We start from the raw sequence: 56,951 nt of genomic DNA, 5'->3' as shown, positions 1-56,951 counted from the left end.
CCCATGGACGATTTGTGAGCCGACGGCGAGGAGTGGTTGAACGGCAGGCGGATGAAAGTAGCGATCGCAACCGCTTGTTGATGGCGCAATCTGGAACACTACGACCGGCCTCTGGCTCGATTAAAATTCCAGTCCTATTACGATCCCTAGTTCAGGGGGCTCAACGCCTTTCTAGCAATCCTCCCGTAAATTCAGTTACCCCAGAACTAAATTCACGGGAGTTAATCAAGCAACGGCGACTAGTTCGCTTAAGGGATCGCCGGATAGGCGAGAGGTTTGCTGCGTTTGGTGGGTATCTCGAATCGGCAGCTACCAAAGTTAGAAATCTTGGGGTAACTAAAGCGGGGGCTCTGTTTGGTAGAGCTGGTGCACCAAAAGTTGAGACAACGTTTGTACGGAAAGCCAGGCGCTATGACCCTGCTACCTATGAAGCCAGTTTGCAACGACGCCCACCAGCTGAAGGCAAACTTTTAGATACCTCAACCAATTTGGAAACAGGTCGAACTTATGAGCGGATGCTGACATTCTCATTTGGTCAGCAAATCTATCGCAGTTTGGCAAAAGCAACGCGCTCCACAACCGAGCGAATGGCTAACTACTTTGTGGCGGCGGCCCAAAGAAGTCGCACCGCCTGGCAGGAATCTGGTCAGCAAATTGCAGGACGTACTTGGTTGAACCTAGCTCAGCGGGCCTTGATCACAGGCTTAAAGATCACAGGCTTCTTATCTGAACGATCGCCGGGTCCTTCCTACCAAGTTCGGCAAAACTGGGCGCATACTGCTGACTCTGTAGAGCAGAACATGTACGAGATGGCGGCAACGGCTCAGGTGGCGGGGCATCAAATAGAAAACTCGGTTGGCAAGCCTGGTTTCTTCCGGCGTGTCATTGGTTCATTTGGCAAAATCGGTCAAGCTGGAATGGCCGTTGGTGGTGCGATCGGCACTGCGGGTATGGCAGCTCAAACTATCACCTTCTCTCTCGGTAACCTAGGAATCATTTCAGAGAAGAATGCGGCTCAGCTCAACAAGTTATTTGAAGTCTTCACTGTGCTGGGAACGGTGGGTGGTTTAGTCTCCCCCATCCTGGGTGCCGTTTTCAGTGTGTTGGGTGCAGGAGCTTCAATCATCAGTACGGTGATTAGTGGAGCGATCGCCCTTGTCCCAGCAATCATAGGAGTTGGCGGAGCTGTCTTTACTTTTCTAATATCACCCATCGGTTTGGCCGTAGCAGCAGTTTTGGGTGGGTTAGCCCTGATCCATTTAGGGTTGAAGCAGTTCTTTAGTATTGATCTTCTCGCACCTGTTGTAAGTTGGTTTGCTCAGCTCAGTCGAGCTGTGACAAGTCACGTAGAGCAGACTTTCCAAAGTGCGATCGCTCGCATTGAGCAAGCATGGCAAGGAATGGTGGCACGATTCTGGCCCCTGTTACAACCCATTGTTCAGCCTGCGATTGACATCGCCCAACAACTCGTTCGTACTTTAAATTGCAGTCCGACGGAGACAATTCCCCTTGCCTGGGAAGGAGCTGTAGCCAGGATTAAGGATGCCTTGCTTAATCTCCCGATTGTCGGTGATTTAGTGAGTGGCAAACTAACCCAAATCTTTGCACCAGAAGGAATCTTGGGAGGAATTTCTAAAGCCCTGAAAACGGTAATGCCAGCGACATCAGCAACTCAACCTGTTTCTAAAGCAGTTAAGGCGATGCCACTGGCAACGAGTAAGGCGGCAGGATGGTGGGGGCACGTATCGGGTATGTTCAAACCGAAGCCACTAACTTCCGCAGCTACAGTAGAACAATCGCTAGAGCCAGTGCTATTGGATATGACTCAAGCGTTGCAGCGGGCCTATGACCAAGCTCAGGCAGCCGGAGCTTCTCCAGAAACACTGAAAGCAATCCGCGCAATTCAGCAAAGCAGTTTTTCAGGACCCACAGGACAAAACCTGCTGGCAGCAGAACAACTCGCCGCTCTAGAGTCCGGCAAATCGGGGGCAGAGGCGGCAAAGTATGTGCAAGCAGGCCTGACAACTCAAAATCTCATGAGCCATGCTGCTGGAGTTGGAGAAGGATTACCAATCGCTGCTCAAGTCCAAACTCAACTGCAAGCCGCTCAACAGCAAATGGGCATTGCAATGACTAATCTGGGCGATGAATGGGGCGATCGTTGGAGTTTGTTAGAGCGAACCGGGGGAATGGAGGTTGGCGCTCTCTTCGCTCCAGGGATGGATCAAGTTCAGAGTCAGTTACACGTTCTAGGCGGTGACTTCATTGACTTTGGCAAACGGGCAGGAACCGCACTGCTGCACCTGGATTTCAATGCTTTAGGTGAGGCGACCAAAGACTTCGGTGGCAACTTCCTCTATGCCAGCAAACAGATTCTAGACGGGTTTGGCAGCATGAGCCTGAGTGCGATTGCCTTTGGGGTGTGGTCACTCACCTCGCTCAGTCCTGTGGTTTTGGTTCTGGGAGGAATCGCATTAGCAACGGTTGGGATTGCCACCAACTTCTTAGGACTGCGAAATATTCTGTTTGGTGGCTTAAAACTCATCGTTGGATTACTGCAAGCGGTTACATCTCTGATTCGTGGCATGGTTCAGATTCTCAGTGGACTCAGCACGATGGTGAGTGGACTGTTTGCCGCCCTGCGCGGAGACTTCTCCCAGCTCTATGAGGGGGCCAGATTAGTTCTGACAGGCATTCAAACGATCGCCAATGGGGTCTCTCAGGGATTGAGAACCGCCCTCGGAGGTGCTCTACAAATGTTGAAGGGCTTATTTCAGGGGTTGGGTCAGATTGCCAAATTTATCCTCAACGCGATCGGCTTTAGTGCTGCCTCGGTGCGATCGCAGTTCCAGCGAATTAACAACGGGGTAAGGATTCTCGGCAATGCCCTAATTATGGCGATCGCCAAACCTCAGCAAGCTTGGCAAGGATTCTTGAATTTACTCGAGCAAATCAGAGCCAAGGTGCAAGGGGTTACGAATGCGGTTAGTGGTTCTGCTGCGGGTCGCATGGTGCAAGCGGTCAAATTGAGGGCCACGGGCAAGGCAAGCTCAATGAATGCCGCTCGCGAAATGGTGGATTTTGACCAGCGGTTGAAGGGCAATGAACCGGGCTTATCCGTCGGTGACCATGCAGTTCTCGCTCAGCAAAAGGTAGGTGGATTCTTCGGTCGGCTCTTTAACCGCACTGCTGCACCTGCAACGCCTGTATCTGATGTGGCGCGACAACCTGTACAGACCTCAACCCAAAATGGAATACGGCCCTTTTTACGGCCCCAAACCAAACCTACGGGAGCCAATGTCAGGGAGACTATCAGCAGCACAAGTGACGTGCTCTTTACCTTGAGCGGGGCACTGTCGGTATTTGCCCCGACGATCGCAGCACCTCTTTTAGCAGTCTCCTCCTTGGTTGATGGGTTGATGGGTTTGGGTGAGGTTAGCAAGGCCCTGCCAGGTTTACTTCAAACGCTGAAGCCTATCTTTATTGGTATGTGGGCATCAATTCAATCGATGCTGGCTGGATTAATGACTGCTTTAGCACCGGTGCTACCTTTTATTCTGGCGGTCGCCGCTGCCGCCGCACTGCTCTACTTTGCCTTCAAGACCAACTTTTTGGGCATCAACAATTTGGTGCAAGGAATAACAGATAGCTTCAAGTTGCTCTGGAACCTGCTAGTTGAGGGAGTTGGTCAAAGTATCAGCGGTGTGTTCACTGCCTTGCACGTAGAGCTAAGTAGTTTATGGGGTCAGCTAAAACAATTGGGGGCAATTTTTCTGCAACCATTCTTGCCGCTGCTCCAATTGTTTGGTGGTGGAAGTGGTTCTCTGGCTGGAGCTATTCGGCTCTCAGTTAATATCATGCTCCTACCTTTGCGGTTGCTAGCTCAAACCCTAGTCAGTTCCATCAAACTGATTAGCTTCATCGCCCAAGGCATCATTAAGATTGCCCAGATCGCAGCGACCGTGATGCTGGCACCATTCCGACTACAGCAAGCCATCCTTCAAGGAATTCAATTCGTGTTGGGCAATATTTGGCAAGGAATCGTCGCGATCGCCCAAACTGCGGTGAATATTTTGCTCTCTCCCTTTCAATTGATTGGCAGTCTGGTACAGGGGTTGGGTAGTTTGGTCACGAGTGCAGTGCAAACCCTCTGGAACTTAATCCCTGCTCCGATACGCTGGTTGGCAGAGCAGGCGATCGCTGGTGCAGGAATGATGCTCAACGCTGGCAGTAATCAACCACCAACCCCAGTGCAACGGTTTGCCAGCGGTGGTTTAGTGCAAGGGCCAGGGACGAGTACGGGCGATCGCGTTCCGGCACTGATGAGTCCTGGTGAGTATGTGATTAATGCTCAAGCTACTCGACAAAACTATGGCTTTTTAGATGCCATCAACAGTGGATTGGATGTCGAAAGCGCACTCCAACTCATGCCAATCGCGCCACCACCACTGGTCACCGCCGTAACTCCACCTGTTGTAACTTCTTCTGGCCCAGAACTACCCCCAATTCAAATCAACCTCAGCTTTGGTGACATCGTGCTGGGTAAAGCTACCGGAGCTGAGGCTGCAAATGAGTTCTTAGACGCGATCGAACCACAGTTGCAGCGCCGGGTGAGAGAACTATTGCGTGACCTGATTGAGAAGTCTCGCTGACACATTTATTTGATGACGATATTATTAAAGTGTGATTGCTCGAAAATAATTAAGGTTGGGGCTCGGAGTATCCGAGATAAAACATCCGAAACGTGAGTAACAGGAGCCTATGGGCTACGACTGCGATCACAGTAGGAAATAAGGAGCAGTGAATCTTCACCCCGCATGTCTTGCTGATTGACCTAGCAGAGCTGCAAAAGTTGGTCTGAGAGCGATCGCGCCTACTCACCCAAAACAAAAATTAAGCCATGCAAATAGTTGATGGGATGCCGCGCCGCAGTCGAGTTGATCTGCTTGCTCCTGCTGAACTTGCAATCCATGAAGCAATGATTGCCGTAGAGAACGCTGGTGCTCATCCATTGTTAACAGAAGCGGTTTTGCTGCTAGGTCAAGCAAAGAACAAGGTTGCTGATCATATTGAACTTGAGCAAAAAGTAGATAGCTCAGATTCGCTCCTGAAATCGCATTGGTCGGGAGATTCTAGAGTATTTGTCAACAAAGCTGACTAAGTCACTCAATTTTATGAATTTGTACGAATTAAACTCAGAAGGGTTAAATGTCTTAGTTACAAAAATCCGCCAAGGTTATTATGGTTTTTCACTAGCATCTATACACCGCAATTTGAAGGCATCTAACATCCCTCACGATTTAGCGAGAGCGGCGATCGCTCAATCGGGCATATTCAGCTTCATGCTGCACCAGTTGCAAAAATAACTGAGCAGCTCCCTGAAAAGGTTTAACTTGCGATCGCTCCTTTAATCAGAAACCCAATGAGCAAGCGCATTAGAGTTACCGATCCTGAGAACCCTACTCTCTACATGGATCTTTCTGTGCAGAGGGAGTTAACGTCTGAAGAGACCGCAGCGTTCGTTGCTCTCATGCGAGCAGCTTCTGAGAAATTTGGCGATCAGCAACCAGTCTCAAGTTCAATTATCAAGTCTATTCGAGAGCGAGTGAGGCAACAAAATGGCAGCCAGGAAAGAGCCGCAAACCCCGACTAAAATCACGGCTGGTGAAGTCAAACAAGGCGATCGCGTGAAGGCTGAAGGAGATGAGCAATGGATGCAGGTAGTTTCTGAGCCCACTAGCCAAGGAGAAAGCAGCTCATGGCAGTTTATGTACGGTGAGTCAGGCCCCCATATTTGGAGCGGACTAAAGAGTGCGGAGCTGCTTAAACAGTAAATCAAGATATTACTACTACAAGGCGATCGCTCAGAAGAATAGCTTTAAAGATTATGGGGCCACACACAAAGAGCCATCAGCCTGCATTTCAAAGGAATAAACGTTTTTCAAGTGCTCTGCTCGCTTTGGGTTCCACTGAATAGACCAAGTCTCTTCTTCATTTTGTGCATAGCCTGTTGATAAACACTGTTTATAGGCAAGTATTTTTTCTGTATCTTCAATTTCTATCAGTTCAAGACATTGTTCAAGGGTGTTGACTGCTATGTACTCATTGCCAAAATCACAAACCCAATTCTTGGAGTAAGCGTCGAAAGGCGCTTGCATCTGTGCTTCAGCAACTGCTTCGATCACCATTTTTTGCTCAAGTACTTTCATTCGTCTAGCAACATTTTTCTCCTGATATTGTTGTTGCTTTCCAAAACCACGAGCCGGAGCTAATTTTCTCCCTTGTTTTGCCTTTCCCATATATTTTCCCTACAACTCCTGATCGCTAGTGTAAACGAAGGTTTTGTAAGTATTAATCCTTGGTTTAGCAGCGATCGCCCGAAATATGAACAGTTTGCTGCCATTGGGGAAAGCTAATCTAGAACCTTTTTGAAGCACGTCTAGATATGGCAACCTTAATCCCGTCCCTCAATAGCTGCCTACCTCGCATGACCAATGGTGAGAAGCGGTTGGCTGAGAGATTGGAGCGGAAACTGGAGGAAGACTACATACTCTGGTACGACGTGGCGGTGGGCATAAAGCAACTGCACCCAGATTTTATTGTGCTACACCCCAACCGAGGGTTGTTCATCTTAGAAGTCAAGGATTGGAAGCTCGAAAATATTCAACGGGTCACTCAAACCACAGTTAAGCTAGTCACCCCTAATGGTATTAAGGAAGTTAAGAATCCCCTCGCACAGGCTAGAGACTATGCGTTAGCCATCAACGAGACCTTGGAGCGCGATCGCCTCCTAGTACAGCCTGAAGGCCGCTATCAAGGCAAGTCGGCATTGCCATATGGGTACGGCGTTGTCTTCACTGAGATCACGCGTAAAGCTTTTGAGCAAACTGACTTAAGAGAGGTTTTTGAGCCACATCTGGTCATTTGCAGAGATGAAATGACGGAAAAGGTTGATCCAGAGGAATTTCAAAAGCGGCTCTGGGATTTATGCCCTTATCAGTTTGGTAAAACCCTCACTGCAGAGCAAATCGATCGAGTTCGCTGGCATCTTTTCCCAGACCTACGAATCTCGGCCAAGCAATTGTCGCTTTTTGAAGATGAGGTTGCAGGAGATGAACCGCAGCATCAAGAGTTGATCCCAGACTTGATCAAAATTATGGACTTGCAACAGGAGCAACTTGCTCGCAGCTTAGGAGAGGGACACCGAGTGATTCATGGTGTTGCTGGTTCTGGTAAAACCTTAATTTTGGCCTATCGCTGTCAGCATTTAGCCCAACACACAACCAAACCAATCCTTGTGCTCTGCTTCAACGTGTCCTTAGCCGCTCGCCTGCGGCAGATGATTCAGGAGAAGGGACTAAGCGATCGCGTTAAGGTGCGACATTTCCACGGTTGGTGTGTGGATCAACTTAAAAACCATCAATTACCCCTACCCAATTGGCGAGAATCTCAAGGAGATGCTTATGTTGAGCAGCTCGTGCAACGAGTCATTCAAGGCGTAGATCAGGGTAACATTCCAGCGGGGCACTATGGCGCTGTAATGATTGACGAGGGGCACGATTTCAAGCCCGAGTGGCTCAAGCTAGTCGTGCAAATGGTTGATCCAGAAACCAACTCACTCCTGTTACTCTACGATGATGCTCAAAACCTCTACGGGGAAGACAAACAACAGAAGTTTAGTTTCAAGAGTGTAGGCATTCAGGCCCAGGGGCGCACTACGATTCTCAAACTTAACTATCGCAATACAGCAGAAGTGCTAACCCTGGCGTATGAGTTTGCAAAGGAGGTCATGTCTCCCACCGACGATCAAGAAGATGCGCCAGTTCTAGTTTCACCGCAAAGCGTGGGTCGTCACGGACCTGTACCGGAGTTGATTCGATTACCTAATTTCAAACATGAAGCTGATTACTTAGTGGAGCGAGTGCAGCAGTTTTATGAACGAGGCACTGCTTGGAATGAAATGGCGATCGTTTATCGCTCCAAATTCATGGGTGAGTGCATTTACCAGCAGTTACAACAGGCCCAAGTGCCAATAGAGTGGGTCAACGCAACAAATGAAAGTCGCAACTTCCACCCCTCCGATCAGAGCATCAAACTCATGACCATGCACTCAAGTAAGGGGTTGGAATTTTCGGTGGTTTTTATTCCTGGCGTGGGCTACTTGCCAAATCAGTACGGCACAATTCAGGAGGAAACCCGCTTGTTTTATGTCGCCATGACTCGTGCAATTGATCAATTAGTCCTAACATGCGATCGCACATCAGAGTTTGTAGACAGAATTCAAGTAGCCTTGAGCAGAACATCTCGCTAAGTATTATGAATCGATTTTTTACACTGATGACCGCGATCGCGCTAGTTCTTCCTACTCCGCTTCTAGCCCAAACCAACTTATTAGGGACTGTAATTAGCACTGATGATGGAGATACATTGCGGGTTCAGGTAAATAGGAAGTCTACAACCGTGAGACTCGCGTGTGTGGATGCACCGGAGTCCACACAGACAGGTGGTAAAGAATCGGCAGTGCGCCTCGGCCAACTTCTACCTAAAAATCAAAATGTGGAGCTACGGGCAGTAGAGAAAGATCGCTATGGTCGCACCGTGGCTGAGATTTTCAAAAGCGGACAGTCGATCAATTTGCAGATGGTTCAGGAGGGCCGCGCCGTGGTTTACCGCCAGTACCTCACTGCCTGCGCTAGCACCCAGGGTCGATATCTACAAGTAGAAGCCAAAGCCAAGCAACGAAAGTTAGCCTTTTGGAGCCAAGCCAATCCAGTAATGCCGTGGGATTTTAGAGCAGGTAAGCGTGCACCGTCCAGCCCAGCTCCCACCGCTCCATCACCTATTTCTAACTGTTCCCCTGCTTATCCTGGTGTATGCATCCCCCAAAGCCCACCTGATTTAAATTGTGGGGATATCCCACAGAAGCGGTTTAGTGTTTTGGCACCTGACCCACATGGGTTTGATAAAGATGGTGACGGGATTGGGTGTGAAGGCTAACTGAAGAGTCGAGCGTGATTGCTAATTTACTATTAATATTTGGGCAGAGTTTAGATGAGTTAGTCTATGAGGTCTACTCTGCAAAAGTTGGCACTCGCGATCGCAGCTATCACCTTGTCCATCTCCATTGTATTTTCAGGAGTGCTCCCTATTATGGCAGCCACAAGCAATTCCATCACGATCTCTCAAGCTGAGTTCGGCGACTCGTGGCCTTTTACCGTCAGTAACGGCGAGTTGTACTGCATTGGTGAGGGGAATGGGCAGCAAGTTGGTGCCGTGGTGTTTGCTACAGAAGATGAGTCTTATGCAGTTAACGGAACCGCTAAAGCTTTAGGCTACAAAGCAATTGAGGAAATTTGGCGCAGTAATCCTGCAATTCCGGGAACCAAAATCAACATTGGTCCCATCATTCAGCGAGGTCTTGAGATCTGCAAATGATTCCCCTAACATGACAGAGGTAGAATTGAAGTCGATCGCTCAGTAGTGGCAGCGATGCCTAGTAATTGGGTGACATCGTCAGTACAACCACCTGCGGAGATTCCTTGTAACTGCTTCTGGCCAAGCAACCAAACTTGCCCCCTTAAGCTTTTAACTAAGCCCTTTGTCAGGCACCCTTTTCGAGGCATGTGGACAATGGATGAGGCCTACAGGATTTCAAACAAGGTCGAATGTGGAGTGTCCCTTGTAATCTGACGACTATTGAGCGATCGCAACCCTAAGAATTCTTCTACTGTGAATGTTTTTCTATCGCTCCCAGCGTCCTTTTTTATAGCCTGCAAATATTTGCAACTGACGGCGAACGCCCATTAGCAGCTTGATACAACCAGGACGGCGAGCTACCTGCCAGAGCAATCCTTGACATTCGCGCACCAACATATCGCGCTCTTGGATGGCGCGAACCATTTCAGGACTTGAAGTTGGTGCAGTAGTAGGCGTTGCCATACTACAAATATTACATTTTTGAATAAAAATTAACTACTTCTTTTGGATGGCTCTGTCAATGGAAGAGGCAGGCATCGAACCCGCTTCACCCCGATATCACATAGCCTTGGTAAAATGTCGCCTTATTAAGAGGGGCGATCGCATGTGCGATGCAATTTCAGAGGTAACAAAGAGGATCAATGTCTAAACAGCACCCATTAGATAACTCAGGCACTTACTACGCTGAAAACCTGGAGCTTCTCCACGTACTGCAATCGCTTGATTGGGAGTGGCTAGAAGATCCTCATCAATATCCATTCTTGAGGCTCATTAAAGGTAAGGGCAACAAAAAATCTGTTTCTGCGGGAGCTTTAGATAAAACCAAGCAATCCCAAATTGTCGTTGGCGTTGGTCGGCGAGATGGGCAATCACTGGTACTGGCTTACCGCAAGCTTACTGATTTCACCTGTGATGCTTATCGCAAATTCCCTCAAGACCCGATTGGTAAACCAATTGAGGCGGTTGATACTCGTGTATTAACTGGGGTCATTACACCTGAAGTGAGTTGGAACGCAATCATGAGTTCTCTCCCTGAGTATATGAGACAGAGAACAAATTCTTTAGGTGACCAACTCACAACTTCTGACTCTGGTGCCGATGTATTAGCTTCAAAAGACTTTGATCCCGAAAATCCAGAGCAATTTTGGAGAGGAAATTACAATTTTTATTGCGATCAACACACTCAAAATCTTGGCGGAAAAGCCTACTCCCCAAACTCATTAAACGTCCGTATTAGCAGCAGATTGCAAGCTTGGAGGATGTTGAATCAATTGGTTCGATATCTAGAAGAAGCAGATAATGGGCAAGAGCAAGTATTGGACTTAATGTTTTTCGGTTCGCTTGAATTGATGGAAGAAGATAGCTCGCATGACTGAAGAGCGAATGAATTAATTCACACAGGCGATTGCACTAGTAAGCGAGAGGAGTTCTCAAAGTACTTAATGGCTTGAGCTAGGGAACTCTGAACAAAAGAATTAGCTTGGCAGGACATCCATGGGTACAGAGCAAGTAGGAAGCCTCTTGGCAACAGCAGCAATTATTTTCCTGCTTGTATTAGTGGCAGTTGGCCTTGGAGCTTTCAACATACCATTTCCTGAGGAACAACTCGACAAGCGGGTTAATACCATTATTGAAAGTCTCAAGGTTACTGCAACACTCTTTGGAGGATTTGCAGTTTTAATCAATGCTTACTATGCAGCTAAGCGGGCTGAAGCAATGGACAAAACCGCGATTGCTGCCGAGAAAAACATAGAAATTGGATTAAAAAACGTTGAGATTGGACTTAAAAATGCAGAACTGACCGAAGAGAGGTTAATTACAGAGCGTTTTACAAAAGCAATAGAACAGCTTGGTAGTTCAGAAATGGAGATTCGCCTAGGAGGAATCTACGCCTTAGAACGAATTGCTAATGACTCTACTAAAGATTACTGGCAGGTCATTGAAGTTCTAACGGCGTACATTAGAGAAAGAGCTCCTTGGCCTCCAACTAAGTCATCTAAGCAAAGAAAACTGGTAAAGCCAATACTTAATAAAGCTCCTACTGATATTCAAGCTGTTTTAACCGTTCTTGGTCGCCGCAAACACTCTCATGGAGATCCAGAAGAACTCCATCCAATTGATTTGGGCGCAACAGATCTGCGAGGAGTTACGCTTGCTGCTGGAGCCCGTTTGCAAGGAGTGAATTTTTATCAAGCTAATCTGCAAGGAGCAAAGCTTATAAAAGTCAATCTGCAAGAAGCCATTCTTATGGAGGCCGATCTACAAGAGGCATATCTTAATGAAGCTGAGCTACAACGGGCCACGCTTATAAAAGCTAATCTCCGCAAAGCAGGTATTTTCAATACTAAGTTTTTAGGAGCAGATTTAAGGGAGGCCAAACTTGAGGAGGCAATATTTAGAAATGTTGACTTCCAAGCAGCTAATCTTGTCAAAGCTAATTGTCAAAGGGCTTCCATAAGAGGCTCTAATCTACAAGAAGCAAACCTTATGGAAGCTAATTTGCAGGAAGCAGATTTCTTAACTAGTAATTTCCGAAAAGCCTTCTTGCAAGGAGCTAACCTTGAAGGAGCAAAGCTTGATGGAGCAGATCTTCGAGGTGCTTTTCTTAGTGAAGCTAGATTGCAAGGAGCATTTCTACAGCAGGCTAATTTAGAAGGGGTGATAGGCCTTGAGAATGCATACGGACTCACCCTGGAGCAGCTTACGCTAACGAATGTTAACCAGGACGTCCAATCTCCGGAAATTTCAACGATTGAGTAGGAACAGATTGAACAGCAGCGATCGCTAATCCATTGAGGAAAAAGACAATCCACCCCCCTTTTTCGTGAAGAAGTTAACGTGCACGGCGGCTTGGCAGAAATTGTCCGCATGCATCAGGTGGTCCGGTTCACCTTCTGGCTCAGCCCATTTTCCCTGCATGCGTTCGCTAGTTAAATAGTGGTAAAGCAAATTCTGAGGATCTTTGGGCTCATACACGAGACCCGCTGGCAGGTGAAGTAGGCTCCGGTTGATGCGATCGCGCACCGCATCTAGTCCCCAAGTTCGGTGCATGGCATACATCTTTACTTTCTGCTTCTGGCTGATTCGTACCGTCTCCTTCCACTCTTGCCCTTTAAGGTGGACTTGGTCAAATAAATAGACCTTACCTTTTTTAACCTTGCGGGGTTGGTGCTTCCGAGCATAGGCAGCAGCTGTCTGAATCTCTGGCTCTCCATCGATCCCAACTAGATCAATGTCATACCGAGCAACAAAATCATCAATTTCATCAAGCCCTGCAATCTGCCCATACCAAACAACCTGAACATGAGCTTTGAGCCACTGTTGCTCCAGATCCTTCTCATCAGTAGGCAGATACCAATGCTGCACCATTGCCCAGTTGGCAGCGGTACCTTGGTCTACTCCCATCACTACTAAATCAGGCTTGATTAACTCCTCTGCCAGTGGAGCACCAATACAGCGGAGCAGTCGAGGCAAGCTGATCTTGCCCATACCGATGGAGACCGAAACCCCTAACCCCTGTTGAATAGCATCTGCGGGATTCTTGGTCGTGGTTAGCTTGCGAATCCGTTCAACAGGTTCAAATAGTTTAGATGCAACACGAGGCAGGCGGAGCGCAACCCACTCATGAATGGGTAGTCGTTCTTGAAGAACGCGATCGCACAGCTGACGCAGGGTAAGCCCGTCGGGGTCAGCTTTCACCGCCTCTTGCGAGCGATGCGGGTTATCCGCAAAGCACCCGCTGGCGATCGCCTCCCAAGTCAACTGCTCTTCACACTCAATGCAGCCAACATAGGCAGTGGCAGTGCGTGACTCTAAATCTGTTTGGTTCCTACAAAACCAATCATGGGGCCTGCCAGTGATATCAATGAACTGCCTTTCTTTGGAGCCATCTTCCAGCTCCACATCCTTGGCCTTCAGAAAATTGCCAAATGGATGGAGAAATTGAGTAGTTTGACAGTGAGGGCAAGTTACCCGCCATTGAAAAAGATACTTGCTCCCCTTCACTTGGGCATCTACAATTCCGCCTTCAGCACCTGGAGTAGAGCCCGCACGCAACGGCTTTGTGGGCATGGTGCAGGCACTCTGCCGCTCCATAGCGATATCTAATGTTCCCGTGGGCCAAGCTTCAACCTCATCTCCGATCACCACCCAAGCCTCAAAGGAGGTCATCGAAGCAGGTGCTTGACGTTCTTGAGAAGTTTTGGCGGAGCTAGTAGAAGTGTAGAAAAAGGTGAGTGGTACCGCTCCAACTGTAATCTTCCGGTCTTTTGAATCAGTGTCTTCCCGCCGCAATGCATCTTTGTAGCGAAGTAGGAGCTGCTGGATAGGCTGAATATGGCTGAAGGCAGGTTGGATGCGTGGAGCTGTTAGGTCACGCATCTTTCGCTCTTGCTCAAACCCATAACCAACGCTAACTCGCACCACTGCCAAGACAAACGAGGCGATCGCAATCATTGATTCAGAATAACCAACCTGCCCGCCCTTTTCCTCCATCAACTTCTCTACCCAAGGATTGCCTCGCAGCAGGTAAGCTTCCTCAGCATAGGGTTCGTCCCAGTTGAGTGGTTCCCCAGTCCAGCGGCGATAATGCTCCTTCACCCAGGCCAAAAAGAATTTGCCGCCTTCGCGATACCACCGTTCAATTCCAGCCGCCCGCGCTTTAGTCATTTCATTGGCAAACGATCGCCGCCCTTCCATCCCCATTGGGTCATTGGCTTTGGCGATCGCTTGTTGATTGGAAGCAGTTAGTCTAGGGAGGGGAATTGCAGGCATTATCTCTGCTTGATAGTTCTGGGAGGATTGAATTTAGGGAAGGCGAGGATTGATTGATAGCCGATTTTTTGTATCGCTACTAATCTTCTTTACTGCTGCCTGAACAGCTTCAGCAACTGTTGGGGCGATCGCTGTCCTCCATTCCAGCGTCCCTTTTCATAGGCCTCAGTCTCTTGATCAACCTGATAAATTAATTTGAGGTAGGTCTGCTGTCGCTCATTTAGAGACTCCCAAACTTTGCTGGATTAGGGGACTTGGGTGGCATGGGTAGCTAACTAACGCTTGGCTCAAATTTTAACAATCAAGCTTCAGCTTCAATGGATGACGGCACTAAGTGATTAGAAATGAGTTCAAAGACTCGTTCAACCTCTTCTGATCATCTTCTATCTCCTGACGAACTGCTTCTATCTCATCGCTCCACTCAAGCGCTCGCTTGCTGATCAGAAGCAGTCTGCGGTTAGGTATAGCTGGCATCTAAACTCGCTTTCTCTTTAATCAATGTTGGCTCGTCCCCCTTAAAGCCATGTCTTCTATACCAATCAACGAGTTTTGGTTTTTCTTGGTAAGCACGGCTGATCTCTTCTTCAGGTGTTGCTGCTGGCAAGATTTCCGGGTTCATTGAACCCATAGGTGTTACCACAATTGCAGTATTTTCAATCTGTTGAACAGCTTCACAGGATTTTTCGAGCAGCTCTGTACCATAGCCTTGGTGCCGATATCCCTGTGTTGTATGTAAGTTGTCAATTTTCCACTGCCCATTGTTTAGGTTTGGCTTGATATAGGTCGCAAAGCCCACATTGATACCAGATTCGTTTTTAAGGGCAAAGGTAATACTTTGGTCATTTTCGTGTACTTTTTCGAGCTTAGACATAGTTAGGGAACCAAGCACTTTCAATAGATCCAAAGATTATTGTAGATATTTTTAATGTTTGGATGAAAACTAGTGCGTTCAAAGCAAAACGCTAACTGTCTTTAGATTACCCCTGCGAAATTGCTTATCACTGATATCAACACTTCCCACCTTTATATGGGCAGCAAATTTATTGTTGTCCCGGTTTGTTAATTGAGCAGCCTTTTCTTTGGCGACATTGGCAATGTCAAAGGGTCCATAACCACAACCTCTATGACAGACAAAATATCCAGTACAAAGCATTAGCGATCGCCCTCAATATTCAAGATTCCGACCATCTCATCAACAGTAGGTAGTTTCTGTTCAGTAGCTTCCACTTCCACTGAGGGCAACGTTACAGTGTGGTTCACAATTTCCGTGACTACATTCTTATGCCCGCAGTAGGGACACAACAGCATCTGCCCAATGTCGGGACGAATGCCGTCAGAACTCCACCAATGCTTGGGGTCGCGATCGCAGGTGAAATTAAAAATTTCTGCCAAGTGTGCTTTCATTAGTGCTCGCTCTAAATTTTTCTTTGAATCAGTTCATCGCAGTATCGCCGAGCGCCTTGAAGCACAAGTAATGCCTTACGCGCTGTCACTCTACATCGCTCTCCATTAAATTCATCATCGAGCCATGTAACAAAAGCGTCGCTTAAGCTAGAGTGCGGCACTTGCTTGCCTTCAATATTGAAACCCTCTTTATCTACGGTCACGCTCTCTGTTGGGTAATTTTCTTGTATTCGCCTTGCTAGTGGACAGTCATGCCTAGTGCAGGCAGTTCCAACTACTTCTTTTGGATTTTTTGACTTCAACCACTTCTCGAACTCGGATAGGCTTGCCAGTTCCTCATGGGTCAACAGGGTGATCGCAGTGAGTCTTGATGTCATGGGCGATCGCTCCTTCATTCAAATTCCCAGCATTCTTGAAATTGCTGCGGAGTAAGGATTATGCATCCTGCCTTACCATCGATCGTTACCCGAATTTGCGGGTGCAGAGATAAAATCTTTCCTTTTAGTTTTCCGTCTTTTGTGCTCAGTATCCCTGGCTTGCCTTCGTTGTAGAGATTTGACAAGGCACCTGCAAAATCTATGCCGGAAGGAGGTCGGTATAAGTCAGGCATCGAGATCGCCTCTAAACGCTTCACAGATAGTTTGATAAGTGAACTCAAAAATATCTGGATTTTCTGGACTTTGTCTGTTGCCTGCAACGTTTAAAGTCTGAATATCTTTTGCGGTTACCCACTCTCTAAGCTCTGATGCTGTGGGATTGATGATAGATGGCTTGCCCTTGGCCTCTGCCGTTTGAAGCGTCAACTTCCCGCCAGGGCTTTTCTCGTATCCAAACCAAACAGTCCCATCTGATGACTGGACATTCAGTATTGTCCTAGGTGGGTACTCCCGACTCTCATGTTCGACCAAGCCGTAATCTTGCAATGATGGGTCGCTGCCATCAGACCCATCTGGCAAGCAAATTCTCCACCCTTTAGGAGCACAACCGCCTGTCTCTAGCCCCAGCGCCCTTGCTGCAATAAGTCCTGCTTTATCTGCCCCGGTTTGTCCACCACTGATAATTTTTTTCAAGGTCATTAGCGATCGCCTCTTAAGTGATTCTTTCATATGCAGCGGACACCCAGTTAGTGATTGCCTGCTTCAAACAATTCCTCTAACTGCCTACGTTGACGAAATGTTTGAAATTCAGCAATTAGTGGGTAAGTTTCTTCTGCTTCAATTCCAACTCGCTCCATTAAAAACCATCGGAAATAAGCATCGCTTTCAGCCGCCTCAGCAGTTTCAATTAGGATGGTGGCATGCTCAATCGCCTGCGTTGTTTCCCACTGAGTAAGCTCGCCATACCAAGTACAGTCAATGAGAGCTCTGCGCGTTTTCATCCCAAAAATTACTTCGATCCCTTCAATCAAGGGCGATCGCCCCTGTTGTAAGAACCGCCGTAACTGAGCAGCCATTATCAAAGCTTCCATTTCTGCCGATTGCTTTTGCTCTTGAGCTTGTGCTCCAAACCCTTTTTTAGTGCTTTTTAGAGCGTTCAGATGCATTGCCATTACACCTTTGACAATCGCGGCTTCCCCTTCGGCATAAGCTACCGCTTGAAATATTGCCTGTGCCCTGGCCCTAGCTTCGACTAAGGTGAGTAATCCGTTTTTTTGGTTAAGCTGCCAATAAACAGCGGGTTGGTGAGTATCAGTTCCAAACCAAGCATTAGTGAAAATAATATTTGGTTCAACATCTATCAATAAGGGAAGGGAATTTGTCATTGGCAATTACCTATCTATAGCTCTCTGCTCTTCTTGCAGCAGGCAATCTTGTCTGCACAGCTACTCAACTCTTCCAAGGGAACTAGCAACCCATGAGTTTTGTATCCATCGTTCTGAGCAGAACCAGTTTGACAAGACTTTTCCCACTGAGGGAGCCGTTCTCTCAATACGTCGAAAGGAATGATAAAGGCCCATTGTTTCTGAGGTAGATAGTAAATCAGGGTGTCAGCTTTGGAGGTGTAAGCCCATCCCCAACACTGTCTCGCATCAACACTGACTGTCTCGATAAAGGCTCGCTTCGTCTTTTCTGCTTTTAAATCAGCTTTATACTCAACCGTCCAAACCAATTCAGGTTGTGAGCGGGCATTGAAAATTCGGTCAATGCCTTGGCGTTGAGCTTGCCGATCCACTCTGCGAATAACAAAATAAGGCTCAAAGACACAGTCCAGAACCTGCTCATAGGTAAGTCCTTGCCTGAACTTACGCTTGAAGTCATGCTTGATTGGAGCAGCAGATGGCGCGATCGCGCATCCCTCCTAATAGTTGAATATCCAGAACTGTTTAGAAGGTCTAAGCATCTCAAACGATCGCGCAGGTCTTATCCTCAGTCCGATCGCTCTTATCAAAATAACTCAGCCACGCTGCCATCTTACAGCATCTCAAATTTTTATTCAGCCAGTAAGGACTCCATTTGAGCAAGTAACTTTTCCAACTGCTTGCGTCTCCTAGGATCGTCCCAGAGCCCCGATTTCTTGACTTGCTTGTAGGTGGAGTCAAATCGAGATTTAAGGGATTCCTCTGGCAAAGGCTTGAGTGATTTGATTCGCTCTTTAATCTGACTCAGAGACAGTTCTTGCGCGATCGCCTCTTCAAGTATTTCCTGCCTCTGCTCATCATCTTTGACGCCCGCGATCGCTCGTGCCTTGGTGTACTCAAGCTGGCCTTGTCGTAGTGTCTCCAGAACATCACTTGGAAGTTTGAGTAGTGGCAAGCGGCTGACTCTGAAGCTTTCGGGCGTAAATTTGCCAACAGCGGCAAACACCCCTTCTACAACTTCCCATTGATTACGGAAAACGTTTTCCGTAACTTCATCAAGCTCCCCTTCAGTGCGATCTAAATAGGCTTTGCGGTTGAGGATGGCGATCGCCTCGTTAGTTGTTCCGCCTAATCGATTAGCCAAAAGCTGCAAGACACCTTCTGTCTCTTCAACGGGATTGAGATCTTCCCGCTGAAGGTTCTCAATCAGTGCAATCTCTAGTGCTTGGTCATCCGTTAGTTCTCGGATTGTGACGGGCACTTCATCCAGTCCCGCCTCTTTTGCTGCACGGTAACGTCGTTCCCCAGCAACTAACTCATACTGCCCTGATGACAGTGGGCGAACCAACAAGTTTTCTAAAATTCCATACTCTTTAACAGAATCAACTAACCGCTCCATCCTTTGCGGGTCGAAGTAGCGTCGGGGTTGATGAGCAGGTAGATGAATTGCTGACACTGAAATTGTTTGTTTGGCAACTTCTGGCTCATCGGTGCCAAACAGAGCATCTACCCCCATCACCTGGCGGTAAGGTTTCTCGCTCCTAGTCTTCACTTCAATTTCTCCAAATGCTTAGCGATCTGATTCAAAATCTCCAAAGCCGGATGCTTGGCATTGTAAAGCGCTAGAGGTAAGTGGTCCTCTGCGGCATCTGCTAAAGCTGTGGCTCGTACAATTGGGTCAAAAACTTTAGCAACAGGTGCCATCTGCTCTGTAATGGCTTGCAGTGCTCGCTTGTCTTGTGAGTTCTGGGAAGCATACATCGTCGGCACAAACCCAGCAACTTGAAGTTGAGGGTTTGTCCGCTTCTTTACGCGAGCAATTGTTTTAAACAGCAACTCAGTTCCACAAAACGCTTTGTATTGAGTTTGAATGGGAACGAGAATGTGAGTGGCAGCAACTAAGCTTATATAGCTCAGCAGCCCTAAGCTGGGAGGGCAGTCAATCAAGATGTAGTCATAGCGATCGCGCAAAGGCTTGAGAGCTTCTTGCAAGCGATAGTCACGGGCATCCGCCATCACCAGTTCCAGCTCAGCCCCGCTAAGGTTGATGTTGGCAGGCACTAAATCCATGCCATGCAACGTATGAGGTTCGAGAGGTCGATCCTCCATGATCGACTCATAGATCGTTGCTTTTAGCTCTGATGGTTCCAAACCCATAAACAAGGTCAATGAGCCTTGCGGGTCCATGTCAATCAATAGAACTTTTTGCTTCTTGCGCTGAGCTAGTTGATAGCCTAAATTCATCGTCAGGGTAGACTTTCCGACTCCACCCGCTTGGTTAAAAACTGCAATAATTTGGCTCAACGAACCACTCTCCTAATAGAGCCAACAATGAGTCAAATTCTACCGTAACGTTATGGAATTAACGCTATTAAATAAACAATTTTTTGGTGCGATCGCCACAAATTGCTCAAATTGGCATTAAAAAACCCCCGAGAAGGGGGCTGTCCTAGGAGAGGCTACGACCGAAAATCTATCTAGCGTTCAGAGCGGGAAGAGCGCTCTGCTCCTCAATATCGACATCATCGAACTGCATCGTAATTTCTGCAATACACGTGCCGTCTCCTTCATCTGCGTTCATGTCAAAATCGGGGATTGTCATCCTCGAAATCCAGCAACCAAAGAGTCGAGCTCTAAGGGGTGGCGCATCAGAGCCACTGTTATAAGTCCCAGGAGAGCCTTGAAATAATCTGAGAAAAATGATGGTGGCGTTACGTTTGTACGTTGGGTCAACTCCGCGATCGCCCCGATCCTGTGACATGCTGAACCAACGCAAATATACGGCTCGCGTCTCGTCATCCGCAAAGTGAAATGTCTTGGTGAACTCGCCCGATCGCCGCCGTCCGCCAGGAACTCGCGTCTGATCAGGAAGCTCGATAACTCCCAGGGCCATTTCGATCGTATCCCTTGTGATGTCGAGAATTTCCGCATCTGGGAACCCATCAACCAAAAATCTCTGTTTTGCTTTCGGGAAAATATTTCCCTCTAAAACTGCCTTTCTCACGGTGAATCGCTCCTTAGCTTTGGGGAAATATTTCCTAAACAGCAGCTTGGTTCAGGGTGTTGCCATACTGCGCCACCAAAATATCTGGGCCACAGTCAATGCTGAGACGCTCCAAAATTCCTGTTGGAACATATCGGAAGAAAATCCTCAACCGACCATTGACGATATCGACCACCGCGTCTTGAGAGCCTGCATCAGTGATGACGTTGCCTGAAGGAGAACCACCTTGAATTTGCACCGCCTGGGAGAAGCTGAGGTAGCGAGTAAATACCCCCTTGCGATATTCCTGCCTAGCAAAATTGTTGAGTACCATCACAATCTGCTCAGCCAAGTAAGGTTGATTTGGTTTGAAGAGGGTTTCTAAAAGAGTCCTAGCTTCAAGAAAGATCCGCACGTAATTGGATTGGATGCGTCTAATATGGGTGAAATCGTAGGTGGGACTAATGGCTGGAGAGCGAGCCCCAAAGACTATCACATTCCCTTGGTAGGACTTAATGGTATGGAGGCCAGCCACGTTAATGATCGCCTCATCAGCGGGTAGAGCCTCGAAGGGGAGCTTGATAATTCGGGATAATATAGCATCTACCCCAGCAAAGGGTCTGTGGTAGCCGCGCGCCGCTGTCGCAAAGGCACTTTCACCCCCCATCACATCGCCTGAAATGGAAATCATGCGATCGCCTGCGCCCAAAGGATTAGAGACGAATCCGTAGCTTGGGAATGCTGCGGTGATGAAGTTGTTCCGTCCCAAATCCTGATTAAGGAAAGCTTCTGCTGCCGCCGCCGAATTATACTGCGAAGGAATCTCCGCCCGAAATTCATAGGCTTTAGCAGCCGCATAAGCAGCAAAAGCTTTTTGTACCGCAACATCAGAGATACCTGGACAGGCCATCCGAATTAGCCCTTGGTTACGGCCAAAGGTGGCATTCTCCAAATGGTTGCGATCGATGTCGGCAAACTTAGTGAGGTGATACGGGATCAGATGTGCCGTGTTCCCGTCGTAACCCCGCGTGAGTTGCTGCGGATAGACCAATAGGAAGCGATCGCCTTCATCTGCGACTAGTGTCAGGTCATACCCTTGGTCCACCTGCACATAACCTAGCTTCTTAGTCTCGGTTAAAGCTGCCAGATTAGAGGGGAAGGCAGTTTCAAGGGTCAGCGAAGTATTACTCGCGATCGTGCGGACTTTCCGAGCGGTCTTGCTAACCGGGTCATAGATATAGTCACCTGGCTTCAGTACTGCCAAGAAGTTGGTGCTAGTACCTGTGACCGTTACTCCACTAGAACTAATGCTGCCTTGCAGATCCATGGGAGCAACAGCTCCCTTAACCCGGAAATAGTTACGAGCCTGAGTGTAAGGATTCGGGTAGAGCAGATTCCCAATTACTAAACTCGGCTCGAGCTCGGCAATGGTATAGATGCGATCGTTTGTTAGAGCTAAAGCAGTTCCTGAGCCATTACAAGGCCGAACATCTGCCTGAGCATTAGTGGTGTAAGCAGAGTTCCAAAGGGATTCGACCGTAATCCATTTTTGATAGTTAACACTTCCAGCTCGAAAGGCTACGTTACTATCGTTCACCAAGGGCTCGACAAAAAACGGATCACTAGGATCTAGTGAGGCATCAGAAATCTGTAGTACAACCGAACCGTTGAACCGAACTGTCATTCCAAAGTGGGTGTCAGGGTATCGAGTGCCTTGGCTGATTTCTACTGCCAAGCCCTCATTTCTAGGTGCCGACAAATTCACCATTGCCAGCTGATTTTGCTTGGTTAGCTGAGCCGCTGTGAAATCCATTGAAAATGGTCGTTCGACTCTCAGCTCAGTGGCACTTATAACACTGGTAACTTTGACGGTTGAGCCTTGGCGATTTGGATCAATTAAGTACTGACCTGCTGACACCTGAGTCGCAAACTGAGTCCCTGTTCCAGTCACAACTAGGTTATCGGCTTCAGCCGCCGTGCCTGCCGTCACATCAGCAGTAAATCCTGATGCCAAAGTCAAGTCAGTATTAGAAACGATAGCTGCTACCGTCCGCCCCTGTCTTTGACCATTGATATCGACATACAGGGTGTCACCAACTGCTAGTTCAGTTGTGAATGTAGTAAGGGTGCCAGTGACAGTTAGGTTGTCAGTTTGGAGCGTCAAGCCAGTACCACCATTGGAAAAGGCTTGAGCAACTGTCAACGTTGTGTCGCTAGTAATGCTCTCGATCGCACGGGTTTCACCGCTGTAGGAGACATTGCCTCCCACCTTGAGCTCAGTCGTAAATAGGGTACCTGTGCCTGTGATGACCCTGCCGTTAATAGCCACAGTGCCAGTGACATTACGAGATAGAGGGAACGCGATCGTTCCAGCTAGAGCGCGATACCGCGTGTAGGTAGCCGTTCCAGTGAGAGCAACAGGACCGCTTACTCCATCGATAATCAAGTCATATTGAGCGGCGACTGTAAACACAGCCTCCCCAGAAACAGGATTAGCCTCTGTGTTAGCGACAATTCGATAACGCTTACCAGGAGACCCTGTAAACTCTGCCTCAGCATCAATGAACTCATTGGCTTGGGTGTCTGGTGCAACTAGCGTAAAGGTACGACTAGTTGCCGTAACTAGTGGAGTTTGAGCAATTTGGTTTGCAGCTCCTCCCCAGCGGCCTTCATTAGCCGCCATAACACGCAGTGCATCCGCCCCAATCCGATTCTTTAACGTCAATGAAGCCCTGCGAGCTTTTCGATCCAAATCTAGACGGGTAATCCAGAGCTGACCTGACCCCCTCCCAGTAGCAAAGAAACCATCAATTGCATCAGGCAACAAATGAGCCCCATTGGCAAACAGATGCCAGCGAGAATCTCGGGGGTCACCAAAAATCTCGTCATACTCTCGTCGAGAGTTAATGGGAATTGCTACACCCATTGGACCACGCTTTAGAACCCCCCAATAGGCGCAGCTGCCATAGCGCGGATCTTCTAAGGCGTTACCACCCGATCGTTCAATTACATCTGTCCCAGCCGCCCCTAAGGGAGGACCAAAGACATAGGTTGCTTCCTGTAGTGCCATCGCTTAACCTCTTATTCTGCTGCTGGACTCAAAACTTTGTTGCCGCTGCCTAAAAAACCGCGCTCCCGCAGGATGTAAACACGCTCCCGAATGCTTCGCTGCCCACCACCAGGAGCCATTTCTGTATTGGCGAGGTTGGCTTCCGCTTCAATCTGGTTGATCTGCTCATGAGAAGCCTCCAGAAGCGGGTCATTTGGATCAATCAGAATAGCGCCAGTAAAAACTAGCTCCTGTCGGTAACCCAAACGCTCAATAAACTTCTGAACCAGCTGAATCTCATCTAGGGTCAAGAAGCGAGGTTCAGTACTGAGAAAAAATTCCTCCTCTTCTGGATGGGTGCTTTTGACACCTGTGAAGCCAGGAGGATAAGAAACTTGCAGTGGCTCTCGCTGAAATCTCAGTGCCACTTGCTTCTGCATAGTCGTCATAGGGGTCCCCCAAAAATGCAAAAAGAGGAGACCGCGACTCAGCGGCCTCCTCTTTCGGGTTAGCGATTAAGTTAGAGATTAGTTATAAAACTGTTAATGCCAAAATATTAACATGATTAGATAATTTAGGCGGATGGTAGTACCCCTCCAGTGAGGCAGGCAATGAGGCCAAGGGCACTCAACAACAGGATCAACGCTGGGTTTGCCCTGGCACTGGTTATATTTCTATTACTTAGTAGCAGTCTCGTTTTCTTTTCACTGCTGTGGTTGCAGGCATCCAAAAGCGAGAGTAGGGCTGCTGAAATTAGTAGGCAACTAGAACGAGTGCTGTTGCTGACCATTGATGTAGAAACAGGACAGCACGGCTTCATCTTGACTGGTAGGGAGGAATATTTAGAGCCCTACTACCGAGCGATCGCCACGATTGATGAGTCACAAAATAGACTACGTCAGGCAGTGGATGATCCTCAACAGCAGTTATGGCTGCAACAACTAGAACCTTTGATTAACCGAAGGATAAGCCTAGCCAAACAAGCCGTTCAACTGAGGCAAGAACAGGGCTTTATAGCTGCTCAAGAACAAATCTTGTCTAACCAAGGCAAACAAGTGCAAGACCAAATTCGGGATATGGTCGCACAGCTGCAATATCGGGAAACGAAGTTACTGAATGCTCGGTCTCGCGAAGCTCAACAAGTTGCAAAGATAACTATTGTTGGAGCGATCGCTGGGTTAGTTGCAGCTCCTTTGCTCGTCTTTTACCAGCTCCGCCTGGTACGCCAAAAAGTGCGTCAGGTCAGTCAAGCTGAGTCGAATTTGAGGCAGGCTAACGAACAACTCGAATCAGCCAACCAAGAATTAGAAGGCTTTACCTACGCAGCTTCCCACGACCTGAAGACTCCTCTTAGGGGAATTAGTGGGTTAATTGCCATTTTGAAGCGCAAAATCAGTAGCAAAATCACCAATGAAGAGCACAGCTTGCTAGAGCAGATCATCAAGGATTGCGAGTATGCAATGCGCTTAGTTGACGACATTTTGATTTACTCGCGTGTAGGCCGACTGCAAGAGCAACCAAAACTTGTCAATGTCAATCAACTTTTAACAGAAGTCGTAGCGCACCTAAATCCCGAAATCATCAAAACTCAAGCTTCAATCCGTTGGGACAGGATACCCAATGTCTGGGCAGACCCGTTTCAGTTGATTCAGGTATTTGAAAATTTGATTGCCAATGCCCTGAAATATCGATCTAAAGAGCATCCACTTATCATTTCTATTACTGCTGAAGCAACGCCGCAAGAGTGGATTTTTAGTGTGCGAGATAACGGTATTGGTATCGCTCCAGAGGACCAAGGACAGTTATTTACGATGTTCAAACGCCTACACTCTCAAAGCGAATACGAAGGTACAGGAATTGGTCTTGCCACCGTAAAAAAAATTGCCATGAGACATGGTGGTACGGCTTGGGTTGAGTCTGAAGGGGCAGGGTGCGGTTCCACATTCCGATTCTCAATTAGAAGGTGAGTCGTGGCAGTAATGCGTTTGCTATTAATTGATGACGACACGAGCGCCGCTATGATTGCTCGCGCCGCACTCGAAGAGAGTTGGGCTAGGCGGAGTATTCAAGGGGAAATTACGGTTTGTTTCAACGGAGTGGAGGCGATCGCCTACTTGCAGCAAGCACCTACTCTGCCTCACGTGATTCTGAGTGACTTGAAGATGCCTCGCATTGGTGGACTGGAGTTATTGAAAATTCTCAAAGCGAATGCTCGTTTTCTCAAAATCCCAGTGGTCATCATTACAACCAGCAACAATCCTAGCGATATCAATGCGGCTTGGGAGCGGCAATGCGCTGGGTATGTCCTCAAGGTTGCTTCCTACGAGGAGTTTGCTGACAACCTGGATAAGCTACAGCAGTCTTGGGAAGCCATGAGGTTACCCCATGTATGATACCGATCAGTTACATCTCTTGCTGATTGAGGATACCTCTTCAGACGCCCGCATCTTTTGTGAGCAGGTTAAAGAGCGGCATGGTGATCAGGCAACGGTGGAGTGGAAGCGAAGCTTCAAGGAAGCAATGCTTTACCTGCAACTTCATCCAGAAATTGACCAAATTTGGCTAGACCCAGGACTGGCAGACTTGGGCAAGGAGGCATTGGGTGAGGCGATCGCTTATCTGAAGCGTTATGGAGAGGTACAGCTAATTAGCTCCATTGCTGCCCCGGCTATTAAACGTGAGGCCAGGAAACAAGAAGTCGAGGTCTATGAGAAAACAGCCGATTTCGGGTCAGTTCTAGAAAAAATTGAAAAAGTATTAGAGGCCAGAGGTGGAACGACCATTAAGGTTGGTCAAGCTCAATTACAAGGCCAAATCGCCAAGCTGGAATATCAGGTCGGGGAAAATGTTAAAGCAATTGAGAAGTCGCGTCAGGATTGGGAGCAAACTGTTAAAGCCCTGAGGGACGAGCTTGCAGTTATCAAGAAAACACAGGAGACCGCAAGCAACGATACGGCGGTTAGGCTGGCTCGCATCCAAGCTTTTAGCCAAGTAGCAGTAGCGATCGCCACCGGCTTGTTTGGTCTGACAGCCGTCATCGCTCCAATTTTGATTCCCTTAGCCAAAGATTTCTACTTTCAAGGTGGCAATACTCCAACCCAACAGCCTGAGCAGCCCAAGCGATCGCCGTAGAAATTCTTGGCCATTTTATTTCTTGTCTAGCTTCCAGTAGTCTTTATTATCTGAAGGACTCCTAGGCTCTAGCTCCCCCCAGCCTGCGATCGCCACGTTCACCTGATGGTCCCAGCCATCCCAATCAAGTTTCCTCAAGGAGACGGTGAGAAGCCGACGCGCCAGTATTCGCATGGCAATCGCCGCATTCAGTGATGGTTGACTCGATAATTTTGCATTTAAGAAGGAACTGTTACGCGAATAGAGAATTTCCCATTGATCCGACTGACGCTCAGCCTTCATTACCTGAATTTGGTGCTTACCCCAACTCTTGCCCTGTCCTCGCTTCAAGTTAAACCTGCGAACTCCAGTTGAGAGAATGATGGAGGTCGTAGATTTTCCTGTATAGGGGATTTCAAAGCAAACTAAATAATAGAAAAAAGCGTGGTCGGTAGTGAGTGGAGTCGCTTTCCACATAGCGATCGCCCACGGATCTGCACTACGAACGAGTTGCAGTTTGTTCAGCATCCCCAAATATTTCTGATGCTCAAAAAAGTCAGATTCTGTAAGGGTTTGCTCGAATACTTCTTTGAGAGCAGTAGCTTTAGGCTTTTTCCCTAGGACTGTTTGCTGAAACCAATTGACAAAGCTGGTGAGAAAGTTTTGAGAACGCGGGTTCATGAAAAGCCAACAGGAAAAGGGTCTGCTGATAGAGATACGCCCTAGAACCAGCCCCGCACTCGACTTTACCCTTTCACCGTTCGCGTCCTAAGGTTTGCTCGTCTACACTGGTGCAGGTGATTTCAGAATAATAATATTCTAATAAAATAAACAGCATCAGGAAAATTATGCCCCCAGCAAAAGCTAAGTCTATTTTTCAAAGCCGCACGTTCTGGGGCGCAATGGTCGCTTTGCTGCCTGCGATCGCCATTGTGGCACCGCCTCTAGGGAAAGCAGCGGACGAAGGCAGAGGCCTAAGCGGAACAGAAATTGCCAATATTGTTGTGGGCATCACAGGCGTGCTAGGTGGAGGGACTGCTATTGCAGGAAGAGTGGCAGCAGCAACTCCGGTTTACACCCCTGAGTGGGCACCTGGCCCCAATGCTTCTGATTTCGATGAAGGTGAAGAGGAGCCTAAGCAAACCTCTTAATCAGTTCAAACCGATCGTACTCACTGATACGAACTTCCACTTCTGTAGTGCGATCGCCTCGCAGCGGCACATCCGTCCAGACATCGTGGCGATAGGTACCAACGAAAGCCCCAAAATCACCATTGGTCCGAAACGCAGTCAAACTGCCGACAAGAACTCGATTTTCTTTAAGCCGTTGATTAAACTCGTCCGGATCATCGGGCGTGTATTCTTCCTTCTCCCTAAATAGGTCATAGATGTCAGGGACAATGATCTCGTCTGGAGGCAGTCCAACAAACGCAGGCATCAAGTCGTTCATAAAAATAACTTTCCCAGAACGAATCGTGACGATTCCGGTAGGTTTGTCATTTAAGGTTGCTTCCAGCAGTATCTGCTGATTTCGACTACGTGGGGTAGGCAAATATCTTTGGTTGAAATCGCGTATTTCCTGAATGTCAGGCACTCCTGCTTCATCAGCAAAAGCAGCTGGGACTTCAAAATCGCGTTTGCAACCAGTCCAACGAATCACAGCTTGCTGACAACGCTCCTTCTTAGCCAACTTAGCTACAACGCTGGGATAACAGGTCAGCATTAACCCAATAAATTCATTAGCGGCATGCAGAACTAATTCCTTCTCGCTGGGAATAGAACGGCAATGCCTCAATAGATAGTCAGGGCTAAGACTAGTTTCCATTTCCGTTACCTACTTTGGGTTGAGCGGGAGGAAAAGTTTTGGTCCGAATTTGCCTTAGGTCTTCAGTAGATAGGGGATCTTGATTGGGCACTGGTTTGGTTAGCAATCCTCCCAATCTAATTAGAGCAGTATCACTTGGCTTAGCACCTTTAGCGATCGCCTCTAATTCCTCCAACGTTAGGCAGGATTCTCGCGCTAGTTCTTCCAAATTCCATCCTTGGACTAGTTCAGCAATGGAAAAATCACGCCACTGAACTATAAGTAATCCGCGAGACCAATGCTCAAGAAATTCAGAAAGGTTGAGGCCAATGCGCTTCAAAGCCTCAGGAATTAGTCCTTTGGCAGTAGGCGTCACCATAGTTTTGACCTGAGCCGTTTTCGTCTCAGGCCAATTGGTTTCAGGCTGCCCCGCTTGTGATTTTCCCCTGCTCTTTCTCCCCATGCCAACACTTTACCAAGTCTAGTACCTAGCCTATATTTCAGTTTGATTTATTAGGCCGAGTACTTGACCTATTGACTAGGCAAGGTACTCGGCCTAATATGGCTCTATTAGGTAATTCCACGCGAAACAAAAAATTTCACATGGAATTCACGCGGAACCCTGAAATGAGTCACGAGTTACTTACTGAAGCCTATGTTCTAAAGCGCTTACAGCGACTTCGCGGAGGCTTAATTATCCCCCCTGACCTTCGCAAGATCCTTAAAAATGAGTTTTCTGTGCCCGACTGGCTAATTCAGAAACTCGAAGCCCTTGCTCCTGGCAAACCTATTTCGACAACAACTTTTTGGAGGTGGCGAGACGCACAGGAAATCAAACCTGTTACTGAAAGTGGTGGTAGTTTCTACACTCACAAAGATCTTAGGAAGCTCGAAGAAGCTTGCCTGTTTCATTGGAACGGCGGCAAAAAATTTGTTGAAGTTTTATACATGGAGAAACAACGTGGTAGCGACCCCTCAGAAATCCTCCTCTAAGGCGGCTGAAACTAAAGCAACCGAAACTAAGGTTGCAGACAAGAAAACTACTGAAGTTAAAGCAGAGAAGCCTGTTGACCAGACGCAAGCCCAACAAGCGCAAGTCAAACCTGACTCTGATCCAACTGCCCCTCAGGTGTTTGAAGTTCTAGACATTCGAATGTCCTTGTTACGCGAGGGCTACAAGCAAGATGATGTTACGAATGCCCGAATCGAATCAGTGGCAGGCACTCTGGGATTGCAGAAGCCGTTTACAACTGATCAGGCTCAGAGTGTTCGCAGAGCAATTCGCGCCCAACTTGGCGAGCCGCAAGGTCAAGCCGCTCAACAGCCTCAGCAACCGCAAGCTCAGGCTGCTCAGTCTAGCTTCGCTGTACCTGACCACTCGCAAGACAATGCAGCCGCGATTACCACTGTTCAGCAGAACTTAGCCGGGGCGATCGCTGCATCTGATCAGACCTTCATTGAGCTGGGTCAGAACTTAGGTAGACGTCAACTGTCATTGATGCTGAATGCTCAGCTTGAAACGCTGGTGGCTGGCTCTCAAGTTCTAGCTCAAGTGATCACAGGGTTTAATCAGCAGGTCGTGACCGTGGTTAATCAAGCTGATAAGAAGCTGACTGCAAGCGATTTTAAGTTCTTACCTGATCTGCCTCAGCACGCCTTGCCTCACACACTGGGCAACGAATCAAGTGTAGAAGGCGATGTCTACCAGCGATGGAGTTAAGAGTGATTGAGTCTTTCAATCCCTGCCGCTCTTAGTGTTTCAAGTTCTTGTGTAAGTAAGAGTTGAGCGATTGCAACTCGCTCAACTCAGTGAAAAAGTGCAAAAACGACAATACCAATCTACTATGGACAGTTCAAAAAGTTGGATCATTCAGGTTGACGGTAACGGTCAAGTCCTCAAAGCGACCCCATTGCCTCAAGATGGCGCGATCGCTGTCAGTGCTCCTCAAGGTCAGGTTGTGCAAGCTAGCTCTGATGCTGTAGATATTCAGCCCCGCTCTCGACAACAGAGTGAAGGTAGTAGCGCTGGCTGGATTCCACTATTTCTAATGGGAGCGATCGCCCTCTCGGTTGGTGGATTCATTGCAGACAAGCTCTTTGGAATTATTCAAGAGCAGCAAAAGCAGCTCGAACTAGAACGAACCGAGCAGAAAGGTTTTGAGCGTGGCTTGCAGTTTCAGTCTTCTGCCTTGGGGCGATTTTATGCGAACTCTAGCAATAGCGGTAATTGTGTCAATAAGTATCGCGGTTCTGGGCGGCGCTGCAATTCGGTTCAGTCAACCGCTGGAGATGCAGCATGAGCGATCATCAACCTGAAACCGTTCCTCCTAAGTCCGATCGCTGTGCGGCAAAGGCATCTCTTCAATCCACAATTCACCTCTCATTCACACCTGCTCAGTTGAGAGCGCTTGCTGACAAAGCAGAGAAGCTGATTGAAGAATGCCCCAGCATTCATGTTGAAGAGAGCTACTTTCTGCTGGAGAGACATCAAATTGCTCAGCCTGGGTCCATTGTCAGTATTCGCTTGTTCGCTACCTGGGTCAGCGGATTTCACCCGGAATAATTCGTTTCACCTGGAATCCTCATGAACGTTACAGCAGAGTCTATTGCTGAATCAGTTGATGGGCGACTTGTTCAAGATGCGAAAGAGGTTCAGGGAATGCTCAGTTCCCCTAGAGATCAGATATTGGGCGATCCTACCGGGGTCTTTATTCTGCTTCTGATAGCGATCGCCTTTTCTCCAGTCTGGTTGAACTTTTTCAGCTCTGACGACAGCAAGAAGCCCAAATCTAAGCAGAGTAAAGGCAAGAGTAATGGCAAATCAAGGACAATCACAATTCAACTCGGATCAGAGTCAGACTCCGATCATTCAAGTCATTGATCAAACGCCTGACTTTCTCAAAAAGCAGCTCCCGTTCTTAGAGCAACCCAGCTACAAGATTGCAGCATTCCCCCAAATCCCTAGAGATTTTTGCAGATATGTTGCCGTATGGCTCGTGTGGCCTGGGATGACATTTCTCGTTCTAGAAGCCTTTAAGCCTATCTGGGAGCCTTACAAGCTCTACGTTTCAGTACTTCTTGCGATCCCTCTATTTGGCCTAGCAGTACTGACTTGGTATCTCGTGAAGTTCAAGAAGCTTAAGCAGAGCAGACTTGCTGAAATTGGCCTGCACTGGGGTATCGCGATCGCTAGTTCTGCGAGTGCATTAATGAGTTTGTTCTTGTAAAACATCATGAGCGGATTTCTACCAGCGGATTACATTCGACTATTCAAGAGTGCAAGCACTAGCCTGTTTGTATCGCGATTGCTCGGTTATGGTTCGCTGGTACTCGCTCTCGCCTTCATTGTTTGCAAGCCCCCTAGCACTAAGGTTTTGCTGGGCACATTTGCACTGATGGCAGCAGGTGCTCAGCACGCGATCGCAGCTCAGGCAACCGAGCAAGAACGGGAGCTAAAGATGGTCTCTGGCTTGGCTTGGAAGGCCAAAGAGATTGATTGGGCGAAGAAGATTGCCGCGATCGCTCAACCAATGCAAATTCAGGAAGCCCCAGAACTGTTTGACTGGAAGCTGTTCAACACCAAACCTCATAAGTATCCTCACATTGCAGTCGTCGCCGAGACTGGCGGGGGCAAATCGCTGACCGCCGAATGGATGGCGAGCTGGTTAGACGGCACCACAATTGTCGTTGCGCCTCACTATGACCCCCTAGAAGGCGACTTTCACGGGCTCCCCGTATTCTCTGGTGGGCGAAACTACGGCTCAGATAAAGACGAAGCGATCGCCTTTGATGACCTGGTCAGCGGGCGACTGCCTAGGGGCGAAGACGGCACGTACAAAGTGTCAGTCGCGACCGTGATTAAGACTATCTTTGCGGAGATGGATGAGCGCTATCAGCTCAAACTGAAAGGGATTAAGCGCCCCACATACAACATTGTGTTGGACGAGTACTTGGCGACCGCGAGCGTATTCACAGAGGCTGTTAACTATCTGAAGCTCCTGCTCCGTGAGGCTCGCAAAGTTGGCCTCAGACTGATCCTATTGCTGCAAGGCGACGAGGTCAAAGCCCTCAAAATCGAAGGAGAAGGCAGTCTGCGTAAGTGCTTGAAGTATGTTCGCTTAGGTGAAGTTGCAACCGAGTATGCCGGGACACTAGGTGGCAGTGAACCTGAGAAAAATCCACTACTCGCGTTCCTATCAGAGCAAGAATACCCAGTGATGGTAGAGAGAAAACCTGCGGTGACGCCCGACCTCACCTACATTCGTGAGCGTGGTGCGAGAGCTGGGCAGCAATGGCTAAAACAGCGCGAGCAGCTTGAGAGAAGCCAACCTACAACAGTGGTAGATCCCGAAATGAAGCGAAACGATGCGCGAAATATTGAAGGTCTGAGTGAGGAGTTCCTTTCGGCAATTGAAGATCATATTTCAGAGTTTTCAGAACCCCGAAATCGCGATCCATTTGCTGAAACCCTAGACCAGATAAGGAATTTACCTGTTAGCGATCGCCCAATTTCAGATTTCAATTCAAGTTTCAATTCAGGGAGCGGTGGTCTTAATTCGGGGGGTAATGGTGGCGATCGCCCTCAGCAACGCGAAACGAAATCTGAATTGAAACGCGAAACGGACTCACAGCGTCGGCGCAAAACCATCAATGAGATGCTATCTCAAGGTGCAACCCAAACGCAGATTATTGAGTCAGTCTGGGGAGCAAAGCCAGGGGAAAACCAAGCTTACAAGATTGCGCTAGTAGAGTATCGCTGGATTGCAACTCGTGACGATGACTGGCCTGGTTTCGCTGATCCAATGGCTCAGTACATAGACGATTGGTTAAGCGATCGCGTGATTCAGCTGCATCGGGAGCAGTTGAGCTTAAGAAATATCATTTGGCACATTTGGGGTGTACCACACATCAGCACCAATGGCAGACCCCAAAAGCGTGCCCGATATGATGCAGCATGGTCAAAGCTGCTAACAGTTTTACGAGAGTACGGTCTTGAGGTTGGCGAAGATGAATAAACCTCTTGCTCTCATCAAAGCTTGGGCCAAAACAAAACACGTTACCAAAAGCTATCAATGGCTATTTTGCCGACTGAAATGCCGAGTAGTGACTCGTTTTGCGAGTAGCTTGAGACTCCCGATCAAGGGGGGAAGGCGCGGCGAAGGAGTAACAACAATGAAAATTACCTTCTTCCAATCTCGCCTCGCTCGTGTTCAACAGTTCGTTGGTCATCTGTCTGAACGGCTTCCTAGCCTACAGAGAGCTCAGCAATGGGCTTCTGAAACGTCTAAAACAGTCCTTGCCCGTAGCAAGCAAGTTGTGCAGTTCTGTAGTGAAAACTTCTTAGCTGTTACTACTGGTGTTGCGGCTGTTGTAGTTGTTCCAACAATTGCAGCAGGACTGGTTGTTGCAATTCACGCATTCGTGGCGGCGCTCTTACCCTTCCTGTTCAAAGCAGTGATGTTAGGTGCGATCGCGATTGCTCCGTATGCGTTGTTCCAAGCTGCTAGATGGCTTGGTGTTCAGCTTGCTAAGAGAACTGTGCGGGTTGCGATTGTAGAAAGACTCGTTGGCTATGCACTAGCGATCGGTCTTGCTTGCGTCGTGGCATCGTTCTTCTCTGGTGTGTTTACTGTCTTTGGCTTGCATCAATTTGCAAGCTTCTGGCAAAGTGGCGCTATTTACGCACTCGTTTGTGCGTTCTCCGGGCTTGCATGGAACCTCTGTGAGCTATTCGCAGAAAGGCGGAAAGTTGAAGCCCTCTGTGTGGGTGAAGTAGTTAAAGCGCTCCCAGCGTATGAATCTGTAGATGAAAGTTGTCTCAAACCCTATGTTCAAGAGCTAAAGGAGGCTCGCAGAGACGGCAATATCGCGCTCGCTGACATTGCATTAAAAGCAGTTCTCGGCTTATTAAAGCCAATTGAGCCAATCAATCCAATAGGTGATGTAGTTTTTCCGCCTGAATCCGACCTCTCGCAAGAGAACAGGGAAAAGGCCCTAGCATTGCTGGTTGACCAACGGTTAATCACTGCAACAGAATTTGATGAAATCCGTAAATGGTTTCTCTATCTGCGTAACAGGTCGTATGAGTTTACTTTGGTGGATCTGAAATGGGACATTCCCGGAACCTATTTAGTTAGGAAAACTTGGGATTCCAAATTAGATGTTGCAAGAGTTGACGAAGAAGACTTAGCTGCTGTTAGGGCATGGTTTGGGGTACAGAGAACTCGTGAGCTTGTGGGTTTGACTCATCGTTCGAGCTGCTATACATCAATGCTGGCGTTGTACGAGTTGTCATCAAACGCGAAAGCTTTTTATCAGCTCAAGAGCACAGTGAAAGAGCTACCTAATCGAGATTTGTATTCTATCGAGAGTTGCAAAGGCTGCAAACACTTGTGCGGTGATTTGGCTAATGGCAATTTGCTGATTTGTGGAATGAATCCTTATGGATGTGATTCATGCCCCGATTTCGAGCGTCAAGAAACACTAGGCTGAGGATTCAACAATGGTTAAGGCTGAGACAAAACCAACCAAGACAACTACTGCTGCTGGCGTGCAAGTCAGTCGTTCTGCGTCTCGCAAGAGAGTCAGAATGTCTCGTAAGTACGTTCCAACTCCGAAGCAAGTTTTACTCGTGCATCCAGACGCTTTCAAGGCATCTCGGCTCTGCGTAGTAACTGCATCAGGTGCTTTTGCAGTAGTGGTTTTTATGCCGCTCGTTCAGTGGGTGGCGGCTCCATTCTGTCTGCTGTTTTTGGCAGCAGGCTTCATGTTCGCGCATCTCGGAGAATAGTGAGGTTGCGATCGCTTTCTGCGGTTGCAGATTCATGCAAGCACTGATGTTTGGCACTTCCAAACTCTTGCCTGTTTTCGTAACAGGAACGTGCAAGCTAAATCTCTAACTTGTCTCACTCGTTCATTCGATTTTGTGATCTTGTATTTCACTTTGTAAACTGTCGCGCCAACCCCCCTAAACGGAGGGTTTTTTTGTGTCTGCACGCAACAAAAAAGGGGTGGCTGAGACCCCCCCTTTGATCTTGTATTTTTTGTAAACTTGAACCTATCCTAGCCTAAATAAGCAAAAGCCTCAAGGATAATGAAGCTGGCTCGATTGATAGCATTAGCTCATTCAGTTCTGGGGTATTGAAATTCAGAGTATGCCAACCAACCCCATCAAGCCGACTCAACCGCAGACCACTGCCCCTGCAACAACAACTGCGGCATCAACCACTACCCAGACTGCAACCAATACTCAAACCGCAACTCCCGCAAAAGCTGTTACGGGAGTAACAATTCCTAGGGTGCAAAACAAGCCTTCTCCCTTGAAGGAACAGCATCGTGATACCAGGGGGCAGCCTGATTACTCTCCGGTTCAAATCATCATTTTGAACGGCGCTTACAAAGGTAAATCTGTAGATCTAGGATTGGCAGTTAACGAGGTGATGCACTCGGAGACGGCAGACTGGGAAGCACAAGATGGAGATGGTATTAGGGTTGGAATCAACTTCAAACGGTTGAGCCCCCGCGATATCTCACTCACTTTGGCTTATTGCAGTCTGGTTGAAGATGTCAGCTATTTAGTTGAGAACGTCAAGCATTTGAAGGAAATCACAGATGGTGAGTCTAGACCACCACTGTTGCTGTTTATCCAAGGTGCCCTGCAAGCCACAGAGTGTGTTTGCACCAGCGTTCAAGACAAATACTCAGAGCCACATCCTGGCCGCAAGGGCCTACGACGGGCAGATGTAGACATTAAGCTGTTGCTGGGGGGCGGCAAAAACAGTTCCTATGCTTTAGGGGGGCCTCTAACCAGCACTCCTTTGGGTGATGAGCGTGCTCGCACAACTCAAGCAGAACGGCAGAAGCAAGGCCAACAAGACGTCGCTAAATTGCTGTTAGCCCCCTGCTTGGGAGAGAAGGGAAGCGCAGACCTATCGCAGCTCATTGAGCAGAATAAATTGAGTGACCCAACCGCGATCGCAAAACTTGACTCAGCAACATTTGTACAAGCGGCGATCGGGGGGATGTTCAGCAGCAAGTTACTACAAGATCCAGGGCTTCAGCAAAAATTACAACAGGATCTAGCCGCTGTGATGGCCCTCGGTGAAGATGGTGTTGGCAACACTATCCTGACTCGTAAGTATGCCAATGCCATTTTGACTGGAGACATTTCCCAGCTCCCTCAAAACCTACAGCTTCAGTTAGCAGCAACCAGAGTAGATTTCAACGTTATCTACAAGGCTGTGCTCAATCAAGCTTTGGATGAAAAAAGCGAGGTGTTCGATCGCTCCAAAAATCCAACTGCTGGTGAGCGACTGGCTAATTTTGGCTCTTGCGGGATTGACCTCAGGCGGGTTGGCGCTCCCAAAGTAACATCTACCGTGGCAGATACCAAAACGCTCAAGCAGGTCAACGAATTTCTAGCAAGCAACCCCTCAAATAACGACATCAAAAAGCGGTTTGGAGTTGTTACTGAAAGCCAAATCAGGGCGATCAAGAATGGTGCCCCCTACCAATCGAAGGAGGAGTTCTTGAGCCATGCCTCACAAAATAACGTTGGTTTAACCGGGCAAGTACTCTGGAGCAGTTTTGTTGGTAGCACTCCAGCCCCTCAACCTGAAACAGCGCAAACGCCGCAGACCCAACCTCAACCCCAACAGTGATACTTTGTATATGCCCTGAAGAGCGAAAAATATGAGGTATTTCCCATTAGTTGCGATCGCGCTGCCCTTAGCGTTGCTAAGCTGTGGTCAAACGCCACCGGCAACTCAAAGTTCATCGCCTGCGACCCCAAGCCCAGTTGTAACTACTCAGTCTCCAGGAACGTTCGTTGTCAATGGCAAAACGTTAGCGCCTGCGGGTGAGCCTTGTGAACTGCCACAGGCCATTGCTGATAGTGAGCTTTTTAGTCGTATTCTTACCGTACCTATTGGCTCATCCCCAGAGGAGACTCAAGAGCAGATTAGTAAACCACCGGACCAGCCTTTCTTAACTTATCAAGATCCAAGTTTCGGAACGTTGATTTGGACAGACAATTACAACTTTATAGTGGTTGAGATGCGGATGGAATTCAAAGATAGAAAGCTAACTGAGCGGTTCATTATGATGAGCGAGAATGTGGGGCAGGATAACGAAAAAAATTGTAGTTGGCGATCGCGAGACTAGGTTAAGTAAGTTGCGAACCATTCTCAGATGTAGTCGCTCTCAACGCCAAATCGTTTTCTTTGTGTATTACCTTTTAGGAGTAACAGTAGATGTCATCGTTGAAAGTCAGGCAAATTAAGAACAAGCTTCTTGAGATGTTCGAAGCTCATCTTGATTTAAGTAGCATTGGCGCAAATGACTTACAACGGGAGACTAAGATACTCACTCGATGCCTTGCAGCCTTTGCCATTTATCTTCAAACTGGTTGCAGTGAAAAGGAGGCAGCTACATCTGTATGGGATGGCCCTGACGATAACGGTATAGATGCAGCGTACTTCGATCCATCAGACTCTAGAGTCATACTTGTGCAGTCAAAATGGATTGCCAAAGGATCAGGGGAACCTGAGGCCAAAGACATTGGTGTCTTTACAAAAGGTGTTGAGGACATTATTGAACAACATCAAACAAACTTTGATTCAAGGCTACAGGGGCCATTAAGCGATATTTTCATAAGAATCAATACACCAGGAACATATGTTCATCTTGTATTAGTATCTACTGGAGCGAGTTCACTCGCTAAACATGGCCAGTCAGTAATTCAAAAACTTTTGAAAGATATAAATGGTGATGATCCAGATGCTATTGCATCAAGTGAAGTTATGGGTTTATCTGAGGTCTACTCTAAACTGGCTTCTGATCCCTTTCAAGGCAATCTAACCCTTGATGCCAATATTCTGGACTGGTCCTATATTGCTACTCCATACCCTGCCTATTTTGGAATCGTGGATGGCCTGCAATTGAAGGAGTGGTGGAAGACACACGGGAAAGGGTTGTTGGCTGAAAATATCCGACAATCTCTAGGTGGTACTGAGGTTAATAGCCAAATCAAACAGACCGCAGCAACTGCTCCTGAAAAATTTTGGTACTTCAACAACGGTATTACTTTAGTCGCTGAGGAGGCCGCCAAAGCACCCGCAGGAGCAGCAGCACGTTCTTCCGGAATATTCGCCTTCAAGGGTGCTTCAATTGTAAATGGTGCTCAAACAGTTAGTTCATTATCTAAAGTCGAGGATGACTTAAGTCTTGGAAAGGTTCGTGTTTCAATTCGTGTGATTCTCCTGAAAACTGCACCTACCGGCTTTGGAAATGAAGTCACCCGAACAAACAATCTTCAAAATCGGGTTGAACCACGAGATTTTGTTGCTCAAGACCCTGAACAGAAGCGACTTCGCCAAGAAATGGCTATTGAGGGAATTGATTATCAATTTGTTCGAGGCGGAAGTGAGGATTCCAACTCAACCTCAACAAATACTTCATGTGAGCTGATTGAAGTAACAACAGCGTTAGCTTGTGCAACAACAGACCCTGATCTCGCTGTTCAAATTAAAACTGGGACGAGTAGGTTTTTTACAGATTTGACTAAACCACCCTATAAAACAATCTTCAACCCATCAACCAGTGGTGCAAAAGCCTTCAACGCAACGGTTGTTCATCGAAAAATTGATGACTGGATTGAGAAAAAGAAACATAGCTTATCGAAGAAAAGCGGCATTGTCTGGGGAGTATTAGTCCATGGAAACCGTATCTTAGCTGCGGCAGTTTTTAAGAAGTTTAATGCTAATCTCTCTGAGTCTATTTCAGATTTCTCAAAGCAGCTGGATCAAAACAAACTAGAAGCGTTTTGTGATGAGGTTTATGACAAGATGGTTTCAGCCATTGAAGCGCACTATAGCACCAAGTTCTTAGCTAACCTCTTTAAAAACCCCACTATTAGTAAACATGTCTTTGAACTTGTAGTGACATAACAGGCTCAGGGGGTCCTACAAATTCACTATTACATGTTTAAATGTACTGCTCTAGCTGTTACCCCCTTGCTGCCTCAGCAAATAATCCAAAATCCGATCAATGCGTTCTAATGCAGCATTAGCGCTACGTTGAAACTCATGAGCCTGGGACTGCTGAGCTTCAAAATTACGGTCTAAACGCTCAACAATCGCTTCCAGCCGATCAATACGCCCCAGTGCTTGCTGTGATATCTCAGCCTGTTGATTAAACAGTCGCTGCGCTTGAAATATAAATTCATCAACACGACTGCTCAACTGACTTAAGTTCTCTGATGATTGCCGTAATGCCTCATCTTGGCGATCGTTTGTTCGCCGCGACTCAGAGACAAATTCATCCACCTTCTCAGCTAGCATTGCCACCTGGGTATCTGTCTGGTCGAGGTGGGTAGCGACTCGATCCAGTCCCCGGTTAGCTGACTCCGCATAGCGAGCTGTGGACAGCAAGATATCCTTTAGTGTCTCAAGGTCATTTTCAATCCGTTCGAGTCGCTCTGTGGTCATTTTGTACCTCTAACTATCTTGTTTGTAGCATCGCCTAACCTAAGGACTCTCAGAACCTGACTGCTCCAGTAGTTCCTTCTGAGCGGCTTCACAGATGACCCGTCGTAACCAGTCAGAAGACTTGGACAGCGATCGCACCGCAGCATCAACTTCAACAGGCAACTTCACACATACGGGTTTATCAGCCAGAACGGTTCCGGGTGGAATTTCGCCTTGAGGTTTGAACTGCTTCTTCAGAAATTCAGGGGTTTGAACTGGTGCAGGGTTAGCCATACTCAACCTTGATTTCTTTCTAGATTATCACCGTATACCGGGAAAATTCATAAGCCTTTCCTATATCTTCCCCTGTATACAGGGAAAACATTGATTAATAATTTGACCTATATCCCGGTATACCGGGATATAATCAATTTAGGTAAAAAATTAAGAGAGCGCCCAACCGCCAAGCTGATGCGCTCTCTACCCCAAATCAGACATGAATCGGGAGATTCTTCAATGCTAATTCAAGTTGCAGCCCCACAAAAGCAAATTACCCCTGCTCAATCCCTTTGGGAGCAAGGGTATCAAGCAGGTAAACGATGCCAACCCAGAATCAGCCAGGACTCTGGCTATGCCCTAGGGTATCAGGCAGGATTGGAACAGTGGTTGGAAGAGCGCGATCGCCAGATTGCCAAACTTCCTGACGGCATCGGGTCTCCCTACGAGACTGGAGCTGGAGACGTGCGGCTGCGGTCGGTTGATCCTTGGAGTGATTGTGACTGGCTCTATTCTTCTGGTGACGACTTCTAAGTTAAGTACCAGATAACGATAAAGGCTGGGAATAACCCTAGCCTTTATCGTTATCTCTTAGACGAGAAGCCCCGCGCTGACCTTTCAGGTACAGCGTCGGGATGAGAGGCGCGTGAGCCGTAGGCGAACAATAGTCTCTATCACTCAACCACTATTTATCGCATTGATAGCTTTATGATAAAATAGCGACATGTTGAGAGCAATCAAGGTTAGAATTTATCCCACCTATGAGCAGTCCATCACACTAGCCAAGCATTTTGGCTGTACGCGATGGCTGTGGAATCATTGCTTGTCTATCATGACGCAAACGTACAAAACGACAGGCAAAGGGATTTCTGCTTTCACCATGAAGAAACAGATCCCAGCACTGAAGACTGAGCATGAGTGGCTAAAAGAATGTTACTCGCAGTGCTTGCAGCAATCAGTGTTGAATCTGTCTCAGGCGTTCCAAAACTTCTTTGAAGGCAGAGCGAAGTATCCTAACTTCAAATCTAAGCATCATCGTCAGTCGGTTCAGTTCCCTCAGAATGTCAAAGTGGCATCCGACTCCGCAATCAAGTTCCCTGGCTTGCTAGGTACTGTTGCGACCAAGATTCACAGACCCATTGAGGGAGATTTGAAGACCGTTACGGTGTCTAAGATGCCAGATGGGAAATATTTTGCATCTCTCCTGATTGAAGATGGGACAGCTAAACCTGAACCATCCGATAATGGCAAAGCCATTGGGATTGATTTGGGGCTAACTGATTTTGCCATCACATCCGATGGATCGAAGTACGCCAATCCTCGCCATCTCAAGAAGTATGAACGCAACCTAAAACGAAAGCAGCGCAAACTGTCTAGAAGGAAGAAGGGCAGTCAGAACCGGAATAAGGTACGAATTAAAGTGGCTTCGGTTTACGGCAAGATTGCCAGAGTGAGAGAAGACTTTCATCACAAGCTATCCCGCAAGATAGTCAATGAAAACCAAGTGATTGTGGTGGAAGATCTAGCGGTCAAGAACATGGTAAAAAATCACAGTCTAGCCAAGGCAATCAGCGATGTTGGCTGGGGTCAGTTTTGCACCATGCTCAAATACAAGGCAGAGTTTGAGGGCAAAGTTTACCTGGAGATTGGGCGGTTCTTCCCAAGTTCTCACCTTTGCTCAAACACGCTACTACCGCTAGAAAAGATGGATCTGTCGGTTCGCTCGTTTGTATGCCCACATTGCCAAGAACGGCACGATAGGGACATCAATGCGGCGATCAACATCAAAAATGAAGGCTTGCGGATCTTGGCCTCAGGAAGTGGGGCTTCTGCTCTAGGACGCGACGTAAGACCAAAGGGAGGAAGGCGTAAGTCTACCCTCTCAGAGGCTGTCGCGGTTGATTAGAGAAGCCCGCGCTGTATGCGTAGCATCAGCGTCGGGTACTTCACTAATTGGGATTATCCCAGAACTAATTAAACTGAATGATTGAATCGGGTTGATGCACGGAAGGGGTGGATCGAGGCAAGCGTATTCTCAGCTTATGAAGCATCACAGTCCCTCGATGTTCAATCCCTTGTAGATACTCCAGCTCATACAGCCGACTCTGATAGGAAAGATACGAATGCTCTGATAGCTCCGATCGCGAGAAATCTGTAGCGCTGACATAGGCGATGAAGCCGCCACTCCTAGTCTCGTCCTGAGCTGCTAGCTGCATTTCTCCAAACCTGTCGGGGATAACATAGCCTCGTACTGGTCGGCAAGCTAGCGATCGCTCTTCCGGAATGCCATATTCCACATTGATCAACTCTGTAGTAGCTGCAACACAGAGCTGCAACTCAGTCCCCACTTCAGCAATCAGATCTAAAATTTCATCAGCATTAATTAGCATCTTCTGTTTTCTTTGGGGTGGGGTCTGATTCCTGAATGTCCTGCTGCCAAAGCGACATATTGCGTCCCCACTCCTTTACATGTACAACAACAACTTTTTGATTAGGCGTGTTGAGGGAATCACGTTCTTCCACAAATAGAAGGGTATTACGACTTAGGGGGTTGCTTGAGTCACGGATGTAAACCCTTTGGCCTCGCTGCATAACTTAACCTGCTAAGTGATGATTTTTCGCCGATAGCTCCCTAGCCCGCCAAGAATGCGATCGAGTTGGGTAGAGCCAGTGTCCTTACCACTGCCTCCTTTAGGACCTCCGCTTCCACCCAGACGAAAGCTTTTGCTTAGGCCTCCAGGCAAGCTAATTGACGACACATCTCGTACGGGTTCATCTAGAAACGACAAATCGCCGCTCAAATCCCCAGTCTTAGCAACTTGTTTCAATATCTGGAAAGCCACTTGAGAGAATCCTTTAGGTAAAGGATTGTAGCCAGCTATATAGGTTACTCGAATGGAAGTAAGCGGACTGAGCAAGTAGATGCGTCGGTCTTGTCGCCAAATTCCGCGAATTTTATTAGGGGAAATTATCACAGGCTCATAGCCGGGGGTGGCATCGTTAAAAACAGCAATTTCTTGCACATCCAGTACAGGGTAGTTTCGCAGTAAAGCAACCCCATCAGAGTTAGTCCGCAGCGTTTCGATGTAGCCTGTAGGAGCTGGCGAATAGCCCAGCCATTGCTCTATTCGAGTTGCAATATCTTTAAGCAAGGAATCTAGAATTTCAACCGAGGGAGCATTGTCAGCTGTGTAGATTCCTGCTGCAATCAGCTTAGTTCTTGCTTCTGTAGGATCTAAAAGGGGGAGCTGCGGGATATCTTCTGTTATCCCGCTGAACGAGAACTGCCCAGGTAGAAATCCTTGTGTCACTCGCTTGTTTACTCCGCGTCTAAATAAGAAAGCGATCGCCTGCCCGATAACAAGCGATCGCGAGGCGCACCTGTTACGGCTGATTGGCTTCTGGGGTCTGCTCTGAATCTACAAATCCATCGCCACTTTGACGAATCCTTTGCACACTGGGCGGCAACTCATCACCCACATCTATTTGTTCACCGGTTGGAGTGAAAGCGGTACCCGCAGGGTTCACAGTTGCGAACTTACCCTCACTAGAGAGATGTTCTGTTGCGGGTCGGCCTTGATCAGGGAAATCAGTAACTTGATTAGGGGGAGTTTGAACTTCGGACTGAGCAGGGGAGGTTTGAGGTTGGGCTTGTTCTGGTTCTGCCATGATGAATCGCTCCTAATTTAGGTTGAAACGCTTTTACACTAATGACTTGATGACTCAGTCCACTTTTTGGCGGCATCCATTTGGCGATCGCTCAAAATTCCCTCTATCTTTTCCCAAGTGAGAGGTCGAGCTGCAATCAAGTCTTCGTCGGTTTTAGGTCCAATTCCCCTGATTGCCTCGGCGATCGCGCCAGGTTGCTGGCTATTAAAAAATTCCAGCAACTTCTGTTGCCAAGGCTCCAGTACAGGGGGAGGATCAGTTTGTTCTGCGCTTGTCTGCCCACTTGCCTCGGCACTGTACTGCTCTGAGGTAGTTACCACAGGCTGTGCTTCTGAGAGGATTTCGGTATTCAGCGACGAATTAACAGGTGGATGTGCTCGTTCAGGAGCAGGACTTTCTGTGGCTACTGTCGCAAATTTGTTATCAATCAACCACTGACCTTTCTGAGCAGTCACCTCAAACGAGCGAGCCCCAGGCGGGCGCTTGACTAACCCATGAGGCGTAGCAACTGTACGAGAATTCCATTTATCCGTCGGCTGAATTACTACCATTAGGCGCTTCCCACCGTGCCCGTCGGAACGGTCGCGTCTACTCGATAGATGCTTTCTCCAGCATTTTCGGCGTAGAGGGTGCCATAAATTAGTCCCATCCGCTTCTCTAGCAAGTAGGGAGCCGCATCAGAGGTGTAGGCAGACACATCGAAAATTTGTGGATTGAAGGATTCATCGCCCCCCTCTGGATAAACACCTTGCCAACTCAGCTCGTTAATGTTGATCAGGTGGTAGTGTAGGGTATCCGTACCAGCTCCGCCATCGGTGTCTTGAATGTAAGGAGTAGGAACAATAGGGACGGGGCCAACTTGAGTCATAATGGCAGGCACCTTAACCCCAGGAATAATCTCCAACATGTGGTTGTACTGAGTTTGAGCTAGCAATTCCTTCTCGATCTGCTCTAATCCCAAACCACTTGCAAAAATATGAGTGATAGTACGGCTGGTATCCGGATCATTGACTGCTAAGCGTATAACGCTGCGTAGCTTCGCAATGACAGAGTTATTGGATGTAGCAGTCGTATCTACCGAAAAAACGCGCCCAGCGCGCATCTGGTTGGAAATACCGTTGAAGGCAAGAGGGTTGGTTGTAGCATTTCCAGTAAATAGATTGCGCTCAATTAGCTTCACAATATTGAGCAAGAGTTTGTCAGTCTTCTCTGCAACAATATCGCCCAGTGGTCGGCCTTGAGCCCGGTAGAGCGATCGCGCGTAATGCCCCACCTTGATAATGCCGCTGACAGCTTTGATGGATTGGCCTGGATCGCTCAGATCAGCAGCAGGTAAATCTGAGGGGTTTTCAGGTGGGTTAAGGTCGATCTTGCTGACAAACCCAGCTGTTGGTAGGGGACCTTCACGGGGTTCTTTGACGGGATCATTCGTAGCCTGACGCTTCTTGAGCAGTTGCCACAAAATTGTTTCCCGGCGAATATAGCGCTGGATGGTTGAACTAAAATCGTTTCGGACAACAAAACCATCCAAAGCCACCATCGACGCTTGAATGGGTTGAAAGCTAGGAATCTCCGAAGGATCTTGAGTGGGTCGAGTGGCAAGGCCCGTTGTCATAAAATCACAGTCCTTTGAGTAAAACAAAAAACCGCGCATTCTTTCCGAGTCGCGGTCTCCGGTTAGGGTTAACCTTTAGAGCTATGTAGAGAAGTCAGTAGCTAGGAGTTAGAAGTCAGTAGCTAGAAGCTTAGGCGAGCTGATATTCCCGCTTATGTTGAGCGATTTTGTCAACTAACTTAATTTCCTCAAAGCCATCAACACTTGGATTCTTGCGTAGGGCTGCAAGTTCGCCTTCTAAGGAAGCAAGCTGCAAGAGAGCCTGCATTTGGGGTTGGTCTACAGCTCCGCCAGTCCCATTTGCCTGAGCGGCAAGGGAGACCGTTTTACGAGCTGGTTGACCGCTGGGATTAACAGCTTTAGCAACCGCTGCACTGACTTCTGTGCTGACTGCATCTTTAATCGCAGTCTGGAGAGTAGCCATGAACTGTTGCTGTTGCTCTTGCTGCTGCTGTTGCTGAGCCTGTGCCGCGATCGCTGCCCTGTTGTCTTCCCGTTCCTTCTCGATGTTTGTTACTTGCGCTTGAACGGTTTGCAAGCCAGTTTGTACACTTTGCACAGCAGGCACAATGTCCTTGATCATGCTTGCCAAGTCTCCCACCGTCTTAGACATGTCAGCTAGCTGTTGTTTTACTTCAGAGTCTACGGTCATGTCCTTGTCTTCTCCTGAGGGATTAGGTGAGTCGCTACTAGCTGCTGCAATCTGAGCAGCGGGTGTTTCAGTTCCGGAGTGACCTTCCGGAGAGGTCGGAGTATCGTCAAACCCACCTGCTGATAGCAGGCGGGTTTGACGATAGGTGGCCTTTTCGGAGAAGAGAATGTTGGCTCCGAGCAGCTCCAGCTTGTCCACCCAAAAAACTTTTCTACCTTCTACCTCGGCCTCGTGTCCGATCGCATTGGCATTCATACTCATGCCAAGCTGCTCTTTATTGGCAGCAATTTTGGCGACCTTATCGCTTTGACTCCAATCGTAGAGATAGCCGCTGACCGTGAAGTCATTGCCCTGAATTGCAGCGCTCAGCATCACTCCAGCAATGTCTGGATTTGAATGCTGACTTAGATTGTCGTGGGCATCAAGAGGCAAGCCGCTAACTGTACTAAGGGCTTCCTCAGCAACGGCCTTGGGCACATAAAGAGGCAATCCAGGGCCGACAGAAGGAGCACTTTCACTCGGTTCGTCAATGCGGAAAAGCACCCCTTCAACAGGGCGGCGGTTTGTGGTTCGACTAGCAGCGGCAGCGATCGCTTGAGTGGGGCAATCGAAAGCGACTGTAATTACCTTCTCCCCAGAACTACTAGCAAGTTCCATGTAGGGACTATAGTAGTAGCCGCTATCTGAATCCGAAGGGCCTGGATGATCCTTGGTGAGTTCCACGAGAATGGCAATGAGATCATCGCGCAGTTGGGCGATCGCAGTCTCTCGATCAGTGTCTACACCCACTCGTCGAGCGAAGTCATTTTCTGGGCAGTTATGCAACATCTCATAACGATTGCCAAAGAACCGCAAGGTCGTACGTAAGCGATCATGCCAGGTGACTCGTTTTACCTGGGTTGTAAAACTTTCCTCTCCCGCTGCTGCGGCGATCGGTGCTTGAGCATCTGCCTCAACACTCACTTCGGGCTCATTTTTAGCAGTAGTATTCTCTTCGCCAAACAAGGATTCTAGCGACTGCTTATCAACCACCCCTGCATCAATGAGCAGCTTGCCAATTTCGGCAAAGGCTTTACTAAGACGAGTTGCATTTTTGCTGGAGATTTGTCGCCCTGCCGCTTGAACAGTTGAATCTGAAGTCTTAGCGCCCATGATGCCTCAAAAATTAAAAGCGAGAGCCAGTCATAAAGTCTGGTCCCCCGCTTGGTTTAACCTTCTTGGAAAAAGTTATAGATGAGTATTAGTGCGATAATAACCTAATTATGTTAATTTGCTCATGTTTATATTAAAAGATAATTGTGAAATTACAAGACATTTGCCAGTCAGGCGTTCCGATCCCGATTGAGCATCTGTTGGATGATAGCCAACTAGCTCAACAAATCCAAGTTCGCCTCAAAGCTCTGGGCCTGCTAGGTGGAAAAGCAGATGGGTTGTACGGGCCAATCACAGAAGCGGCTTGGAAGCAGTTCTGTAATGCTTTCGATTTTGCCGATGAAGAAATCACACCAGCGATCGCTGAGCAGTTGATCGAGTGTAAGCAGTTGCCAGGACTGGGTATGGTTGAGCCTAGGACTGTGGCTTCTATTCTGAACTGTCCTCTAGACGAAGTTCAAAGTCATTTACCCGCAGTACTCACTGCCTTGGCAGAACACAATATCTTAGACAAGCCCACTCTCGTTGCGGCGATCGCCACCATTGGTGTTGAAACAGGTGGATTTCGCCCAATCAAGGAATATGGAGATGACGAGTACTTCACCCAAAACTATGAATGGCGCGATGACTTGGGCAATGTCTGCGCGGGTGATGGATGTAGGTATCATGGCCGTGGTTTTATTCAGATCACCGGACGTGCCAACTACCGAGATTACGGCTTACGCTTACACCTGCCTTTGGAGGAGAAGCCAGATCTCGCCTTAGATCCAGTCGTTGGAGCCAAAATACTAGCCCTCTACTTCAGCGATCGCGGTGTGTTTCTGGCAGCTCGCAACCACAACTGGCGACGAGTTAGGTTACTAGTGAACGGGGGAGACAACGGTATTGATGAGTTTATGGGCTTCATTGAGCGGGCGATCGCTGATATAGGACTTTGACATCCTGCTATATCAAAATGTGAAGTATGAATATAAAAATTATGCAAAATAGGATTGGACTGATGAACCCAACTCAGACCCAGTCATTATTCCAAGTCTTCAATCCCAACAGGACCTCTGGAAGGACATTCATTCAATTGTTCAATGAGTTAGAACCCTCTTAAGTATCAGAGTTTTAAGTTCTTTTCCGAGAACAACCTTAATTATAAGTGGCTCAGAGTGATACCATAAATCGACTACTCCCCTGTTTAATTGCAGCGCTGGGACTAAGTTGAAACATGATTGAAAGCCTTAAAACAGAAGTAGGCTAAGAAAAATCCCACACAGAGTGGGACTGAATTTATGGTTCCCCTAGACAGTAGAGGTTTGGGGGAATATATTGGTAAAAACTAAATTACCGTCATGATAGAAAGACTTAAACAACCTCATGAAGGGTCTTTAACTACACCGTGAACTACAAAGACTTTTTTAAGCAGGTTACAGGGTTTACTCCCTACCCCTGGCAAGAACGATTTTCCGGTTGGGACGGTAAGCTCGTCTCTGTTATTCGTGCACCTACAGGGGCAGGAAAGGAGTCAGGGACAGTTGTTCCTTGGCTTTACTCCCACAAGATTGGTGAGCCATCAACAACGCGACTAATTTATGCATTGCCCACTCGGTCACTCGTTGATCAGGTTTATGAAAATACTCAACGAGTAGTAAAAGCATCAGGTTTGCCGATTCAGGTTTACTGCCTTAAAGGAGGTAAGGTAGAGCATGGCTTTGAACAAGATCTAACTCAGCCTGCCATTTTGATAGGTACCCAAGATCAACTGTTATCTCGGGCTCTCAATCGTGGGTTTGGGGTGTCCTGGGCGCAGAGACCTTTACACTGTGCAGCCCTAACTAATGACTGTCGATGGGTACTCGATGAAATTCAGTTGACAGGCGTTGCGTACAGTACTCTAGTCCAGCTTTACAAACATTGGCAGGACTTAGGCACCTTCGGAAACGTTCAATTGTGCTTAATGTCAGCAACCTTTGATGAGCGCCCACTTAAGGAGTTAAAAATAGAGCGTTTTGACCTCAATAAAATAGATTTTGCACATGAAGAGTTAAATGCTAAGGTAACTCGACCAAAGCCTGTGTACAGAGCAAGTGTGGAAGGGGTTAAGGATGTTGCTGTTTTACTAAGGGCAAAGCATACGCCAGACACTTTATCCCTAATGGTTGTGAATACAGTTGATCGGGCGAGAGAAATTGGCGAGTTACTGGCCGACTTGGAGCCGCTAGTCATTCACAGCCGTTTTTTGGGTATCGATCGTGAAGTGTTACAGAAGAAGCTCAAAGATTACAAGGGAATCATTGTCGCCACTCAGGTTGTTGAAGCAGGGGTAGATTTAGATGCAGATTTGCTAATTACTGAACTGTGCCCTTGGTCTTCGTTCGTGCAGCGGTGCGGGCGTTGTGGACGCAAGCGAACAAGCAATCACGTAGAAATTCGCTGGCTGGACTATCAGCAGAACTGGAAGGCTATTCCATACAGCGATTTAGAGTGCCAAGATACTCGGAACCGTTTACTAGAGTTGACTGATGCTAGTCTTCACCATCTTTCCAAAGTCGCATTACCTCAGCTGGACATATCCCACCGACTGTTAACTAAGCAACATTTAGAAACATTTTTTTGTACTCATTATCTGAAACGAAACCTTCGTGGCTCATCAACGGTTTCGGATTTCATTCGAGAAACTACAAACTTTACGGTCTTAGTATTCTGGTCAACTGAGCAACCTAATCAACTACCAATGCAGAGATATCTTTGCCCTGTGCCTATTAAACAATTATTAGATTTCTGTCAATCCTATAATGTCACCCCTTGCATTTGGGGTGAGGACAGGTGGGAGAAAGCCAGGCCGACTAGTGGGGATGTTGTGTGGCTGCCATTGGACCAGGGTGGGTATTCCCATGAGCGAGGTTGGACAGCAAACCCTAAAGACAAACCTGATCCTAATCGATACAAGTTGCAGTTAGAGCCTGAATTCAGCGATCGACGTTTCTCCTACAGCTTAAAGCTAGGAGTTCATCTGAAAGATACTGAAGACTGCTTGCAAAAGATAATTCCTTTTCTCCAGCATCTCGGTTTGTCTCAGCCTCTAACGGAGGAATTATGCCGTTGTGCCCGCTGGCATGATTGGGGCAAGGCGCATCAACTTTGGCAAGCTTACGCCAGAGCAAAAGGAAACCTCTTAGCAAAATCAAAAAATTATGGTCATGCAAGCGAACTGAATGGATATCGGCATGAGATGGCAAGTGCACTTGCTGCCGCTGCGCAGGGAGCTCCCTTCCTAGCACAATATCTAATTGCTGCTCATCATGGTAAAGTCCGTGATAGCCTAATGCCCAATAATCCCCAAGAAGATTGCAGCCTAAGGATTGTGAGGGGAGTTGAGATAGGCAGTCAACTATGTGAAGTCGAAATTGAAAATAGTGAAATACTGCCTTCTGTTGAACTATCTCTAGCAGGAGATTTTGAGGATTGGGATTTACAAATTGAAGAATTGCTCGAAAAGTATGGCTTCTTCAAATTAGTCTATCTCGAAGCTCTGGTTCGTAACGCTGATGTAAAAGCATCTAAATATCGAGAAGAGGAAGTGAAAAATGACCGCAGCAATAGCTAATGCAGTTGCTTTTCCCCACCTCACGCCCACGAACGCGATTGGCTGGTTGAAAGCCGTTGGTCTCTTGCGTTTATCTGGTGCAGTAGGGTATTGGGCAAATGATTGCTTTCATTTAGAAATTGATTCTACTGAGTCACTGGTTGAAAAACTCCTTCAGTATCAACCGAAACCTTTTGCAAGTCCTTGGAATGGAAAGAGTATTTTTAGCAACACAAAGGAACTAGAAATTGTATTAGCGTCCAAGGCTCAGCGTTATGCATTGATGCGCGAAGGGTATCAAGAACTGCAAGGAGTTTTACAACCCCTTGACACGAAAGGTCTATCTTCAGATAAGAAGAAGCTACTCATGATGCCCTTAATAACTAGCAAGGTCAGTAATTCTTATTTGCTGGAGTGGATTGATGCAGTAGGGCTTTTAACTCAAACAAAACAAGAAGCTGAGTTTCATAAAAACGACTTGTTGGGAACCGGCGGAAATGTCGGAACTACTGACTTTTGTACGGTTTACTTCCAGGCTTGTAGCAAACTATGGGATTTAGAAACTGGAGAACCATCAATCGAGGCAAAAGCATTCATCAGGGCTGCTGTACTAGGTAAAGTGTTGCCAGAGACTTTGGTACTCAAAGGGCTATTGGGACACATATACCCTGCAGCTGATTATTTTGATGATTTAGCTCCCTCTGACAAGTCTTTAGAGGATTACATAAACAATCAAGGACGATCCTCGCAGCTTGCCAACCCTATCGACTTAATTCTTTACTTGGAGGGAGCTACAACTTTCACAGGCAGTAGCATTCCTCGTAATGAAATTCAAAATGAAGGAGATCAAGAACATACTCTGGCATCCTATCCACTCCTACTAGAGGTCAATTCAGGTACTGCTGATACTAGCGATCGCACTGGACGTGCTTATGAAATCTGGTTACCTCTGTGGAGCAAGCCTCGGGACTGGAAAGTTTTTCAGAAAAGAGTAACAACTTACCTCTCATTTCGCCTCAAAAACCAGGTAGTTGACACTACCGATATGCTTAATGAGCTTACTAAAAGAAGTGAGTCATTAGGATTCTCTCGGTTTACTCGTTTTGGCCTCTGGAAGCGTAAAGGGCAGGGCAATTATTTAGTTTATATTGGCTTGGCAACACCGCTTAAGTCAGATTACGGAGCTGAATTAGGGGAATGGCGGTTTCGAGCTCGGCCCACTAAAGAACAGTCCCAGTCTCAATACAATCTGCTAACAGCGCTCCACAAAACGCTATATCAACTACAACAGGGTAATGCAGAGACAGCGACGGCAATCAAACTATTAGGGCAGATAGAAATTTTGCACAGCCGAATCCAGGCTAAGATACCCCCCTCACCCCAACTGAGCGAGAAATGGGTTGAGGCAGTCTACAAGGAATACCCAATCGCGGAGGTTGAATTGGCAGCTGCTCTAGCCAGCACCTCACTAACCCACAAAGGTACTGGGCGCTCCTTTCGTCCCTTCCGAGAATTACTGTCATCCGCACGGTATGTTCCGAAGAGTGGCACTCGATTCTGGTCTCATGATCACAAATACAGGCTTAAGACTGCCTCGCTAGAAGCTTTATGCCTGTCGCTGTTGCAGCTTTGGAGCACGGACAAAGAGTATCACCCTTCTTTTGGCTGGACCCATTGGGCAAGCCCTGATGCGATCGCTGCCTTTATTGCAGGACGCACGAATGACCAGCTCATCTTGGATTTGGCGCTTGGGTTTGCTTTGTGCAAAAGCCCTACGAAGTTAGCTCGACATTCTAGTACTCAACCTTTGCCAGAGCTCTATAAATATGCTGCCTCTCTTCAGTGGTGCCGTGACGTGGCTCTAACAGCTCAGACAGTGAACGGCTTGTTGACTGGATCAACAGTGCCTTTGAGTCGGCAACTAGCAGCTGTGCAAAAGCCAGTAGTACTTCCCGAGCATATTGCGATCGGAAAGAGGTGTGCTCTGGCGTTGGTGTTTCCTTGTCAACCTTTTTATCAATTTGGAGAAGTCAATGCTTAATGTCATCACGGTTGAATTTGACTCTGCCTTACCAACGGTCAAGCCGCCTACTTTTCTAGATGTAGGGGTGTCTCAAGCATACTTACCTTGGGAGCAACGGCTTGATGTTTTGCTGCATACTCCTCAAGCAACAGCAAATCTGATTGAAGAAAGCATTTGGGACGCAGTAAATCACACATTAATTCCTGAACTTGAAGGATTACCTTTCGTTGAAATCTATACAGAATCTGGGCAGTACGTTGCTAGCACAATAGACCTACCGCATCGATTGGGCACTGGATATCTGCTGAAGAATAAACATGCGCGACTTGATGACCAACGGTTTCGAGAAGCTTTACGCCAGCGAATACGGGATCAAGGCATTTATAAAGCTGTTTTTACGCTGTGTCCGATGAGCATTGTGCTGGGCAGTTTCTATACACATATTGCGGGAATTTATCGAATTCCTCGTGTTCTCTCAGGTGAGTTTGTTGCAGAAAATGCCGTCTCTATGCCGACTGGAGGTGCAGTCCATGATCCAGTATCAGCTCGCGGTCGAGGGGTCAAAACAGAGCATATGTTTGCTATTGAAAAGGACAAAAAGAAAGGGGGTGAAAAGGACAAAGCCATACAGAAGCCGAGTGAGGCAGGCTTAGGCAACATCGTCTACGTGCGTGAAAGCTTCAAGGCTGAGCGGTACATAGGGCGGTTTGTGATTGATACTCGCTTGGTTGATAAATCTAATTTGGATGCAAAGGCTAAGCACTTGATTCAGATACTCAGCGAGTATCTAGTGCGCCGCTTACTATCTGATGCCGTGACGCTTCGTACAGAGTGCTACTTGATCCCTAAAGCTGAGAAGCTCTTGAAGCCACTGGCAGAGCTCAACACTTTGGAGCAACAAGTTAAAGAAGCCATTGGCGAGTGTTCAGATTTGTTTAGCAAGGTAAGAGTGGTTGTCCCGAATGACCAGGTGCAGTTTGCTGAAGAGGAGGACGGAACTTCTGCTACTGAATGATCGGTGAAATCCTGCTGAACGGCTAGAAGCTATAGGGATAAGATTCATGATACACATCGAAATTCAATTTCACACGAATCAATACCAAGCCTGTGCTTGGGGAAATCACCACTCTGAAGGTGTGATTGACTGGCCTCCTGCTCCGTGGCGCATTCTTCGAGCGATTGTAGCGGGAGCTTATAACGTCAAACTCGCGGACAAACATCAACTGACTTTGAAGGGAATACTGCATAAGTTAGCTTCAGTGCTTCCCAGTTATACCCTCCCATCTGTAACTTACATTCAGCACCGGAGCCCGCGTCCTCAAGTGGATCTGAAGACAGCCCAAACAGGACCAGGAAAAACTCTTTACTCAGCAGGACTGCTCATGTCCAGCGCTCAGAATGTGCTACACGTTCACTGGTCAGCAACCCTATCCGAAGCTGAAGAGCTGGTATTAAGTTTGTGCTTATCAGGAGTAACCTATTTTGGTCGGAAAGAATCGGTTGCAACACTTTCCCTAGTTGAAGAAGCTCCTGAATCCAGCGCTCAACCTGATCCTCAAGGGACGCGCATTGTATCGATTCCAGATCCAGAACTAGATCCAGACACGCTCTGGAATGCCTTGAACTTATCTGCTCATGAGAATTATGGAGTTAATCGCTCGGCTGTTTTTCCTGGTATTCGCCAAGCCACTTATCAGATCGATACACTAAAACCTCAAATACAGCAGGAAATCTGGCAAAAGCAAAACACAATTACTCTGGCTGTCTCAGCGTCGCCTCGACTGCCTTTCAAGTTAGCCCTGAAGCTTACCCACCGATTACATGAGGTTTTAGTCAGTCGATGTCCTGCTCCTGTTTTTACGGGTCAGGAGATGGGCGAGCCCAGCAAGAATCATGACCATACCATTTTTCAATGTGTACCAGACCGTACAGGCCGCTATATTGAACAAGTGAAGCTTTATAGCCGGATGGGGTATGGCCCAGAAGCTCTTGCTGCGATCGCGAACTGCACTAATTTGTTCAATGTTGCTCGTGGCTATGTCATTTCTTTGGCGTTGGCTGATTTGGGACAGAAAGAAGAAAAATTTAACCAGTGGATATCTTGTACTCCCTTCTTTCTCTCACGATTTCCTACAGTTCGTCGTGGTAAACCACGCATGCTAACAGAGCATTATCAAAAAGACAGCCCAGAACATCAGGTGCTTCAGTATCTACAACATTTACCTTGGCTAAACTTGCAAGGTCATCCAATTTACCAGGAGCACGAAGAAGGGTTAGCACTCATTATGGATAATGCAATAGCTGTGATAGCATCTTGCGAACCATTTCCAAAGTTTTGGGAATGGGAGTCCGACTGTCGTCAAGGGAAGAAGGTAGGACGAGTAGGCTATCGAGTCACCTTGAGGTTTTCAACCCCAGTGACTGGTCCGATTATCTTGGGCTATGCTGCCCACTACGGCTTGGGTGCGATGGCCCCTATGCGCGAGTGGTTAGGTGTTAAACAGCCGAGCGCTCAGAATAAGGTTATATCAGTGACTGCAACAACTCTAAGCACAGGAAATCCGCGCGTTCACTGAAATACTTACAGGATGAGAGCTGAGAGTGAGTCTAAAACCCCTATGGTTTGGACAGCTTGTAAATAAGTACAAGAATTTATGCAAATCCGCGCACCTGAACCTAGAAAACTTTATATGGCAAGGGATAAAGCACCCCGCAGCTGAAATCCTTCCGTTGGGAGGGACCGAATTGAAACTCATAATAGGCTACCAACTGTAACTCAAGGCCGCCATGCTGAAATCCTTCCGTTGGGAGGGACCGAATTGAAACCAACAACAACGGCACCCCTGCCAACTACTCTTCGCGGCTGAAATCCTTCCGTTGGGAGGGACCGAATTGAAACTGATAGCGAAGTGCTGGTTTTTGTGGGCGAAGCAGTAGAGAGCTGAAATCCTTCCGTTGGGAGGGACCGAATTGAAACGGCTTGGGGTGTAGAGATGGATGGGGCGATCGCAGGCTGAAATCCTTCCGTTGGGAGGGACCGAATTGAAACTCTAAAAGCGCAAGCACCATCCTCACTGATGCCAGGCTGAAATCCTTCCGTTGGGAGGGACCGAATTGAAACTTAGGCATCGCCTCAGAGTTCTACACCTTAACGTTGCTGAAATCCTTCCGTTGGGAGGGACCGAATTGAAACTTGTTAGGGGAAGGGGGCAAAAACGCCTTAGTAAGCTGAAATCCTTCCGTTGGGAGGGACCGAATTGAAACTTTTGTATTACGCCTACAGAGGATATTGAAACAGGGGCTGAAATCCTTCCGTTGGGAGGGACCGAATTGAAACAGTATTGAAGCATTTCTGGAAGAACGGACTTGGAGGCTGAAATCCTTCCGTTGGGAGGGACCGAATTGAAACGTTGATAATCACCTGCTCTATGTGCGGCGGGATCTGAGCTGAAATCCTTCCGTTGGGAGGGACCGAATTGAAACTGGTATGGTGGCCTTCTAGATTGGTTGAGCGATCGGCTGAAATCCTTCCGTTGGGAGGGACCGAATTGAAACAGCTTTTCGTTGGTCGTCCAAGCTGGCTTCTTGGCGCGCTGAAATCCTTCCGTTGGGAGGGACCGAATTGAAACACAACACCGTCTGAATAACCCAGTGGGTCTTCAAATACGCTGAAATCCTTCCGTTGGGAGGGACCGAATTGAAACACTTTTAACGAACAGGCCCAAAGCAGTCTATTTGAGGCTGAAATCCTTCCGTTGGGAGGGACCGAATTGAAACGTAGTTGAAGGCGATCGCATAGCCAGCAATCAGAAGGCTGAAATCCTTCCGTTGGGAGGGACCGAATTGAAACTTGACTATCCATGCGTCACCCCCTGGAGGGATTCGCTGAAATCCTTCCGTTGGGAGGGACCGAATTGAAACACGGTAGAGATTACTTTGTTGGCTGCAATCTTAGGCTGAAATCCTTCCGTTGGGAGGGACCGAATTGAAACGATTTAGCTCGAACTTTGAATTGGTGCTGGGCGGGCGGTACAGGCTGAAATCCTTCCGTTGGGAGGGACCGAATTGAAACTTATCTCCTGTGACAGTGTAGGGAGCACTCAATCCGCTGAAATCCTTCCGTTGGG

Annotated in this window: 58 protein-coding genes and 1 CRISPR repeat array (2 of these 59 cut by a window edge); of the genes, 31 read left to right on the top strand and 27 right to left on the bottom strand. The window is 47.7% G+C overall.

Features of this window, described 5'->3' with window-relative positions:
* From H6F72_RS21875 to H6F72_RS21860, 4 genes are all read left to right on the top strand, one after another.
* Positions 1–4,652, top strand: partial view of a phage tail tape measure protein gene (locus H6F72_RS21875; RefSeq protein WP_190440801.1) — the 3' end only. Its footprint begins 10,669 nt before the window's first position; 4,652 of the gene's 15,321 nt are visible here — the last part of the coding sequence; the start codon falls outside the window, past its left edge; it ends in the stop codon at positions 4,650–4,652.
* A gap of 248 nt (positions 4,653–4,900) precedes the next feature.
* Entirely contained in the window at positions 4,901–5,161 is a 261-nt protein-coding gene (locus tag H6F72_RS21870) for a hypothetical protein (RefSeq protein ID WP_190440800.1), read from the top strand.
* Positions 5,162–5,174: 13 nt separating this feature from the next.
* On the top strand, positions 5,175–5,366 hold the full coding sequence (locus H6F72_RS21865; RefSeq protein ID WP_190440798.1) for a hypothetical protein: 192 nt from the start codon (positions 5,175–5,177) through the stop codon (positions 5,364–5,366).
* A gap of 252 nt (positions 5,367–5,618) precedes the next feature.
* Positions 5,619–5,834 (top strand): hypothetical protein, encoded by a 216-nt coding sequence (locus tag H6F72_RS21860; protein ID WP_190440797.1) that lies wholly within the window; start codon positions 5,619–5,621, stop codon positions 5,832–5,834.
* Between the two features lie 51 nt (positions 5,835–5,885).
* Here H6F72_RS21860 and H6F72_RS21855 read toward each other — a convergent pair whose 3' ends face one another.
* Positions 5,886–6,299: a hypothetical protein gene (locus H6F72_RS21855; RefSeq protein WP_190440795.1), complete on the bottom strand. Its 414-nt coding sequence runs from the start codon at positions 6,297–6,299 to the stop codon at positions 5,886–5,888.
* Between the two features lie 146 nt (positions 6,300–6,445).
* Between H6F72_RS21855 and H6F72_RS21850 the strand changes: the two genes are divergently transcribed.
* The 3 genes from H6F72_RS21850 (at position 6,446) to H6F72_RS21840 (ending at position 9,435) form a co-directional block, all read left to right on the top strand.
* A complete protein-coding gene (locus H6F72_RS21850; protein WP_190440792.1) occupies positions 6,446–8,311 on the top strand; it encodes a DEAD/DEAH box helicase in 1,866 nt (621 codons plus the stop codon).
* A 5-nt stretch (positions 8,312–8,316) separates the two neighbouring features.
* On the top strand, positions 8,317–8,997 hold the full coding sequence (locus H6F72_RS21845; protein ID WP_190440789.1) for a thermonuclease family protein: 681 nt from the start codon (positions 8,317–8,319) through the stop codon (positions 8,995–8,997).
* Between the two features lie 66 nt (positions 8,998–9,063).
* Positions 9,064–9,435 (top strand): DUF2511 domain-containing protein, encoded by a 372-nt coding sequence (locus tag H6F72_RS21840; protein ID WP_190440786.1) that lies wholly within the window; start codon positions 9,064–9,066, stop codon positions 9,433–9,435.
* Between the two features lie 306 nt (positions 9,436–9,741).
* Here the strand turns inward: H6F72_RS21840 and H6F72_RS21835 are convergent, their stop codons facing one another.
* On the bottom strand, positions 9,742–9,939 hold the full coding sequence (locus H6F72_RS21835; protein WP_190440783.1) for a hypothetical protein: 198 nt from the start codon (positions 9,937–9,939) through the stop codon (positions 9,742–9,744).
* Between the two features lie 179 nt (positions 9,940–10,118).
* Between H6F72_RS21835 and H6F72_RS21830 the strand changes: the two genes are divergently transcribed.
* Both H6F72_RS21830 and H6F72_RS21825 read left to right on the top strand, forming a co-directional pair.
* Positions 10,119–10,853 carry a hypothetical protein gene (locus H6F72_RS21830; protein ID WP_190440780.1) on the top strand — a complete coding sequence of 245 codons (735 nt, stop codon included), beginning with the start codon at positions 10,119–10,121 and terminating at the stop codon, positions 10,851–10,853.
* Positions 10,854–10,971: 118 nt separating this feature from the next.
* Positions 10,972–12,237 (top strand): pentapeptide repeat-containing protein, encoded by a 1,266-nt coding sequence (locus H6F72_RS21825; RefSeq protein WP_190440777.1) that lies wholly within the window; start codon positions 10,972–10,974, stop codon positions 12,235–12,237.
* Between the two features lie 24 nt (positions 12,238–12,261).
* Here H6F72_RS21825 and H6F72_RS21820 read toward each other — a convergent pair whose 3' ends face one another.
* From H6F72_RS21820 to H6F72_RS21760, 13 genes are all read right to left on the bottom strand, one after another.
* Positions 12,262–14,250, bottom strand: coding sequence for a phage terminase large subunit family protein (locus H6F72_RS21820; RefSeq protein WP_190440774.1), 1,989 nt, complete (start codon positions 14,248–14,250; stop codon positions 12,262–12,264).
* 457 nt (positions 14,251–14,707) lie between these two features.
* Entirely contained in the window at positions 14,708–15,121 is a 414-nt protein-coding gene (locus H6F72_RS21815) for a GNAT family N-acetyltransferase (RefSeq protein WP_190440771.1), read from the bottom strand.
* A gap of 281 nt (positions 15,122–15,402) precedes the next feature.
* A complete protein-coding gene (locus tag H6F72_RS21810; protein WP_190440768.1) occupies positions 15,403–15,654 on the bottom strand; it encodes a hypothetical protein in 252 nt (83 codons plus the stop codon).
* An 11-nt stretch (positions 15,655–15,665) separates the two neighbouring features.
* On the bottom strand, positions 15,666–16,031 hold the full coding sequence (locus H6F72_RS21805; protein WP_190440766.1) for a hypothetical protein: 366 nt from the start codon (positions 16,029–16,031) through the stop codon (positions 15,666–15,668).
* 14 nt (positions 16,032–16,045) lie between these two features.
* A complete protein-coding gene (locus tag H6F72_RS21800; protein ID WP_190440763.1) occupies positions 16,046–16,264 on the bottom strand; it encodes a hypothetical protein in 219 nt (72 codons plus the stop codon).
* Positions 16,257–16,730 (bottom strand): YpsA SLOG family protein, encoded by a 474-nt coding sequence (locus H6F72_RS21795; protein ID WP_190440758.1) that lies wholly within the window; start codon positions 16,728–16,730, stop codon positions 16,257–16,259. Before H6F72_RS21795 ends, H6F72_RS21800 begins: the two co-directional genes overlap by 8 nt.
* A gap of 47 nt (positions 16,731–16,777) precedes the next feature.
* Entirely contained in the window at positions 16,778–17,416 is a 639-nt protein-coding gene (locus H6F72_RS21790; protein ID WP_190440756.1) for a hypothetical protein, read from the bottom strand.
* Positions 17,417–17,430: 14 nt separating this feature from the next.
* Complete coding sequence (locus H6F72_RS21785; protein WP_190440754.1) at positions 17,431–17,826, bottom strand: hypothetical protein; 396 nt, start codon at positions 17,824–17,826, stop codon at positions 17,431–17,433.
* 257 nt (positions 17,827–18,083) lie between these two features.
* Positions 18,084–19,004 carry a ParB/RepB/Spo0J family partition protein gene (locus H6F72_RS21780; protein ID WP_348252471.1) on the bottom strand — a complete coding sequence of 307 codons (921 nt, stop codon included), beginning with the start codon at positions 19,002–19,004 and terminating at the stop codon, positions 18,084–18,086.
* Positions 19,001–19,756, bottom strand: a complete 756-nt coding sequence (locus tag H6F72_RS21775; RefSeq protein ID WP_190440752.1) for a ParA family protein — start codon at positions 19,754–19,756, stop codon at positions 19,001–19,003. The genes H6F72_RS21780 and H6F72_RS21775 overlap by 4 nt, the downstream gene beginning before the upstream one ends.
* A 169-nt stretch (positions 19,757–19,925) precedes the next feature.
* The gene (locus tag H6F72_RS21770; protein ID WP_190440750.1) at positions 19,926–20,456 is read right to left on the bottom strand and encodes a hypothetical protein; all 531 of its coding nucleotides are present in this window, start codon (positions 20,454–20,456) and stop codon (positions 19,926–19,928) included.
* Between the two features lie 34 nt (positions 20,457–20,490).
* Positions 20,491–23,505, bottom strand: a complete 3,015-nt coding sequence (locus H6F72_RS21765) for a hypothetical protein (protein WP_190440746.1) — start codon at positions 23,503–23,505, stop codon at positions 20,491–20,493.
* 11 nt (positions 23,506–23,516) lie between these two features.
* On the bottom strand, positions 23,517–23,933 hold the full coding sequence (locus H6F72_RS21760) for a hypothetical protein (RefSeq protein ID WP_190440743.1): 417 nt from the start codon (positions 23,931–23,933) through the stop codon (positions 23,517–23,519).
* Between the two features lie 162 nt (positions 23,934–24,095).
* Here H6F72_RS21760 and H6F72_RS21755 point away from each other — a divergent pair, with 162 nt between their 5' ends.
* The 3 genes from H6F72_RS21755 to H6F72_RS21745 are packed head-to-tail and all read left to right on the top strand — an operon-like array spanning position 24,096 to position 26,616.
* Positions 24,096–25,451: a CHASE3 domain-containing protein gene (locus tag H6F72_RS21755; RefSeq protein WP_190440741.1), complete on the top strand. Its 1,356-nt coding sequence runs from the start codon at positions 24,096–24,098 to the stop codon at positions 25,449–25,451.
* Between the two features lie 12 nt (positions 25,452–25,463).
* On the top strand, positions 25,464–25,877 hold the full coding sequence (locus tag H6F72_RS21750) for a response regulator (RefSeq protein WP_242017064.1): 414 nt from the start codon (positions 25,464–25,466) through the stop codon (positions 25,875–25,877).
* Entirely contained in the window at positions 25,870–26,616 is a 747-nt protein-coding gene (locus H6F72_RS21745) for a hypothetical protein (RefSeq protein ID WP_190440735.1), read from the top strand. The genes H6F72_RS21750 and H6F72_RS21745 overlap by 8 nt, the downstream gene beginning before the upstream one ends.
* Before the next feature lie 15 nt (positions 26,617–26,631).
* Here the strand turns inward: H6F72_RS21745 and H6F72_RS21740 are convergent, their stop codons facing one another.
* Entirely contained in the window at positions 26,632–27,276 is a 645-nt protein-coding gene (locus H6F72_RS21740) for a hypothetical protein (RefSeq protein ID WP_190440732.1), read from the bottom strand.
* Between the two features lie 167 nt (positions 27,277–27,443).
* On the opposite strand from H6F72_RS21740, the gene H6F72_RS21735 reads away from it, so the two are divergent.
* On the top strand, positions 27,444–27,746 hold the full coding sequence (locus tag H6F72_RS21735; RefSeq protein WP_190440729.1) for a hypothetical protein: 303 nt from the start codon (positions 27,444–27,446) through the stop codon (positions 27,744–27,746).
* Here the strand turns inward: H6F72_RS21735 and H6F72_RS21730 are convergent.
* Together H6F72_RS21730 and H6F72_RS21725 are read right to left on the bottom strand one after the other, a co-directional pair.
* Positions 27,730–28,419: a PAS domain-containing protein gene (locus tag H6F72_RS21730; RefSeq protein WP_190440726.1), complete on the bottom strand. Its 690-nt coding sequence runs from the start codon at positions 28,417–28,419 to the stop codon at positions 27,730–27,732. The genes H6F72_RS21735 and H6F72_RS21730 overlap by 17 nt on opposite strands.
* On the bottom strand, positions 28,409–28,777 hold the full coding sequence (locus H6F72_RS21725; RefSeq protein ID WP_190440710.1) for a hypothetical protein: 369 nt from the start codon (positions 28,775–28,777) through the stop codon (positions 28,409–28,411). The genes H6F72_RS21730 and H6F72_RS21725 overlap by 11 nt, the downstream gene beginning before the upstream one ends.
* A gap of 182 nt (positions 28,778–28,959) precedes the next feature.
* Here H6F72_RS21725 and H6F72_RS21720 point away from each other — a divergent pair, with 182 nt between their 5' ends.
* The 11 genes from H6F72_RS21720 (at position 28,960) to H6F72_RS21670 (ending at position 39,344) form a co-directional block, all read left to right on the top strand.
* The gene (locus H6F72_RS21720) at positions 28,960–29,391 is read left to right on the top strand and encodes a hypothetical protein (RefSeq protein ID WP_190440707.1); all 432 of its coding nucleotides are present in this window, start codon (positions 28,960–28,962) and stop codon (positions 29,389–29,391) included.
* Positions 29,360–30,118 carry a hypothetical protein gene (locus H6F72_RS21715; RefSeq protein WP_190440702.1) on the top strand — a complete coding sequence of 253 codons (759 nt, stop codon included), beginning with the start codon at positions 29,360–29,362 and terminating at the stop codon, positions 30,116–30,118. The genes H6F72_RS21720 and H6F72_RS21715 overlap by 32 nt, the downstream gene beginning before the upstream one ends.
* 124 nt (positions 30,119–30,242) lie before the next feature.
* Entirely contained in the window at positions 30,243–30,698 is a 456-nt protein-coding gene (locus H6F72_RS21710; protein ID WP_190440699.1) for a hypothetical protein, read from the top strand.
* Positions 30,695–30,961, top strand: a complete 267-nt coding sequence (locus tag H6F72_RS21705; protein WP_190440697.1) for a hypothetical protein — start codon at positions 30,695–30,697, stop codon at positions 30,959–30,961. Before H6F72_RS21710 ends, H6F72_RS21705 begins: the two co-directional genes overlap by 4 nt.
* A gap of 250 nt (positions 30,962–31,211) precedes the next feature.
* Entirely contained in the window at positions 31,212–31,625 is a 414-nt protein-coding gene (locus H6F72_RS21700; protein ID WP_190440695.1) for a hypothetical protein, read from the top strand.
* Between the two features lie 6 nt (positions 31,626–31,631).
* On the top strand, positions 31,632–33,413 hold the full coding sequence (locus H6F72_RS21695; RefSeq protein WP_190440692.1) for a hypothetical protein: 1,782 nt from the start codon (positions 31,632–31,634) through the stop codon (positions 33,411–33,413).
* Positions 33,406–34,890: a hypothetical protein gene (locus H6F72_RS21690; protein ID WP_190440690.1), complete on the top strand. Its 1,485-nt coding sequence runs from the start codon at positions 33,406–33,408 to the stop codon at positions 34,888–34,890. Before H6F72_RS21695 ends, H6F72_RS21690 begins: the two co-directional genes overlap by 8 nt.
* Positions 34,891–34,900: 10 nt before the next feature.
* Entirely contained in the window at positions 34,901–35,188 is a 288-nt protein-coding gene (locus tag H6F72_RS21685) for a hypothetical protein (RefSeq protein WP_190440688.1), read from the top strand.
* Between the two features lie 364 nt (positions 35,189–35,552).
* Positions 35,553–37,058, top strand: a complete 1,506-nt coding sequence (locus H6F72_RS21680; RefSeq protein ID WP_190440686.1) for a hypothetical protein — start codon at positions 35,553–35,555, stop codon at positions 37,056–37,058.
* A 31-nt stretch (positions 37,059–37,089) separates the two neighbouring features.
* On the top strand, positions 37,090–37,560 hold the full coding sequence (locus H6F72_RS21675; RefSeq protein WP_190440684.1) for a hypothetical protein: 471 nt from the start codon (positions 37,090–37,092) through the stop codon (positions 37,558–37,560).
* 89 nt (positions 37,561–37,649) lie between these two features.
* Complete coding sequence (locus H6F72_RS21670) at positions 37,650–39,344, top strand: AIPR family protein (protein WP_190440681.1); 1,695 nt, start codon at positions 37,650–37,652, stop codon at positions 39,342–39,344.
* A 51-nt stretch (positions 39,345–39,395) separates the two neighbouring features.
* Here the strand turns inward: H6F72_RS21670 and H6F72_RS21665 are convergent, their stop codons facing one another.
* Positions 39,396–39,884: a 6-aminohexanoate hydrolase gene (locus tag H6F72_RS21665; protein ID WP_190440815.1), complete on the bottom strand. Its 489-nt coding sequence runs from the start codon at positions 39,882–39,884 to the stop codon at positions 39,396–39,398.
* Between the two features lie 39 nt (positions 39,885–39,923).
* Positions 39,924–40,157, bottom strand: a complete 234-nt coding sequence (locus H6F72_RS21660) for a hypothetical protein (protein ID WP_190440679.1) — start codon at positions 40,155–40,157, stop codon at positions 39,924–39,926.
* Between the two features lie 222 nt (positions 40,158–40,379).
* Between H6F72_RS21660 and H6F72_RS21655 the strand changes: the two genes are divergently transcribed.
* Both H6F72_RS21655 and H6F72_RS21650 read left to right on the top strand, forming a co-directional pair.
* Complete coding sequence (locus tag H6F72_RS21655) at positions 40,380–40,673, top strand: hypothetical protein (RefSeq protein ID WP_190440676.1); 294 nt, start codon at positions 40,380–40,382, stop codon at positions 40,671–40,673.
* 190 nt (positions 40,674–40,863) lie between these two features.
* Positions 40,864–42,045, top strand: a complete 1,182-nt coding sequence (locus tag H6F72_RS21650; RefSeq protein WP_190440673.1) for an RNA-guided endonuclease TnpB family protein — start codon at positions 40,864–40,866, stop codon at positions 42,043–42,045.
* A 64-nt stretch (positions 42,046–42,109) separates the two neighbouring features.
* Here the strand turns inward: H6F72_RS21650 and H6F72_RS21645 are convergent, their stop codons facing one another.
* The 7 genes from H6F72_RS21645 to H6F72_RS21615 form a co-directional block, all read right to left on the bottom strand.
* Positions 42,110–42,529 carry a hypothetical protein gene (locus H6F72_RS21645; protein WP_190440669.1) on the bottom strand — a complete coding sequence of 140 codons (420 nt, stop codon included), beginning with the start codon at positions 42,527–42,529 and terminating at the stop codon, positions 42,110–42,112.
* The gene (locus H6F72_RS21640) at positions 42,519–42,731 is read right to left on the bottom strand and encodes a hypothetical protein (protein WP_190440664.1); all 213 of its coding nucleotides are present in this window, start codon (positions 42,729–42,731) and stop codon (positions 42,519–42,521) included. Before H6F72_RS21640 ends, H6F72_RS21645 begins: the two co-directional genes overlap by 11 nt.
* A gap of 11 nt (positions 42,732–42,742) precedes the next feature.
* Positions 42,743–43,450 (bottom strand): hypothetical protein, encoded by a 708-nt coding sequence (locus H6F72_RS21635; protein ID WP_190440661.1) that lies wholly within the window; start codon positions 43,448–43,450, stop codon positions 42,743–42,745.
* Between the two features lie 73 nt (positions 43,451–43,523).
* Positions 43,524–43,808: a hypothetical protein gene (locus H6F72_RS21630; protein ID WP_190440658.1), complete on the bottom strand. Its 285-nt coding sequence runs from the start codon at positions 43,806–43,808 to the stop codon at positions 43,524–43,526.
* A gap of 38 nt (positions 43,809–43,846) precedes the next feature.
* Positions 43,847–44,359, bottom strand: coding sequence for a hypothetical protein (locus H6F72_RS21625; protein WP_190440655.1), 513 nt, complete (start codon positions 44,357–44,359; stop codon positions 43,847–43,849).
* Complete coding sequence (locus H6F72_RS21620) at positions 44,359–45,423, bottom strand: phage major capsid protein (RefSeq protein WP_190440652.1); 1,065 nt, start codon at positions 45,421–45,423, stop codon at positions 44,359–44,361. Before H6F72_RS21620 ends, H6F72_RS21625 begins: the two co-directional genes overlap by 1 nt.
* Before the next feature lie 130 nt (positions 45,424–45,553).
* A complete protein-coding gene (locus tag H6F72_RS21615) occupies positions 45,554–47,227 on the bottom strand; it encodes a hypothetical protein (RefSeq protein WP_190440648.1) in 1,674 nt (557 codons plus the stop codon).
* A 146-nt stretch (positions 47,228–47,373) separates the two neighbouring features.
* Here H6F72_RS21615 and H6F72_RS21610 point away from each other — a divergent pair, with 146 nt between their 5' ends.
* From H6F72_RS21610 to csb2, 5 genes are all read left to right on the top strand, one after another.
* A complete protein-coding gene (locus tag H6F72_RS21610) occupies positions 47,374–48,165 on the top strand; it encodes a hypothetical protein (RefSeq protein ID WP_190440645.1) in 792 nt (263 codons plus the stop codon).
* A 449-nt stretch (positions 48,166–48,614) separates the two neighbouring features.
* Positions 48,615–50,822, top strand: coding sequence for a CRISPR-associated helicase Cas3' (cas3, locus tag H6F72_RS31205; RefSeq protein ID WP_190440642.1), 2,208 nt, complete (start codon positions 48,615–48,617; stop codon positions 50,820–50,822).
* Positions 50,803–52,842 carry a type I-U CRISPR-associated protein Csx17 gene (gene csx17, locus H6F72_RS21600; RefSeq protein ID WP_190440639.1) on the top strand — a complete coding sequence of 680 codons (2,040 nt, stop codon included), beginning with the start codon at positions 50,803–50,805 and terminating at the stop codon, positions 52,840–52,842. The genes cas3 and csx17 overlap by 20 nt, the downstream gene beginning before the upstream one ends.
* A complete protein-coding gene (gene cas7u / locus H6F72_RS21595; RefSeq protein ID WP_190440637.1) occupies positions 52,835–53,839 on the top strand; it encodes a type I-U CRISPR-associated RAMP protein Csb1/Cas7u in 1,005 nt (334 codons plus the stop codon). The genes csx17 and cas7u overlap by 8 nt, the downstream gene beginning before the upstream one ends.
* 46 nt (positions 53,840–53,885) lie before the next feature.
* Positions 53,886–55,400: a type I-U CRISPR-associated protein Csb2 gene (gene csb2, locus H6F72_RS21590; protein ID WP_190440634.1), complete on the top strand. Its 1,515-nt coding sequence runs from the start codon at positions 53,886–53,888 to the stop codon at positions 55,398–55,400.
* A 139-nt stretch (positions 55,401–55,539) separates the two neighbouring features.
* A CRISPR array of direct repeats spans positions 55,540–56,951; the repeat unit is 37 nt; unit sequence GCTGAAATCCTTCCGTTGGGAGGGACCGAATTGAAAC (it continues 2,005 nt past the right edge of the window).

The sequence above is a fragment of the Trichocoleus sp. FACHB-46 genome (assembly GCF_014695385.1).
Classification (GTDB): Bacteria; Cyanobacteriota; Cyanobacteriia; order FACHB-46; family FACHB-46; genus Trichocoleus.
Note: the sequence above shows the minus strand (reverse complement) of the source record. Positions and strands in the feature narration are given on the sequence as shown.

Excerpts from the sequence above, each read along its gene's own strand:
- H6F72_RS21870 (WP_190440800.1), top strand. The coding sequence starts at position 4,901 with ATGCAAATAGTTGATGGGATGCCGCGCCGCAGTCGAGTTGATCTGCTT.
- H6F72_RS21865 (WP_190440798.1), top strand. The coding sequence starts at position 5,175 with ATGAATTTGTACGAATTAAACTCAGAAGGGTTAAATGTCTTAGTTACA.
- H6F72_RS21860 (WP_190440797.1), top strand. The coding sequence starts at position 5,619 with ATGGCAGCCAGGAAAGAGCCGCAAACCCCGACTAAAATCACGGCTGGT.
- H6F72_RS21855 (WP_190440795.1), bottom strand. The coding sequence starts at position 6,299 with ATGGGAAAGGCAAAACAAGGGAGAAAATTAGCTCCGGCTCGTGGTTTT.
- H6F72_RS21850 (WP_190440792.1), top strand. The coding sequence starts at position 6,446 with ATGGCAACCTTAATCCCGTCCCTCAATAGCTGCCTACCTCGCATGACC.
- H6F72_RS21845 (WP_190440789.1), top strand. The coding sequence starts at position 8,317 with ATGAATCGATTTTTTACACTGATGACCGCGATCGCGCTAGTTCTTCCT.
- H6F72_RS21840 (WP_190440786.1), top strand. The coding sequence starts at position 9,064 with ATGAGGTCTACTCTGCAAAAGTTGGCACTCGCGATCGCAGCTATCACC.
- H6F72_RS21835 (WP_190440783.1), bottom strand. The coding sequence starts at position 9,939 with ATGGCAACGCCTACTACTGCACCAACTTCAAGTCCTGAAATGGTTCGC.
- H6F72_RS21830 (WP_190440780.1), top strand. The coding sequence starts at position 10,119 with ATGTCTAAACAGCACCCATTAGATAACTCAGGCACTTACTACGCTGAA.
- H6F72_RS21825 (WP_190440777.1), top strand. The coding sequence starts at position 10,972 with ATGGGTACAGAGCAAGTAGGAAGCCTCTTGGCAACAGCAGCAATTATT.
- H6F72_RS21820 (WP_190440774.1), bottom strand. The coding sequence starts at position 14,250 with ATGCCTGCAATTCCCCTCCCTAGACTAACTGCTTCCAATCAACAAGCG.
- H6F72_RS21815 (WP_190440771.1), bottom strand. The coding sequence starts at position 15,121 with ATGTCTAAGCTCGAAAAAGTACACGAAAATGACCAAAGTATTACCTTT.
- H6F72_RS21810 (WP_190440768.1), bottom strand. The coding sequence starts at position 15,654 with ATGAAAGCACACTTGGCAGAAATTTTTAATTTCACCTGCGATCGCGAC.
- H6F72_RS21805 (WP_190440766.1), bottom strand. The coding sequence starts at position 16,031 with ATGACATCAAGACTCACTGCGATCACCCTGTTGACCCATGAGGAACTG.
- H6F72_RS21800 (WP_190440763.1), bottom strand. The coding sequence starts at position 16,264 with ATGCCTGACTTATACCGACCTCCTTCCGGCATAGATTTTGCAGGTGCC.
- H6F72_RS21795 (WP_190440758.1), bottom strand. The coding sequence starts at position 16,730 with ATGACCTTGAAAAAAATTATCAGTGGTGGACAAACCGGGGCAGATAAA.
- H6F72_RS21790 (WP_190440756.1), bottom strand. The coding sequence starts at position 17,416 with ATGACAAATTCCCTTCCCTTATTGATAGATGTTGAACCAAATATTATT.
- H6F72_RS21765 (WP_190440746.1), bottom strand. The coding sequence starts at position 23,505 with ATGGCACTACAGGAAGCAACCTATGTCTTTGGTCCTCCCTTAGGGGCG.
- H6F72_RS21760 (WP_190440743.1), bottom strand. The coding sequence starts at position 23,933 with ATGACGACTATGCAGAAGCAAGTGGCACTGAGATTTCAGCGAGAGCCA.
- H6F72_RS21755 (WP_190440741.1), top strand. The coding sequence starts at position 24,096 with ATGAGGCCAAGGGCACTCAACAACAGGATCAACGCTGGGTTTGCCCTG.
- H6F72_RS21750 (WP_242017064.1), top strand. The coding sequence starts at position 25,464 with ATGCGTTTGCTATTAATTGATGACGACACGAGCGCCGCTATGATTGCT.
- H6F72_RS21745 (WP_190440735.1), top strand. The coding sequence starts at position 25,870 with ATGTATGATACCGATCAGTTACATCTCTTGCTGATTGAGGATACCTCT.
- H6F72_RS21740 (WP_190440732.1), bottom strand. The coding sequence starts at position 27,276 with ATGAACCCGCGTTCTCAAAACTTTCTCACCAGCTTTGTCAATTGGTTT.
- H6F72_RS21735 (WP_190440729.1), top strand. The coding sequence starts at position 27,444 with ATGCCCCCAGCAAAAGCTAAGTCTATTTTTCAAAGCCGCACGTTCTGG.
- H6F72_RS21730 (WP_190440726.1), bottom strand. The coding sequence starts at position 28,419 with ATGGAAACTAGTCTTAGCCCTGACTATCTATTGAGGCATTGCCGTTCT.
- H6F72_RS21725 (WP_190440710.1), bottom strand. The coding sequence starts at position 28,777 with ATGGTGACGCCTACTGCCAAAGGACTAATTCCTGAGGCTTTGAAGCGC.
- H6F72_RS21720 (WP_190440707.1), top strand. The coding sequence starts at position 28,960 with ATGGCTCTATTAGGTAATTCCACGCGAAACAAAAAATTTCACATGGAA.
- H6F72_RS21710 (WP_190440699.1), top strand. The coding sequence starts at position 30,243 with ATGGACAGTTCAAAAAGTTGGATCATTCAGGTTGACGGTAACGGTCAA.
- H6F72_RS21705 (WP_190440697.1), top strand. The coding sequence starts at position 30,695 with ATGAGCGATCATCAACCTGAAACCGTTCCTCCTAAGTCCGATCGCTGT.
- H6F72_RS21700 (WP_190440695.1), top strand. The coding sequence starts at position 31,212 with ATGGCAAATCAAGGACAATCACAATTCAACTCGGATCAGAGTCAGACT.
- H6F72_RS21695 (WP_190440692.1), top strand. The coding sequence starts at position 31,632 with ATGAGCGGATTTCTACCAGCGGATTACATTCGACTATTCAAGAGTGCA.
- H6F72_RS21690 (WP_190440690.1), top strand. The coding sequence starts at position 33,406 with ATGAATAAACCTCTTGCTCTCATCAAAGCTTGGGCCAAAACAAAACAC.
- H6F72_RS21685 (WP_190440688.1), top strand. The coding sequence starts at position 34,901 with ATGGTTAAGGCTGAGACAAAACCAACCAAGACAACTACTGCTGCTGGC.
- H6F72_RS21680 (WP_190440686.1), top strand. The coding sequence starts at position 35,553 with ATGCCAACCAACCCCATCAAGCCGACTCAACCGCAGACCACTGCCCCT.
- H6F72_RS21675 (WP_190440684.1), top strand. The coding sequence starts at position 37,090 with ATGAGGTATTTCCCATTAGTTGCGATCGCGCTGCCCTTAGCGTTGCTA.
- H6F72_RS21670 (WP_190440681.1), top strand. The coding sequence starts at position 37,650 with ATGTCATCGTTGAAAGTCAGGCAAATTAAGAACAAGCTTCTTGAGATG.
- H6F72_RS21665 (WP_190440815.1), bottom strand. The coding sequence starts at position 39,884 with ATGACCACAGAGCGACTCGAACGGATTGAAAATGACCTTGAGACACTA.
- H6F72_RS21660 (WP_190440679.1), bottom strand. The coding sequence starts at position 40,157 with ATGGCTAACCCTGCACCAGTTCAAACCCCTGAATTTCTGAAGAAGCAG.
- H6F72_RS21655 (WP_190440676.1), top strand. The coding sequence starts at position 40,380 with ATGCTAATTCAAGTTGCAGCCCCACAAAAGCAAATTACCCCTGCTCAA.
- H6F72_RS21650 (WP_190440673.1), top strand. The coding sequence starts at position 40,864 with ATGTTGAGAGCAATCAAGGTTAGAATTTATCCCACCTATGAGCAGTCC.
- H6F72_RS21645 (WP_190440669.1), bottom strand. The coding sequence starts at position 42,529 with ATGCTAATTAATGCTGATGAAATTTTAGATCTGATTGCTGAAGTGGGG.
- H6F72_RS21640 (WP_190440664.1), bottom strand. The coding sequence starts at position 42,731 with ATGCAGCGAGGCCAAAGGGTTTACATCCGTGACTCAAGCAACCCCCTA.
- H6F72_RS21630 (WP_190440658.1), bottom strand. The coding sequence starts at position 43,808 with ATGGCAGAACCAGAACAAGCCCAACCTCAAACCTCCCCTGCTCAGTCC.
- H6F72_RS21625 (WP_190440655.1), bottom strand. The coding sequence starts at position 44,359 with ATGGTAGTAATTCAGCCGACGGATAAATGGAATTCTCGTACAGTTGCT.
- H6F72_RS21620 (WP_190440652.1), bottom strand. The coding sequence starts at position 45,423 with ATGACAACGGGCCTTGCCACTCGACCCACTCAAGATCCTTCGGAGATT.
- H6F72_RS21615 (WP_190440648.1), bottom strand. The coding sequence starts at position 47,227 with ATGGGCGCTAAGACTTCAGATTCAACTGTTCAAGCGGCAGGGCGACAA.
- csx17 (WP_190440639.1), top strand. The coding sequence starts at position 50,803 with ATGACCGCAGCAATAGCTAATGCAGTTGCTTTTCCCCACCTCACGCCC.
- cas7u (WP_190440637.1), top strand. The coding sequence starts at position 52,835 with ATGCTTAATGTCATCACGGTTGAATTTGACTCTGCCTTACCAACGGTC.
- csb2 (WP_190440634.1), top strand. The coding sequence starts at position 53,886 with ATGATACACATCGAAATTCAATTTCACACGAATCAATACCAAGCCTGT.